The sequence below is a fragment of the Nocardia sp. NPDC006630 genome (assembly GCF_040611495.1).
In the GTDB taxonomy this organism is placed as follows: Bacteria; Actinomycetota; Actinomycetes; order Mycobacteriales; family Mycobacteriaceae; genus Nocardia.
In genome coordinates, this window is the sequence record NZ_JBEXOK010000018.1 from 57,672 (window position 1) to 115,342 (window position 57,671).

Sequence of the window (57,671 nt, forward strand, 5' to 3'; positions counted from 1 at the left end):
CCGAATTCGACGCCGACCGGCCGGTGCTCGCCGCCGCCGCCCGCCCGGACCAGGTGCCGCTTTCGCCCGCCCAGCAGCGCATCTGGTTCCTCAACCGCTACGCGCACAGCGAATCCAGCGCTCCCGCAGACGGTTTCGATCAGTCCGCCGTGGACAATTTCGATCAGTCCGCCGTGGACAATATGCCGTTCGCCCTCCGGCTGCGCGGCGATTTGGATGTCGCGGCGCTGTCCGCCGCCGTCTCCGACCTGATCGAGCGGCACGAATCGCTGCGCACCTACTACCCGCAGACTCCGGCCGGCCCGACCCAGGTGGTGCTGCCGGGCCTCGATGTCGACCTCACGCCGGTCGAGGTGGCCGAAGACGGTCTGGTCGCCGCCGTATCCGCCGCGGCGGCACGGGGATTCGACGTCGCGGCCGAGGTGCCGCTGCGCATGCGACTACTCCGGGTCGGTCCGGCCGACCACGTATTGGTGCTGGTGCTGCACCACATTGCCGGTGACGGAGCGTCCATGGGCCCGCTGGCCCGGGACCTGGTTGTCGCCTATACCGCTCGGCAGACCGGGACGGCGCCCGGCTGGGCCCCGCTCGCGGTGCAGTACGCCGATTACGCGCTGTGGCAGCAGGCGCTGCTCGGCGACGAGACCGATCCGGACTCGCTGGCCGCCCGCCAGCTCGAATTCTGGGCACAGGAACTCGCGGAACTGCCCGCCCAGCTGGAACTTCCGCTGGATCACGCCCGCCCGGCCGTCTCCAGCTACCGCGGCGCCACCATCGAATTCGAGATCGGCGCCGAACTGCGCGCCGCCGTCGACCGGGTCGCGGCCGCCTGCCAGGCCACCCCGTTCATGGTGCTGCACGCCGCACTCGCCGCGCTGCTGGCCCGGCTCTCCGGCTCCGCCGATATCGCCGTCGGCATTCCGGTCGCCGGTCGTGGCGATGCCGCCCTGGACGATCTCATCGGCATGTTCGTCAATACCCTGGTGCTGCGCACCGAGGTGGACGGCGCGGCCTCCTTCACCGATCTGGTCGCGCACGCCCGCCAGCGTGACCTGAGCGCCTTCGCACACCGCGAGGTGCCGTTCGAGCGCCTGGTCGAGGTGCTCAATCCGGCCCGCGCGCAGAACCGGCATCCGCTGTTCCAGGTGGCGCTGTTCATGCAGAACCTGGGGGAGCAGAGCCTGCTGCTGCCCGGTGTGGACGCCGAGGTGTTCGACTTCGAGACCGGTGTCGCCAAATTCGATCTGCAGCTGACGATCTCGGATCGCGACGAGGCGTACAGCGCCGCCTTCACCTACGCCACCGACCTGTTCGACGCCGCCACCGTGCACGAGTTCGCGGCCAAATTCACCCGGCTGCTGACCGCCGCGACCGCCGCCGCCGATCGCCCGGTGGGCGATATCGAACTGCTGGACGCCGGCGAATTCGACTATGTCACCGCGAGCTGGAATGCCAGCGGCCACCGCGTCTCCGACCTCTATCTGCACGAGGGCTTCGACGGCCAGGAGCGCCGGACCCCGCAGGCCACCGCGCTCATCTTCGGTGACACCGAACTCACCTACGCCGAATTGTCCGAGCGCGCCAACCGATTGGCCCGGCTGCTGATCGAGTCCGGCGTTGGCCCGGAATCGCAGGTTGTGCTGGGCATGGCCCGCTCGGTCGAGTTGATCGTCGCCATGTACGCGGTACTGCGCGCCGGCGGCGCCTACGTGCCGATCGATCCGAGTCATCCGGCCGAGCGCATCGGCCATATTCTCGGCACGGCCCACCCGCACGTCGTGCTGACCACTCGCGCCGACGGGCTCACCCTGCCCGAAACCGCCGACGTGCCACTGCTTTACGTGGACGAGCTGGACCTGTCCGGCTACCCGGCCACCCGCATCGACGATCGCGCCCGCCGCGCCGCGCTGCACCCGGACCATCCCGCCTACGTGCTGTTCACCTCCGGCTCCACCGGCAAGCCCAAGGGCGTCGCGGTCACCCACCGCGCCATTGCCAATCAGCTGGCCTGGATGCAGGCCGAATACGGTGTGAACCGGTCCGATGTGTACCTGCAGAAGACCGCCACCACCTTCGACGTCTCGCTGTGGGGCTACTTCCTGCCGCTGCGCACCGGCGCCACCATGGTGCTGGCCACCCCCGACGGCCACCGCGACCCCCGCTATGTGGCGGAAACCATTGCCCGGCACGGGGTTACGCTCACCGACTTCGTCCCGTCCATGCTGACGGTCTTCGCCATGCACGCCCAGCGCGCCGAACTCGATTCGCTGCGCGACGTTTTCGTCATCGGCGAGGCGCTGCCGCCGGAGACGGTGGCGGCCTTCCGTGCGGTCAGCGCCGCCGGTCTGCACAATCTGTACGGCCCCACCGAGGCCGCGGTGTCCATCACCTTCCGCGAAGCCCTCGATACCGACACCGTGACCGTCCCGATCGGCGAGCCCGAGTGGAATTCGCAGGTCTACGTGCTGGATTCGCGCCTGCGCCCGGCGCCGATCGGCGTGGCGGGTGAGCTCTACCTGGCGGGCGTGCAGCTGGCGCGCGGCTATTTCGGCCGGGTCGATCTGAGCTCCGACCGGTTCGTCGCCAACCCGTTCACCTCTGGTGAGCGCATGTACCGCACCGGCGACCTGGTCAAGTGGTCCGCCGAGGGTGAACTGGTCTACCTGGGCCGCATCGACTTCCAGGTCAAATTCCGCGGCCAGCGCATCGAACTCGGTGAGATCGAGACCGTCCTGCTGGCCCATCCGGCGGTGAGCCAGGCCGTGGTGCTGGTCGCCGATACCGCCACCGGCCAGCAGTTGGTCGGCTACGTGGTGCCCGCGCCGGGCCACACGGTGGACACCGCCGAACTCCTCCGCGCCGCCGCCGACCAGCTGCCGTCCTACATGATCCCGGCCGCCGTGCTGGCCCTGGACGCCTTCCCGCTGAACTCCTCGGGCAAGCTGGATCGAAAGGCCCTGCCGGAAGCGGTATTCGGCGCCGACGACACCGGCTTCCGGGCCCCGCGCACCCCGGCCGAGGAGATCGTCGCCGGTATCTTCGCCGATATCCTCGGCGTACAGCGGATCGGCGCCGACGACGACTTCTTCGCCCTGGGCGGCAACTCACTGGTCGCCACCCAGGTGGTGGCCCGGGTATCGGCGGCCTTCGGCGCCCGGATCGGGGTGCGCGCCCTGTTCGAGTCCCCGACCGTGGCCGGTCTCGCGGCCCGCGCCGCGACCGCCGAACACCCCGCCGACCAGCGGCCCCCGCTGACCGCTCAGCCGCGGCCGGAACTGCTGCCGCTGTCCGCGGCGCAACAGCGCATGTGGTTCCTCAACCAGTTCGACACCGCCGCACCGACATACAACCTGCCCTTCGTGGTTCGCCTGCGCGGCCGCGTGGACCTGGATGCGCTGCGCACCGCCGTGCTGGATGTGGTGCGGCGTCAGGAATCGCTGCGCACGCTGTTCCCCGAATCCGTGGACGGCGGTCACCAGGTGGTGCTGCCGATGACGGAGGTCGATCTGGATCTCGCCGTGCGCCCGGTATCCGTGCCCGAAGTGGACTCGGCGGTGGCGGAATTCGCCGCGCGCGGCTTCGACGTCGCTCGTGAGCTGCCCCTCCGAGTGCGCTTCTATCAGGTCGCCGCCGACGAGTATGCGATCGCCTTCGTCGTGCATCACATTGCGGCGGACGGCTTCTCGTTCGGTCCGCTGGTGCGCGAACTGACCGCGGCCTACCTGGCACGAGCGAACGGCGAAGCGCCGCAGTGGAGCCCGCTGCCCGTGCAGTACGCCGACTACGCGCTGTGGCAGCGCGCCGTGCTGGGCGACGAGCACGACCCCGACTCCACTTTCTCCCGCGAAATCGCCTACTGGCAGCAGACTCTCGCGGAACTGCCCGAAGAGCTGAATCTGCCCCTCAGTCACCCCCGGCCGCAGGAGGCCAGCTACCGGGGCGGGCGCATCGGTTTCACCATCGATGCAGACCTGCACCGAGCGGTCTCGGCCCTGGCCCGCGCTGAGGGCGTCACCGTCTTCATGCTCATGCACGCGGCGCTGTCGGTGCTGCTGTCCCGGCTGTCCGGCGATGCGGATATCGCCGTCGGCACGCCGATCGCCGGCCGCGGCGAACAGCAGCTCGACGATCTGATCGGCGTGTTCATCAATACCCTGGTGCTGCGCACTCGGGTCGAGGGCGGCGATACCTTCGCTGAACTGCTGTCCCGCACCCGCGAAACCGATCTCTCCGCCTTCGCGCACGCCACCCTGCCGTTCGAGCGCCTGGTGGAGATCCTCGAGCCGGCCCGCTCGCAGGCCCGGCACCCGCTGTTCCAGGTCATGCTGTCCTTCCAGAACTCGGGCCCCGCCGCAGCGGAGCTGCCCGGCCTGACCGTCAGCGGCGTCGACCTGCCGCTGGACACCGCCAAGTTCGACCTGCAACTGGTGCTCACCGAACAGCACGACGGCACCCCATCCGGCATCACCGCCGAACTGATCTACGCCACCGACCTTTTCGATGCCGCCGCCATGGCGAGTTTCACGCAGCGCTTCGAGCGACTGCTGGAAGCCGTGACGGCACAGCCTGATCGCGCCGTCGGCGATATCGACCTGCTCGACGATCACGAGCACGAGCTGGTCGTCTCGCAGTGGAACCACACCGCATTCGACGTAGCTGCGGTCCTCGACGCCCTGACGGCCCCATCATCCGAGGGCGCTTCCGCCGCGTCCACGGCCTCGTCGTCCGAGGGCGCTTCCGCCGCGTCATCCCGGCATGCTCTTGGCCGGGATCTCGCTGTCGCAGCTGTGGATTCCGGCCAAAAGCATGCCGGAATGACGAGGGATGCTACGAATACACTGGTCGCGCTGTTCGAAGCGCAGGCCGCGCGTACTCCCGGCGCCACAGCTCTCTCGTTCGAGGGGACACCCGAGCGCAGCGAGGCACGGGCAGAGCTGTCCTACGGTGCGTTCGCCGGTCGTGTGCATCAGTTGGCGCGCAAGCTGATCGAGGCCGGTGTCGGCCCGGACAGCCTGGTCGCGCTGGGCATTCGCCGGTCGCTGGACCTGGTGATCGCCATGTACGCGGTGCTGGAGGCCGGTGGCGCGTACGTGCCACTGGACCTGGATCAGCCAGCGGACCGTATTGCCTACGTGCTCGACACAGCCGACCCGGTGTGCGTGCTGACGACCGAGCGCGACGGGTTCACCCACGAGGGTGTCTCGGTGCTCGCGGTCGATTCTCTCGAGCTGTCGGCGTACTCGGATGCTCCGCTGACCGACGCGGAGCGCCGTGCGCCGCTGCGGCCTTCGAATACCGCCTACGTCATTTTCACCTCCGGTTCGACGGGCCGTCCGAAGGGTGTGGCGGTCAGCCATGCGGCCATTGTCAACCGTTTGGTGTGGATGCAGTCCGAGTACAGCCTGACTGCTGACGATGTGGTGTTGCAGAAGACTCCGGCCACTTTCGATGTGTCGGTGTGGGAGTTCTTCTGGCCCTTGCAGGTCGGTGCGCGCCTGGTCGTGGCCAAGCCCGACGGTCATGGCGACCCGGTGTACCTGGCGGAAGTCATTGCCGGAGAAGGCGTCACGACGACACACTTCGTGCCGTCCATGCTGGCCGTGTTCGTCGCCGAGACCGCTGCCGCCGAATGCACCAGCCTGCGAATGGTTTTCGCCTCCGGTGAAGCATTGCCCGCGACCACCGCGCAGCAGTTGCGCGCGGTGACCGGTGCGGCGCTACACAACCTGTACGGTCCCACCGAGGCCGCGGTCGATGTGACCTACCACCAGGTCGTCGACGCTGATACCGAGACGGTGCCGATCGGTCGTCCGGTCTTCAATACCCAGCTCTACGTGTTGGATTCGCGTCTGCACCCGGTCGCGCCGGGTATGGCGGGTGAGCTCTACCTCGCGGGTGTGCAGCTGGCCCGTGGTTATGTGGCGCGTGCGGATCTGAGCTCGGATCGGTTCGTAGCGAACCCCTTCACCCCGGGTGAGCGCATGTACCGCACCGGTGACCTCGTGGTCTGGACCGCCGCCGGTGAGCTGGAGTACCTGGGCCGCACCGACTTCCAGGTGAAGCTGCGCGGGCTGCGGATCGAACTCGGCGAGATCGAGGCTGCCCTCACGGCCCATGAGTCGGTCGCGCAGGCCGTTGTGGTCCTGCGTTCGGATACCCGCACCGGTGATCAGCTCGTCGGCTATGTGGTCCTCGCCGAGGGTTCGGTGGATGTGGACGCCTTGCGCGCCCACCTGTCCGCACAGCTGCCCTCGTACATGGTCCCGGCCGGTTTCGTGACCATGGATGCGTTCCCGCTCAATGCCAATGGCAAGCTCGATCGTCGTGCCCTGCCCGAGCCGGAGTTCGCTGCTCGCGAGTTCCGTGCTCCGGCCACCCGTGCCGAGGAGATTGTCGCTGCGGTCTTCACCGAGGTGCTCGGTCTCGAGCTCCCGGTGGGTGCCGAGGACGACTTCTTCGAGCTGGGTGGCAACTCGCTCATCGCGACTCAGGTTGTCGCTCGACTCGGTGCGGCTCTCGATACCCGTGTGCCGGTGCGCACGCTGTTCGATGCCCCGACTGTGGCCGCTTTGGCGGCCCGTGTGCAGGCGCAGGCGGGCACCGGTAGCCGCAGCGAACTTGTGGCGCAGGAGCGTCCGGACGAGATTCCGCTGTCGCTCGCGCAGCAGCGCATGTGGTTCCTGAACCGTTTCGACACGGCTTCGGCTGTGAACAACATCCCGCTCGCGGTCCGCCTCACCGGCGACCTCGACGTCCAGGCGCTGGCGCTGGCCGTAGGCGATCTCATCGACCGTCACGAGGTGCTGCGCACCGTCTACCCCCAGACCGCGCAGGGCCGTGGCGTGCAGGTCATCCTGCCGTCCGGACCGATTGCCGACAGCCTGGGCTCGGCGCCGGTCGACGTCACCGAGCGCAACCTCGAGGCCGCGCTGACCCCGCTGCTCACCGCGGGCTTCGATGTGACCGCCGCGGCTCCGGTGCGTACCGGCCTGTTCCGGGTCACCGACGCCGAACAGCCTGCACACGTCCTGGTTTTCGTGGTGCACCACATTGCCGCCGACGGCTGGTCGCTGGCCCCGCTCGCCCGCGAGATCATGACCGCCTATGCGGCCCGTGCGAACGGCGCCGCGCCGCAGTGGAACCCACTGCCCGTGCAGTACGCCGACTACGCGCTGTGGCAGCGCGAGGTGCTCGGCTCCGAGGAGGATCCGAGCTCGCCGATCGCACAGCAGATCGACTACTGGACCCGCGGCCTGGACGGTCTGCCCGAACAGCTCGATCTGCCCTCCGATCGCCCGCGCCCCGCGGTGGCCTCCAATCACGGTGCCGTGCACCGGTTCTCGCTGGAGTCCGATCTGGCCGAGGCGCTCGACCGCCTGGCCCGCACCCAGGGCGCCAGCCGGTTCATGGTGGTGCACGCGGCCTTCGCGACACTGCTGTCGCGGCTGTCCGGCTCCGCCGATATCGCCATCGGCACCGTGGTCGCCGGCCGTGGTGAGGCCCTGCTCGACGAGGCCATCGGCATGTTCGTCAATACCCTGGTATTGCGCACCGAACTCGATACGGCCGAAAGCTTCACCGGCCTGCTGGCCCGCACCAAGGACACCGATCTGGCCGCCTTCGGCCACGCCGATCTGCCGTTCGAGCGCCTGGTGGAGATTCTCAGCCCGGTCCGCTCGCAGGCCCGGCACCCGCTGTTCCAGGTGCTGCTGTCCTTCCAGAACACCGGCGCCGCCGCGTTCACCCTGCCGGGTCTCGCGGTGGACGGGGTGCCCTTCGACACCGCCACCGCGAAGTTCGACCTGCAGCTGAATATGACCGACGATGCCGCCGGCGGCATCGTCGCCGAATTCACCTATGCCACCGATATGTTCGACGCCGGCACCATTGCACTGTGGGCCGAGCGCCTGGTCCGCATTCTGGACGCGGTGGCCGCAGAACCGTCCGCGGCCGTCGGTGATATCGAACTGCTCGACGGCGCCGAATACAGTCTGCTGCTGGATGTCTGGAATACCACCGCGCACGAGTGGGCCGATTCCGCCACCCTGATCTCGCTGTTCGAGGAGCAGGCGGCGCGCACTCCGCTGCGGACCGCGCTGGTATTCGAGGGCACGCCCGAGCTGACCTACGCCGAGTTCTCCGCGCGGGTGCACCGGCTGGCCCGGCACCTGATCGCCGCGGGTGTCGGCCCGGAAAGCCTGGTCGCCCTGGGCATGCGACGCTCCATCGACCTCGTGGTCGGCATGTACGCCGTCATCGCGGCCGGTGCGGCGTATGTGCCGCTGGATCCGGATCATCCGGCCGATCGCATCGGCCATGTCCTCGATACCGCCCGGCCGGTGTTCGTGCTGACCTCCGGCGCGGACCTGGACCCGAGCATCGAGCGGCAGCTCCGGATCGACCTGCTGGATGTATCCGGATACGCTGCGGAGCCGCTGCGCGATGCGGACCGCATCGCACCGCTGCGCCCGGACAACACCGCCTACGTCATCTTCACCTCCGGTTCCACCGGCCGCCCCAAGGGCGTCGCGGTATCGCACGCATCCATCGTGAACCGCCTGCGCTGGCTGCAGCAGGCGCATGTCGCTCTCGACGAGAACGATCGACTGCTGCAGAAGACGCCGGTCACCTTCGATGTGTCGGTGCCCGAGTTCTTCTGGCCGCTGCAGGTCGGCGCCCGACTGGTGCTGGCCCGCCCCGAAGGGCACACCGATCCGGCCTACCTGTCGGAACTGATTCGCCGCCAGGGCATCACCTCCGCCCACTTCGTCCCGTCGATGCTGGCGGTCTTCGTCACCGAACCCACTGCTGCACAGTGCAATTCGCTGCGTCACGTGTTCTGCTCCGGTGAGGCGCTGCCCGCCGCGGCCGCCCGCCGCATGTGGGAATTGACCGGTGCGCGGGTGCACAACCTCTACGGCCCCACCGAGGCCGCGGTCGAGGTCACCTTCCGCGAATTCGTGCTCGGGGACGCCGATTTCGTGCCCATGGGCCGCCCGGTCTGGAACACCCGGGTATACGTGCTGGATTCGCGTCTGCACCCGTCGCCGCTCGGTGTTCCGGGTGAGCTGTACCTGTCCGGCGTGCAGCTGGCGCGCGGCTACCTGCGCCGCGCCGACCTCACCGCCGATCGGTTCGTCGCGGACCCCTTCCACCCGGGCGAGCGCATGTACCGCACCGGCGACCTGGTGCAGTGGACTGCCACCGGCGAGCTGGAATACCTGGGCCGCACCGACTTCCAGGTCAAGCTGCGTGGTCAGCGCATCGAGCTGGGTGAGATCGAGACCGCGCTCACCGCACAGGACGCCATCGCCCAGGCCGTGGTGGTGCTGCGCACCGATGAGCGACTCGGCGATCAGCTCGCCGCCTATGTGATTCCGGCCGCCGGCCACCTCGTCGATATCGACGAGGCACGGACGGCGCTTGCGGAATCCCTGCCCGGCTACATGATTCCGGCCGCCTTCGTGGTGCTGGACGCCTTCCCGCTGAACATCTCGGGCAAGCTGGACCGAAATGCTCTGCCCGCGCCCGTATTCGAGGCCAAGGTTTTCCGTGCGCCGACCACTCCGATCGAGGAGATCGTGGCGGGCACCTTCGCCGATGTGCTCGGCATCGAGCGGGTCGGCCTCGACGACGACTTCTTCGAACTGGGCGGCAATTCGCTGGTCGCCACCCAGGTCACGGCCCGCCTGGCCGCCGCGCTGCGCGCCGATCTCGGTGTGCGCGTGCTCTTCGAAGCGCCGACCGTAGCGGCGCTGGCCGCCCGTGCGGAGGAAGCCGCCGGTACCGGCGGCCGGGCGCCGCTGGTGGCGCGTCCGCGCCCCGAACTGCTGCCATTGTCCCCGGCGCAGCAGCGCATGTGGTTCCTCAACCGCCTCGATCCGGAGTCGGCGGTCAATAATATTCCGCTGGCCGTGCGTCTTTCCGGCGATCTCGAGGTGGCGGCCCTGCGCCGCGCCATCGGTGATGTGGTGGACCGGCACGAGGTGCTGCGCACCGTCTACCCGGCCACCGCCGACGGCCGCAGCACCCAGGTGGTGCTTCCCACCGGCCAGCGCCTTCCGGGTCTGGAACCGGTCACGGTCACCGAAGCCGAACTGGCCGAGCGTATTTCCGAACTGGTCACCGTCGGGTTCGATCTCACCACCGCGATTCCGATGCGCGTGGCGCTGTTCCGCCTCGCGGACACCGGCACTGCGACAGCCGAACATATTCTGGTCTTCGTCCTGCACCACATCAGCGGTGACGGCTGGTCGCTGGGTCCGCTGACCCGCGATCTGATGACCGCCTACGCCGCCCGCGCCGAAGGCGCTGTGCCGCAGTGGAATCCGCTGCCGGTGCAGTACGCCGACTACGCACTGTGGCAGCAGCGGGTCCTGGGCTCCGAGGACGATCCGGACTCGCTCGCCGCCCGCCAGCTCGCCTACTGGACGCAGGCCCTGACCGGTCTGCCGGACGAGCTGCGGCTGTCCACCCGGCCGCGTCCGGCCGTCGCCTCCAACCGCGCCGGTGCGCACCTGTTCGCACTGCCCGCCGACGTGGTGGCCGGTCTGAACCGGGTGGCGCAGCAGCACGGCGCGACCCTGTTCATGGTGGTGCACAGTGCTTTCGCCGCCCTGCTCGCCCGGCTCTCCGGCGGCGAGGACATTGCCGTCGGCGTCCCGGTCGCGGGCCGCGGTGACCGTGCGCTCGACGATATGGTCGGCATGTTCGTCAATACGCTGGTGCTGCGCGCGCAGGTGCGCACCGGTGAATCCTTCGCCGACCTGCTGAGCCGGGTGCGCGAGCACGACCTGCGGGCTTTCGCCTATGCGGAGGTGCCCTTCGAGCGCCTGGTGGAGGTGCTCGACCCGCCCCGCTCGCAGGCCCGGCACCCGCTCTTCCAGGTCATGCTGACCTTCCAGAATCAGAGCGTCGCCGCCCTGGAGCTGCCCGGTCTCGCCGTCTCCGGCGTGGACCTGGACCAGCAGTCGGCCAAATTCGACCTGCAGCTGACCCTCTCGGACGCCGACTCCGGCATGTCGGCCGAACTCACCTACGCCGCAGAGCTTTTCGACGATCACTTCGCGACCGCCTTCGGGCGGCGCTTCGTCCAGGTGCTCGCCGCCGTCGCCGCCGATCCGTCCGTGGCCATCGGCGATCTCGAACTGCTCGACGCCGCCGAGCGCGCACTGGTCGTGACCGACTGGAACGACACCGCCGTGCACTGGGATTCGGTCTTCGCCGAGCGCAATTCCGCTGCCTCGACCCTGGTTTCGCTCTTCGAGGCACAGGTGCTGACCAGCCCCGATGCACCTGCCCTCGAATTCGAGGGGACAGTTCTGTCCTACGGCGAGTTCGCCGCCCGGGTGCACCGCCTGGCGCGCTGGCTGATCGCCGAGGGCGTCGGACCGGAATCCTTTGTGGCGCTGGGTATGCGGCGCTCCCTCGATCTGGTGGTCGGTATGTACGCGGTCACCGTCGCCGGTGGCGCGTATGTGCCGCTGGATCCGGAGCACCCGGCAGCGCGCACCGAAGATATGCTCGCCACCGCGGATCCGGTGTGCGTGCTGACCTCCGGCGCCGATCTGGACGTCGACACCGCGCAGGTCCGCATCGATCTGCTCGATCTCACCGGCTACTCCGGAGCGCCGCTGGACAATGCGGATCGCCGTGCGCCGCTGCGGGATTCGAATACCGCGTATGTCATCTTCACCTCCGGTTCGACGGGCCGCCCGAAGGGTGTGGCGGTGCCGCACTCGGCGATCGTCAACCGTTTGGTGTGGATGCAGTCCGAGTACGGGCTGACCGCCGCCGATATCGTGTTGCAGAAGACCCCGGCCACCTTCGACGTCTCGGTGTGGGAGTTCTTCTGGCCGTTGCAGATCGGCGCCAAACTGATCGTCACCGCGCCGGACGGCCACCGCGACCCGGCCTATCTGGCCGGCCTCATCGCCCGCGCGGGCGTGACGGTCACGCACTTCGTGCCGTCGATGCTCTCGGACTTCCTTGCCGAGGCGGCGGCTGCCGAGTGCACCGGCCTGCGCCTGGTGTTCACCTCCGGTGAGGCGCTCACGCCCGAGCCGGCCCAGCGCCTGTGTGCGATCACCGGCGGCGAGCTGCACAACCTGTACGGCCCGACCGAAACCGCCGTCGATGTCACGTACCACGAGGTCACCGCCGCCGACACCGCCTCGGTGCCGATCGGTTCTCCGGTCTTCAACACCCAGGTGTACGTGCTGGATTCGCGCCTGCGCCCGGCGCCCGTGGGTGTCACGGGTGAGCTCTATCTCGCCGGTGATCAGCTCGCGCACGGCTACGTCGCCCGCCCCGATCTGACTTCGGATCGCTTCGTGGCCAACCCCTTCGGGGACAGCGCCCGCATGTACCGCACCGGCGACCTCGCCGTCTGGAACTCGGATGGCGAACTGGAATACCTGGGCCGCAATGATTTCCAGGTCAAGCTGCGCGGTATGCGGATCGAACTCGGGGAGATCGAGGCCGCGCTGCTGCGCTGCCCCGGTGTCCGCGGGGCCGTCGTGGTGGTGCGGCCGGAGGAGCAGATCGGCGATCGGCTCCTCGGCTATGCGGTCCCCGATACCGGTGTCGCGCTCGATTCCCGCGCGCTTCGCGACCGGCTGGCCGAATTCCTCAGCGCCGATATGGTTCCCGACGCCCTGGTGATCATCGACGAGCTGCCGCTCACCCCGAACGGCAAGCTGGACCGCGGCGCGCTGCCCGCACCGGAATTCGTCCCGCTGGAAGTCACGGTGCCCCTCACCGCGACCGAGCAGCTGATCGCCGATACCTTCACCGTGCTGCTCGGTCTCGACGAGCCGGTCGGCGCCGACGATGTGTTCTTCAAGCTCGGCGGCAACTCGCTCATCGCCACCCAGCTGGCCGCCCGCCTCGGCAAATCGATCGGCGTGGAAGTACCGCTGCGCACCATCTTCGAGGCCGCCACCGTGCGCGCCCTGGCGGTGCGGCTCACCGACCTGAGCGCGAATGCCGCCCCGGCGATCGCGCCGCTCGTCCCGCAGCAGCGCGGTGACCTCATCCCGCTGTCGATCGCTCAGCAGCGCATGTGGTTCCTCAATCGTTTCGATGTGGGCAGTGCCGCGACCTCCTACAACATTCCGTTCGCGCTGCGCCTGACCGGCACGCTGGATGTGCCCGCCCTGCAGGCCGCGGTGACGGATCTGATCGCCCGCCACGAAACCCTGCGCACCCTGTACCCGGAGCACGACGGCGAGGCCACCCAGGTGGTGCTGCCCGCCGGGACCCGGCTGGTGGATCTGGCGCCCGAAACCGTCACCGCCGCCGAACTGCCCGCGGTGGTGGATGCCGTGGCGAACACCGTCTTCGATGTCACGACTGAGGTGCCGCTGCGGATCCGGCTGCTCCGGCTGGCCGGCGACGAGCACGTGCTGCTGTTCGTGGTGCATCACATCGCCTCCGACGGCTGGTCCCTGGCCCCGCTCACCCGGGATCTGGCCACCGCGTACGTGGCGCGCGCCGCGGGCGGCGCGCCCGATCAGGCGGCGCTGCCGGTGCAGTACGCCGACTTCGCCATCTGGCAGCGCGCGACGCTCGGCAGCGTGACGGACCCGGATTCCGAGCTGGCGCAGCAGCTGCGCTTCTGGACCGGCGCCCTCGCCGGTGCCCCGGATCTGCTCGCCCTGCCCGCGGACCGCCCGCGGCCGCCCGTGGCGACCGGTCGCGGCGGCAGCGTCAGCGGCCACCTGGACGCCGAATTGCACGCCGCCGTACTGGAATTCGTCGCCGCACAGGGCGTGACCCTGTTCATGGTGCTGCACTCCGCGCTGGCCGTACTGCTGGCGCGACTGTCCGGTACCAGCGATATCGTCATCGGCACTCCGGTCGCGGGTCGCGGTGAGGAGGCGCTCGACGATCTGGTCGGCATGTTCGTCAATACCCTGCTGCTGCGCACCGAGGTGCGACCCGATATGCCGCTGGGCGAGCTGCTCGACCTGGTGCGCGCCACCGATGTGGCCGCCTTCGATCACGCCGCGGTGCCCTTCGAGACCCTGGTCGATGCGCTGAATCCGGTGCGCTCGCAGGCGCATTCGCCGCTCACCCAGGTGACGCTGACGCTGCAGAACATGGCCCGGGCCGACTTCCAGCTGAACGATCTGGCCATCGCACCGGTCGAAATCGACATCACCACGGTGCAATTCGATGTCGACTGGACGCTGTGGGAGAACACCGCGGCCGACGGCACGCCCGCCGGTCTCGATGTGCACCTCGTGTACGCGCTGGACCTGTTCGACGAGTCCACCGTCACCGAGTTCCTGACCGGCTACGAGCGGGTGCTGCGCGCGCTCGTCGCCGATATCCGCGTCCCCGCCGGCGATGTCGAGCTCATGTCGCCCACCGAGCGCGGCATGCTGCTGGTTGACCGCAATGCCACCGCCCGCCCGCTGCCCCGCGAAACGCTCGCCGATCTGCTCGACGCCCGGGCCGCTCAGGACCCGGACACCGTCGCCCTGATCTTCGAGGGCGATACCCGCACCTACGCCGAACTCGCCGATCGGGCGAATCGTCTTGCGCGCCATCTCGTCTCGGCCGGCGTCGGCCCGGACGACATTGTCGGCGTCACCGCACAGCGCTCCTTCGATATGGTCGTCGCCCTGTTCGCCGTGGTGCAGGCGGGCGCGGCCTATGTTCCGGTCGATCCGGCGTATCCGGCCGACCGCCTGATGCATGTGCTGAACACCTCGAACACCACCCTGGTGCTCTCGGTCGGCGGTGCGGTGCTGCCCGAGCTCGACGGCGTGCGGGTGGTCGAGGTCGACGGGCTGGACCTGTCGGACCTGTCCGCCGCCCCGCTCACCGACGCCGACCGGCGCGGCGCACTGCGCCCGGACAATCTCGCCTACGTGCTGTTCACCTCCGGCTCGACCGGCCTGCCCAAGGGCGTGGCCACCAGCCACCGCGCGATCATGAACCAGCTGCGCTGGCTCGAATCCCGCTACCGGGTCACCGGCGCGGACCGCATCATGCAGCGTGCGCCGCTGAGCTTCGACGTCTCGGTGTGGGAGTGCTTCCTGCCCGCACTCGTCGGTGCGCCGCTGGTGATTCCGCGTCCCGGCGGTCATCAGGATCTGGACTACCTGGCCGATCTCATGCGCGAGTACGGCGTCACCATCGCCGAACACGTGCCGTCCGTGCTGGCCGCGCTGGTCGCCGAGGGCCGCGGCGATGCGCTGCGCTCGTTCCGGCATCTGCACACCGGTGGTGAGGCGCTGCCCGCCGAACTGCTCGGCCAGCTGCGCGCCCACGTCGGCGGCTCCGTGCACAATGCGTACGGCCCCACCGAAGCGGCGATTTCCACCATCTACCACGAGTTCTCGGATGCGGATCCGGAGTTCGAGGTCGCCATCGGCCGCCCGAACTGGAACACCCGCGCCTATGTGCTCGACGCCCGCTGCCGTCCGGTACCGACCGGTGTCACGGGTGAGCTCTATCTGGCCGGCGATCAGCTGGCGCGCGGCTACCAGGGCCGCGGCTCGCTCAGCGCGGAACGCTTTGTCGCGGACCCGTTCGGCGTACCCGGCACCCGCATGTACCGCACCGGCGACCTGGTGCGCTGGAACCGCAATGGCGATCTGGTGTACCTGGGCCGCAACGATTTCCAGGTGAAGCTGCGCGGCCAGCGCATCGAGCTCGGCGAGATCGAGGCCGCCCTGCTGGCCGCGGACGGTGTCGCCAATGCCGCCGTACTGCTGGCCAAGGACAGCGCCGGCACCGACTGCCTCGTCGGATACATCTCCGGCGCACCGGATTCCGGCAGTCCGCTCACCGCCGAAACGGTGCTGGCCCAGGCCCGCACCCGGCTGCCCGCCTATATGACGCCCGCACATCTGGTCGTCCTGGATCGCATGCCGCTCACCACCGTCGGCAAGCTCGACCGCAAGGCCCTGCCGCAGGTCGAGTTCACCGCCGCCACGGTGCCCTACCGGGCGCCGCGCGAAGGTGCGGAAGCGGTGCTGGCCACCGTCATCGCCGATCTGCTCGGCAGCGGCCCGATCGGCGCCGACGACGACTTCTTCGGCCGGGGCGGTAATTCGCTGCTGGCCATGCGCCTGGTCGCCCGTACCAATGCGGCGCTGGGCTGTGAGCTGAGCGTCCGCGAGGTGTTCGAGGCCCCGACCGTCGCCGAGCTGGCCGTGCGCGCCACCCGGCCGGGCGCGCCCGCCGTGCCACTGGCTCCGCGCCCGCGTCCGGAGCGAATCCCGCTGTCGCTGGCGCAGACCCGCATGTGGCTGCTCAACCGCCTGGATTCGGAATCGCCGGTCTACAACATCCCGTCCGCCATCAAGCTCACCGGTGATCTGGATGTGCCCGCACTGCGGGACGCCTTCCTGGACGTACTGGAGCGGCACGAATCGCTGCGCACCCTCTTCCCGGAGGATGCCGACGGCCCGCGGCAGGTCGTGCACTCCGTCGCGGAGCTGAACCTGCCGGAGCTCACCGCGCTCGACACCACCGATATGGCCGCCGCGGTCGCCGCATTCCTGGACCACGGTTTCGATCTGCGCACCGAGGCGCCGGTCCGTGTGACCCTGCTGCGCTCCGCCGATCCGGACCTGTCCGTTCCGGAGTACGCGCTGGTCGTGGTGACGCACCACATTGCCGCCGACGGTGTCTCCACCGCACCGCTGGCCCGCGATCTCATGGTCGCCTACGCCGCCCGCACGGCGGGCCGGGCCCCGCAGTGGGCGCCGCTGCCCGTGCAGTACGCCGATTTCACGCTCTGGCAGCACGAGGTGCTCGGCGATGCCGCCGATCCGGAATCGGTGCTGGGCAAGCAGATCGTGCACTGGCGCACCGAACTGGCCGGGCTGGATCCGCTGCTGGAGCTGCCCGCCGATCGGCCCCGCCCGGCGGTGGCCAGCGGTCGCGGTTCCGCCTTCGCCTTCGAAATCCCCGCCGCCGCCACCGCGGATATCGCGGAACTGGCTCGCCGCCAGGGTGTTTCGACCTTCATGGTGGTGCACGCCGCCTACGCCGCCCTGCTCTCGCGCCTGGCGCGCACCGAGGATGTGGTCATCGGCACCCCGATCGCCGGGCGCTCCGAACAGGCCCTCGACGATATGGTCGGCATGTTCGTCAACACCCTGGTGCTGCGCACCCGGGTGGCGCCGGACGCCTCCTTCGCGCAGTTGCTCGGCGCCGTCCGCGACACCGATGTGCGGGCCTTCGCCAATGCCGATCTGCCGTTCGAGCGCCTGGTCGACGAATTGAATCCGGCGCGCTCGCAGGCCTATTCGCCGATCGTGCAGGCGCTGCTCACCTTCGAGCACCGCGACGACAGCGTGCTGGTGCTGCCCGGACTCGAGGTCGCGGCGTTCCCGATGGAGAACGTGAGCGCCCAGTTCGACATCTCGCTGGCCCTGACCGAGGGGGCGGCGGACGGCGGCACCGCGCTGTACGCGGTGCTGCGCTACGCCACCGATCTCTTCGACGTCGCCACCATGCGGGAGTTCGCCGACCGCTTCACCCGCATTCTGCGCGCCGCTGTCGCCGATCCGGCGCTGCCGGTGGGCGAGATCGAACTGCTGGAGACCGCCGAGCGTTCGCGAATGCTGCTGGACTGGAACGAGACCCGCTACTCGGTCGCGCCCGAGCTGCTGCTCGACGGCTACCGGCGTGCGGTCGCGCAGTACCCGGACTCGGTCGCGGTTGTCTACGAGGGCGCACAGCTGACCTACGCCGAATTCGACGCACGGGTCAATCAGCTGGCACGGCTGCTGATTTCGCAGGGTGTCGGTGCGGAGTCCCTGGTGGGCTTGGCCATTCGCCGCTCGCTGGATCTCGTGGTCGGCATGTACGCGATCGTCACCGCCGGTGGCGCCTGGGTTCCGCTGGATCCCGATCACCCGGCCGAGCGCATCGCGCACATTCTCGACACCGCGCAGCCCGCCTGCGTGCTGTCCACGACCGCCGATGCGGTGCCGGTGTCCGACGGCACCCCGGTGCTCTTCCTGGACACGGTTGCGCTGGAAGGCTTCTCGACCACGCCGGTCACCGCGGCCGAGCTCCTGCGCCCGGTTCGCGCGGACAACCCGGCATACGCCATCTTCACCTCGGGTTCGACGGGCCGCCCCAAGGGTGTGGCCGTCTCGCACGGCGCGATTCACAATCAGACCGCCTGGATGCTCGCCGAATTCCCCATGGGTCCGCGGGATGTCTACTTCCAGAAGACCGCGACCACGTTCGACGTCTCGCTGTGGGGCTACTTCATGCCGCTGCGCAGTGGTTCGACCCTGGTCGTGGCCACCCACGACGGTCACCGCGATACCGGCTACATTGCCGAAACCATTGCGGCGCAGGGTGTGACGGTCACCGACTTCGTACCGTCGATGCTGACGGTGTTCGCCGCGCAGACCGCCGCCGGCACCCTGCCGACCCTGCGGGACGTCTTCGTCATCGGTGAGGCGCTGCCGCCGGAGACGGTGAACGCCGTGCTCGCGCTGGGCGACGGCATCAAGGTGCACAACCTGTACGGCCCGACCGAGGCCGCCGTCTCGATCACCTACTGGCAGGCCGAGGGCGACGATGTCCGATCGGTGCCGATCGGACTGCCGCAGTGGAACTCCCGCGTCTTCGTACTGGATTCGCGGCTGCGCCCGGTCCCGGCCGGGGTGCCGGGCGAGCTCTACCTCGCCGGTGATCAACTGGCGCGCGGCTATGTGCGCCGTCCCGATCTGACGTCGGATCGGTTCGTGGCCAACCCCTTCGAGCCCGGCGCCCGCATGTACCGCACCGGCGACCTGGTGGTGTGGCGTGCGGCCGACGGCGCTCGCTCCGAGCGCCTGGAGTACATCGGCCGCACCGATTTCCAGGTGAAGCTGCGCGGTCAGCGCATCGAGCTCGGTGAGATCGAAACCGCTCTCATCGCCGTCGATTCCGTCACCCAGGCGGTGGTGGTGGCCCGCAGCCATGACCGGCTGGGCGATCAGCTGGTCGCCTACCTGGTCTCCGATCAGGGCGCGAACCTGTCCCTGGACCACGTGCGCGCACAGCTCGCCGAGGTCCTGCCGCCGTACATGGTGCCCGCCGCCTTCGTGGCGCTGGACGCCTTCCCGCTCAACTCCTCCGGCAAGCTGGATCGAAAGGCCCTGCCGGAACCGGAGTTCCAGGCCACCTCCTACCGGGCGCCCGCCACGGCGGCCGAACGCGCGGTCGCCGAGATCATTGCCGACCTGCTCGGTGTCGAGCGGGTCGGCGCGGACGACGACTTCTTCGCCCTCGGCGGCAACTCGCTCATGGGTACCCGCCTGGTGGCCCGCCTGGGCGCGGCTCTGAACGCCGATATTCCGATGCGCCTGCTGTTCGAGGCGCCCACCGTCGCCGCGCTGGCGGCTCGCGCCGCCCAGCGGCAGGGCGGCTCGGAGCGTCCGGTGCTGGCCGCAGCCGCGCGCCCGGATCTGGTGCCGCTCTCACCGGCACAGCGCCGCATCTGGTTCCTGAACCGGTTCGATCCGCTGGAGACGGTCAACAACATTCCGATCGTGCTGCGCCTCACCGGCGAGGTGGATACCGCCGCCCTGAGCGCCGCCCTGCTCGATGTGGTCGACCGGCACGAGACGCTGCGCACCGTGTACCCGGAGCTCGACGGCATCGGCTACCAGCGGATTCTGCCGCGCGGCTTCCTGCCGGCGGTCACCCGCTTCACCGGCGCCGATCTCGCGGCGGAACTGTCCGCGCTGGTGATGACCCCCTTCGACGTGACCTCGGAGGCGCCGCTGCGCATCGGTGTCGGCACGCTCTCCGAGCGGGAGTTCGTACTGGCCCTGGTGGTGCACCATATTGCCGCCGACGGTTTCTCCATGGCCCCGCTGGCCCAGGACATCGCCCTGGCCTACCTGGCTCGCACCACCGGCGCCGATCCGCAGTGGCAGCCGCTGCCGGTGCAGTACGCCGATTACGCGCTGTGGCAGCAGCAGCTGCTCGGCGCCGAGGACGATCCGGAATCGGTGGCGGCACAGCAGCTGAACTACTGGCGCGAGGCGCTCGGCGGCCTGCCCGCACAGCTCGAGCTGCCGGCCGACCGGCCGCGCCCCCCGGTCGCCTCGAATGCGGCCGCAGCGCTTGTCGTACCGCTGGATCCGGCCCTGCGCGCCGCTGTCGCGGCGGTCGCGGACCGGTACGAGTCCACCGAGTTCATGGTGCTGCACGCCGCGCTCGCGGTGCTGCTGGCCCGCCTGTCGGGCAGCGGCGATATCGCCATCGGCGCACCGGTCGCCGGTCGTGGTGAGGCGGCCCTGGACGCGCTGATCGGCATGTTCGTCAACACTCTGGTGCTGCGACTGCAGGTTTCGGAATCCGAGCCCTTCAGCGCCGTGCTCGGCCGGGCCCGCACCGCCGATCTGGCGGCCTTCGACCACGCCGAGGTGCCGTTCGAACGCCTGGTGGAGGTGCTGGATCCGCCGCGGTCGGCGGCCCGGCACCCGCTGGTCCAGGTGGTGCTGGCGCTGCAGAACTTCGACCCGATCACCGTGCGCCTGCCCGGTATCGAGGTCGACGGCTACGACTTCGACTACGAGAGCAGCAAATTCGATCTGCAGGTGACGGTGGCGGATGACGCCGTTCGTTTCACCTACGCCACCGATCTCTTCGACGCCGCCACCATCGAGGTGCTGGCCCGCCGGCTCGAGCAGGTGCTGACCGCCGTCACGGCCGATCCCGCCGTCACCGTCGGCGATATCGAACTGCTGAGCCTCGCCGAGCAGCAGCGGGCGCTGTACGAATGGTCCAGTGCCGGTGTGGATCTCGCCGGAACCGGTACCATCGCGGACCGCTTCGCCGCCGCCGCGCTGCTCGATCCGCAGGCGGTCGCGGTACGCGCCGGTGCGGTCACCCTGACCTATGCCGAGCTGGACGCCAGGTCCAACCGGCTGGCCCGCCTGCTGATCGCCTCGGGTGTCGGCCCGGAATCGCTGGTGGCCGTGGCCCTGCCGCGCACCGCCGACCTGGTGGTCGCGCTGCTGGCGGTGGTGAAGGCCGGTGGTGGTTATCTGCCCATCGACCCCAACTATCCGGCCGATCGCATTGCGTACGTGATCGATCACGCCCGCCCGGTGTGCGCGATCAGCAGTGCGGCAGCCGATCTGCCCGCGGACTGGTTCGAGGGCCTCGTCCTCGATCTCGATACCGCGGACCTCGACGGCGGTGATGCCGCACCGATCACCGACGCGGATCGCCTGGCGCCCTTGGCCGATGGCAATACCGCCTACGTCATCTACACCTCCGGTTCGACCGGCCGCCCCAAGGGTGTTGTCATTCCGCACCGGAATGTGGTGCGGCTCTTCGATAATTCGCAGCAGCACTACGAGTTCGGCGCGTCGGACGTGTGGACCATGTTCCACTCCTACGCCTTCGACTTCTCGGTCTGGGAGCTGTGGGGCGCGCTGCTCTACGGCGGCAGCGTCGTGGTGGTCGACTACTTCACCTCGCGCTCGCCCGAGCAGTTCCGGGAACTGCTTGCCGCACAGCGGGTCACGGTGCTCAGCCAGACGCCGTCGGCGTTCTATCAGCTCATAACCGCCGATGCCGAAGCCGGTGACGATCTCGCCCTGCGCTACGTGATCTTCGGTGGTGAGGCGCTCGAACCGCAGCGCCTGCGGCCGTGGTTCGACCGGCATCCGCAGACCCCGGCGCTGGTGAATATGTACGGCATCACCGAGACCACGGTGCACGTCTCGTACCGCCCGATCACCGCAGAGACCGGTTCCGCCAGCGTCATCGGCGGAGCTCTGCCCGGTTTGACGGTGCGCGTGCTGGATTCGCGCCTGCGCCCCGTCCCGGTGGGCGTGCCCGGCGAGCTCTATGTCTCCGGCGGACAGTTGGCGCGCGGCTACCTGAACCGTCCCGATCTGACCGCCGTCCGCTTCGTCGCCGATCCGTACGGCCCCGCCGGATCCCTCGCCTACCGCACCGGCGATGTCGCGCGGTGGACGGCCACCGGTGATCTGGAGTACCTCGGCCGCGCCGACCAGCAGGTGAACCTGCACGGCTTCCGCATCGAGCTCGGCGAGATCGAAGCGGCCCTGCTGGCCGAGACCGGTATTCGCGAGGCCGCGGTCATTGTGCGGCACGACGAATCCCTCGGCGAGGACCGCATTGTCGGCTATGTGGTCGCCACCGGCGATCTCGATGCGGCCGCACTGCGTCAGGCCGTCTCGCTGCGACTGCCCGAGTACATGGTCCCGTCTGCCATCGTCGCGGTGGACCGGATTCCGCTGACCGTCAACGGCAAGCTCGACCACGCGGCGCTGCCCGCCCCGGTGTTCGAAGCCACCGCCTACCGGGCGCCCCGCACCGCTGCCGAACAGGCGGTGGCCGCGGTCTTCGCCGAGGTCCTCGGCCTCGAGCAGGTCGGTCTGGACGACGACTTCTTCGCGCTGGGCGGCAATTCGCTCATCGCCACCCGGGTGCTCTCCCGCATCGGCGAGCGGCTGGGGCAGCGCATTCCGGTGCGCCTGCTCTTCGAGGCCGGCACGGTGCACGCCCTGGCCGCGCGACTCGGCGGCGACGATACGAGCCCCGCCCTGCCCGCACTCGTCGCGGGCCCGCGCCCGGACCGGATTCCGCTCTCGGCCCCGCAGCAGTCCATGTGGCTGATGAACCGGCTCGATCCGGATTCCGCCGCGCACAATATTCCGATCGCGGTCCGCATTGTCGGCGAGATCGACTACGCCGCAATGCGACTGGCCTTCACCGATGTGGTGACCCGGCACGAGGTGCTGCGCACCGTCTACCCGTTCGATGCCGAGGGCGCCGGCCACCAGGTCATCCTGCCGCCGCACACCGCCATGCAGTTGGAGGTGGAGACCCTCACCGGTCCGCTGGAGCGCCGGCTGGCCGAAACCGTCACGCGCGGTTTCGATGTCACCACCGAGGTGCCGGTCCGCGCCCTGCTGCTGCGCGAATCCGATACCAGCCACGTCTTGGTGATCGTGCTGCATCACATTGCCGGCGACGGTGTTTCGATGAACCCGCTGCTGCGCGATCTGGTCGCGGCCTATCTGGCACGGCTGATCGGCGTGGCGCCGCAGTGGCAGCCGCTGCCGGTCCAGTACGCCGACTACACGCTGTGGCAGCAGCAGGTGCTGGAGCTGCACGCCGATCGCGAAATCGCCTACTGGCGTGCGGCACTCGCCGAACTTCCCGACGAACTCGCACTGCCGCTCGATCACCCGCGCCCGGCCATCGCCTCCATGCGCGGCGGCGTCGTCCGCGGCCGTTTCGGCGGCGGCATCGGTGCGGGCGTCACCGCCCTGGCGCAGCGGCACAATGCGACGCCGTTCATGGTGCTGCATGCCGCCCTGGCCGTACTGCTGGGCCGGATGTCCGGTTCCGACGATGTGGCCATCGGCACCCCGGTCGCCGGTCGCGAGGCCGCGGCGCTCGACGACCTGATCGGCATGTTCGTCAATACGCTGCCGCTGCGCACCACTCCGGCCCCGGGCCGGACCTTCACCGAATTGCTCGCGCAGACCAAGGAGGTGGACCTGGCCGCGTTCGCGCATGCCACGGTGCCCTTCGAACGCCTGGTGACCGAACTCGGCGTCGAGCACGCACCGGGCCGGAATCCGCTGTTCACGGTGGCTCTGAGCTATATGGATCTGGAATCGGGCGCTCGCGCGGTCCCGGGCCTGGTCATGGAGGCCGTCGACTCCGGCGACACCATGTCGAAGTTCGATCTGCTCTTCACCATCGGTGAGAACCTCGATGCGGACGGCCACCTGGCCGTCGAGATCACCTATGCCACCGACCTTTTCGAGGAGTCGACCGCCGCCGGACTGCTGCGCCGGTTCGGCCGGGTACTGGCCGCGATCACCGCGGACGCGCAGGTGTGCCTGGGCGCCATCGATCTGCTGTCCCCGCACGAGCGGGCCCAGGTGCTGAACCGCCGCGGTCCGCGGGCACAGCCGGTGCGCACCCTGGCCCAGATGATGCGGGCCGCGGTCGAACTGAACCCGTACGGACCGGCCCTGATCGGCCGGACCGCCACGCTCACCTACGCCGAGCTCGACGACCGGTCCTCGCGACTGGCCCGCCTGCTCATCGCGCGCGGGGTGGGCGCGGAGGACTACGTGGCCGTCGCCGTGCCGCGCTCGATCGAATCGATGGTGGCGCTGTGGGCCATCGCCAAGACCGGCGCGGCCTACCTGCCCATCGATCCGAACTATCCGGCCGGGCGCATCGCGCATATGCTCGCCGACTCCGGCGCGGTGATCGGCCTGACCCTCGCCGCCCATGCGGACGGCCTTCCGGTGCAGACCGATTGGCTGGTCTTCGACGGTCCCGCGCTGGTGTCCGATCTGGCCGGCCGCAACGGCGCACCGATCGGCGACGCCGAACTGGTCCGCCCCGTGAGCGCCGCCAATGCGGCGTGGATGATCTACACCTCCGGCTCCACCGGACTGCCCAAGGGTTGTGTCATCTCGCACGCGGGCATCGTGGGTGTCGGCGCGGCCAATGCCGAACGCTGCCACACCACCTCCGAAGACCGGGTGCTGAACCGTTCGTCCCCGAGCTTCGACGCCTCGCTGCTCGAGGTGTGCATGGCGCTGCCGGTGGCGGCGGCGCTGGTCGTGGCGCCCGCCGATGTGTTCGGCGGCGCGGAACTGAGCGATCTGATCCGCACCGAACGGGTCACCCAGACCTTCATGACCCCGTCGGTGCTGCTGACCATGGACCCGAAGCAGGTGCCCGGGCTCAAGCACGTCACGGTCGGCGGCGAGTCCTACGGCGCGGAGCTGATCGAGCGCTGGGGCGCCGGCCGGGAGCTGTACAACGTGTACGGCCCGACCGAAGCCTCCATGATCACCAATATGAGCTCGGCCATGCGGCCGGGTGAGGGCCCGGTACTGGGCAGCTTCGTACCCGGCATGTCCGCGGCGGTGCTCGACACCTGGCTGCAGCCGGTGCCGGACGGCGTTGTCGGCGAAATGTATTTGCGCGGACCGGCTCTGGGACGTGGCTACTTCGATCGCCCCGGCCTGACCGCCGGTCGCTTCGTGGCCGATCCCTACGGCGCGCCGGGGGAGCGGCTCTACCGCACCGGTGACCTGGTGCGCTGGTCCACCCGCAGTGTCGGCGGCATCGCCTACCCGGTGCTGGAGTTCGTCGGCCGCTCCGATGATCAGGTGAAGGTGCGCGGCCTGCGCATCGAGCTCGGTGAGATCGATGCGGCGCTGTCCGCCTTCGACGCCGTCGACTTCGCCGCGACCGTCGGGCACACCGCCGCCAATGGTGATGTCTCGCTGGTGTCGTACGTGACCGCGGCCGCCGGTCGCACCGTCGATGTGGACGAGCTGCGCGCCTTCGCGGCCCGCTCGCTGACCGCGTTCATGGTGCCCTCGGCGATCATGGTGCTCGACGCCATCCCGCTCAGCCCGACCGGCAAGCTGGACCGAAAGGCCCTGCCGGAGCCGATCTTCCGCGCGGCGGAGTTCCGCGCACCGGTGACCGCCGCCGAACACGCGGTGGCCGAGGTGATCGCCGAGGTGCTCGAGGTCGACCTCGCGGCCGTCGGCCTGGACGACGACTTCTTCGGCCTGGGCGGCAATTCACTGAGTGCGGCCAAGCTTTCGGCTCGCCTCTCCGCCCGCCTGGGTGTGGCAGTCGCCATGCGCACGGTCTTCGAGCAGTCGACCGTGGCCGCCCTGGCCGCGGTGCTCGGCGCGGCCGATGCGGCCGCGAGCGGTCCGGTGCTGGCCCCGCGAACGAGCAGCGGACCGACGCCGCTGTCGCTGGCGCAGCAGCGCATGTGGTTCCTCAACCGGCTCGACGGGGAATCGGCCGCCTACAACATTCCGATGGCCATGCGGCTGTCCGGCGATCTGGATGTGGCCGCGCTCGCCGCCGCCCTCCGGGATGTGATCGGCCGTCACGAGGTGCTGCGCACCGTCTACCCGCTCACCGAATCCGGTCCGGCACAGGTGATCCTGCCTCTCGAGCAGGCTCCCGTTCCGGCCTTGGAACCGATCGGCGTGGCAGCGGACGAGGTGCTGGCCGCCGTATCGGAATTCATCGCCCGCCCGTTCGATGTGACCACCGCCGTGCCGCTGCGCGCGACGCTGCTCGCAGTCGCCGGAACGACCGATGAATTCGTGCTGGTGGTGGTCGTGCACCATATCGCCGCCGACGGTTCGTCGCTGGTTCCGCTGACCCGCGATGTGATGACCGCCTACGACGCGCGCCGCGCGGGCCGGGAGCCCGGCTGGGCGCCGCTCGCGGTGCAGTACGCGGATTACACGCTCTGGCAGCGTGATCGGCTCGGCGCCGAGGACGATGCCGAGTCGCTGCTCTCCAAGCAGCTGCGGTTCTGGCAGGACACCCTGGCGGAGCTGCCCGATCAACTGTCGCTGCCGACCGATCGGCCGCGCCCGGCGATCGTGTCCACCGCGGGCGACGAGGTCGATTTCACCATCGACGCGAGCATTCACGCCCGTGTCGAGGAACTGGCTCTCGCGTTCGGCGCGACGCCGTTCATGGTTGTGCACGCCGCCTTCGCGGTGCTGCTGGCCCGGTTGTCCGGCACCGCCGATATCTCCGTCGGCACGCCCATCGCCGGTCGCGGTGCGGCCGTGCTCGACGACGTCGTCGGCATGTTCGTCAATACCCTGGTGCTGCGCACCGATATTCGGGCCGGCGAGACCTTCGCCGCTCTGGTGCAGCGGGTCAAGGCCGCCGATCTCGCCGCCTTCTCCCATGCCGAGGTGCCGTTCGAACGTCTGGTGGAGGTGCTCAACCCGGCTCGCTCCACCGCCCGGCATCCGCTCTTCCAGATCGGCTTCTCCTTCCTGAACCAGGGCGGTGCCGGTCTCGAACTGGACGGATTGACCGTCAGCGCAGCCGAATTCGACAATCCCATCTCACAGTTCGACCTGCATCTCGTGGTTGCGCCGCAGCACCGGGCCGATGGCACGGCAGCGGAATTGCTCGCCACCATCACCTATGCCACCGCGCTGTTCGAGCATTCGACGGTCGCCGATCTGGCGGATCGCTTCCGGCGCCTGCTGGAGGCGGTCGCCACCGCGCCCGGTACGCCGGTGGGCGAGGTCGAGCTGCTGGCCGCGCCCGAGCGGGAGCGAATCCTGCAGTCGTGGAACAGCACCGCGCATGCGGTGGACACCACGGCGACCCTGGCCTCACTGCTGGCCGCCGGCATTGCGCGGCAGCCCAAGGAGGTCGCGATCGTCGCGGACCTGCCCGAGACGGAGGCCGGGCGGGCCGAACTCACCTACGGTGAACTCGGCGAGCGTGTCAATCGCCTTGCCCGGCAGCTGATCTTGCAGGGCGTCGGTCCCGAGGACCGGGTGGTGCTGGCCCTGCGCCGCTCCATCGACCTGGTGATCGCCATGTACGCGGTCTCGGTCGCCGGTGGCGCGTATGTGCCGGTGGATCCGGACCAGCCCGCCGAGCGCACCGCCTACGTGCTGGAATCCGCCGCCCCGGTATGCGTGCTCACCAATGCCGACGCCGGATTCGACACCGATATCGCACCCGTGGTGCGCATGGACGAGCTGGACCTGTCCGTGCACTCCGGTGCGCCGGTGCAGGACGCGGATCGCGTTGCGCCGCTGCATCCTTCGCACACCGCGTACGTGATCTTCACCTCCGGTTCCACCGGCCGCCCCAAGGGCGTGGCGGTGCCGCATGCGGCCATTGCCAACCAATTGCAGTGGAAGGTCGCGGAATTCGCGCTGGACGCCGCCGATGCGGTGCTGCTCAAGACCGCCGCCACCTTCGACCTCTCGGTCTGGGAATTCTGGTCGGCCGCGGTGAGCGGTGGCCGCCTGGTCATCGCGACGCCGGACGGACACCGCGATCCGGTGTACCTGAACGAGCTGATCGCCCAGGAGTGGGTGACCACCCTGCACGTGGTGCCGTCCATGCTGGACGCGCTGGCCGCCAATGGCCTGCCGGACAGCCTGTGGCGCATCCTCGCCATCGGTGAGGCGCTGCCCGCCGCGGTCGCGCGGCGGGTCCGGGAACTGGCGCCCCGCACGGAGCTGTTCAATCTGTACGGCCCGACCGAGGCGGCGGTGTCCATCACCTCGCATGCGGTGACCGCTGCCGATCAGGGCTCGGTGTCCATCGGTGCGCCGGAGTGGAACAGCAGTGTGTACGTGCTGGATGCACGCTTGCGGCCGGTCCCGGTCGGTGTGTCCGGTGAGCTGTACCTGGCGGGTGCGCAGTTGGCGCGCGGCTACTTCGGCCGTGCGGATCTGACCGCTGATCGCTTCGTAGCCAACCCGTTCGCCGCTGGTGAGCGTATGTATCGCACCGGTGACCTCGTTGCCTGGGCGGCGAACGGTGAGCTGGAGTACCGGGGCCGCACCGACTTCCAGGTGAAGATCCGGGGCTTCCGTATCGAGCTCGGTGAGATCGAGGCCGCCCTGCTGGCGATGCCGGAGATCGCGCAGGTCGCGGTGCTGGCCAAGTCGGATCAGCGCACCGGTGACCGGCTCGTGGCCTACCTGGTCCCTGTCGATCCCGAAACGGGTATCGAAGTGCCGCAGGTCAAGTCGGCCCTCTCGGCGGCACTGCCGTCGTACATGGTGCCGTCGGCCTTCGTGGTGCTCGATGCCCTGCCGCTCAACGTCAACGGCAAGCTGGACCGAAAGGCCTTGCCGGAGCCGGAGTTCGAGGCCACGGTCTTCCGTGCGCCGTCCACCTCGATCGAAGTGATTGTGGCGGAGGTGTTCACCGAGGTCCTCGGCAGCGAGCGCGTCGGTGCGGACGATGACTTCTTCGCCCTCGGCGGCAACTCGCTGCTGGCCACCCAGATCGTGGCGCGGCTCGGTGCGGCCCTCGATACCCAGGTGCCGGTCCGGGCCGTATTCGAGGCGTCGACCGTTGCCGACCTCGCACTGCAGGTGCAGCGCTACAGCGGTATCGCCGCGCGCCCGGCCCTGACGGCTCGCCCACGCCCGGAAGCGATTCCGCTGTCACCCGCCCAGCAGCGCATGTGGTTCCTGAACCGCTTCGATGCCGAATCGGCCGCCTACAACATCCCGGTCGCCATCCGTCTGTCCGGCGATCTGAACGCGGACGCCATGCAGGCGGCCGTGCTGGATATCGTTGCGCGCCACGAGATCCTGCGCACCGTCTACCCGCAGACGCCCGCCGGGCCGGTGCAGGTCATCCTGCCCGTCGGCGAGGCCACACCGGAGCTGGAACGGCTTGCCGTCCCGGCGGCGGAGATCGAAGCCGCCGTGCTCGAACTGGTGGGCACCAGCTTCGATGTGGTCACCGGGGTTCCCTTGCGGGCCGCGCTCATCGAGGTCCTCGGTGATACGGCAGCCCAGGAGTGGGTGCTGGTCCTGGTGATGCACCACATCGCCGGTGACGGTACGTCGATGGCGCCGTTCACCCGGGATCTGGTGTCCGCCTACAAGTCTCGGATCGAGGGTGCCGCCCCGGCGTGGACGCCGCTGGCGGTGCAGTACGCCGATTACTCGATCTGGCAGCGTGAGCTGCTGGGCAGCGAGGACGACGCGGAGTCGCTGGCTGCCGAGCAGGTCGGTTTCTGGAAGCAAGAACTGGCCGAGCTGCCCGATCAGTTGGATCTGCCGTCCGATCGTCCGCGACCGGCGGTGCAGTCCTTCGCCGGTGGCAAGGTCGAGGTGTCCATCGACGCCGAAACCCACCGGGCCCTGGCGGATCTCGCGCGGGCGAACAATGCGACCCTGTTCATGGTTGTGCATACAGCGCTGGCCGTGCTGTTGGCGCGGCTCTCGGGCACCGACGATATTGCGATCGGTACGCCGATGGCGGGTCGTGGTGAGGCGGCGCTGGATGATCTGATCGGTATGTTCGTGAACACGCTGGTGTTCCGTAGCCGGGTGGATGGTGGTGAGTCGTTCACCGATCTGCTTGCGCGTCAGCGTGAGACAGATCTTCAGGTGTTCGCCAATGCCGATGTGCCGTTCGAGCGCCTGGTCGAGGTCCTGAATCCGGTGCGCTCGACCGCGCGGCATCCGCTGTTCCAGGTGGGTCTGTCGTTCCAGAACCTGGCGCAGTCCAACCTCGAACTGCCGGGCCTGACCATCTCCGGTCTGGACTTCGACACCCAGATCTCCCAGTTCGATCTGCACTGGATCATCGGCGACAGCTACCTTGCCGACGGGACTCCGGCCGGCATCGGCGGTGTGATCACCTACGGCGCCGATCTTTTCGACGCCGCCACGGTGCAGATGTTCTCCGACCGGTTCCTCCGCCTGCTCACCGCCGTGGTGGCCGATGCCGCCCGCCCGGTCGGTGATATCGAATTGCTGGCGTCCGGCGAGCGTGCCGAACTGACTGTTGCCCGCAATGCGACTGTGCACGAGACGGATTCGGCCGCGACCCTGGTGTCGCTGCTGAACGCCACCGTGGCCGCCGCTCCGACCGCTGTTGCTCTGATCGGGCCGGACGGTGAGGTGCTCACCTACGCCGAACTCGGCAACTGGGTGAATCGCCTTGCCCGGCACCTGATCTCGATCGGTGTCGGCCCGGAGTCGCGGGTCGCGCTGGCGCTGCGGCGTTCGGTGGATCTGGTTGTCGCGATGTACGCGGTGTCGGCTGCCGGTGGTGCGTATGTGCCGGTGGATCCCGACCAGCCTGCCGAGCGCACCGATTACATTCTCGAGACCGCCGCCCCGGTGTGTGTGCTCACCAATGCCGAAGCCCGCTTCAGCACCGAGGCCGCGCCGCTGGTGCGCTTGGATCAGCTGGCGTTGGAATCGCTTGCGGTCGAGCCTATTACCGATGCGGAGCGGGTGTCGCCGCTGTTGCCGTCGCATACCGCGTACGTGATCTTCACGTCCGGTTCGACCGGTCGCCCGAAGGGTGTGGCGCTGCCGCATGCTGCGGTGGCGAACCAGTTGCAGTGGAAGACCGCCGAATTCGGCCTGGGCGCCGATGACGCGGTGCTGCTCAAGACCGCTGCCACGTTCGACCTGTCGGTCTGGGAGTTCTGGTCGGCCGCCGTGTGCGGTGGTCGCCTGGTCATCGCCTCGGCGGATGGTCATCGTGATCCGGCCTACCTGAACGAGCTCATGGCTCGTGAGCTTGTCACCACGCTGCATGTGGTGCCGTCCATGCTGGACGCGCTGCTCATCGAATCCGGTGGTGCACTGACTGCCTCGCTGGATCGGGTGCTGGCTATCGGTGAGGCGCTGCCCGCGACCGTGGCGCAGCGCTTCCGCACGGCGAACCCGTCGGCTCAGCTGTTCAACCTTTATGGTCCGACTGAAGCGGCCGTTTCGATTACCTCGCACTTGGCGACCGATGCCGATCAGGGTTCGGTGTCCATCGGTCTGCCCGAATGGAACAGCCAGGTCTACGTGCTCGATTCGCGCCTGCACCCGGTTGCGGCCGGCGTCTCGGGTGAGCTGTACCTCGCTGGTGCGCAGCTGGCGCGTGGCTACTTCGGCCGTGCCGATCTGACTGCGGATCGCTTCGTGGCCAACCCGTTTGCCGCTGGTGAGCGTATGTATCGCACCGGTGACCTCGTCGCCTGGGCGGCGAATGGTGAGCTGGAGTATCGGGGTCGTACCGACTTCCAGGTGAAGATCCGTGGTTTCCGTATCGAGCTCGGTGAGATCGAGGCGGCTTTGCTGGCCATGCCGGAGATCGCGCAGGTCGCGGTGCTGGCCAAGTCCGATCAGCGCACCGGCGATCGTCTGGTCGCCTACCTGGTGTCCGCGGGCCCGGAACTCGATCAGGCGCAGGTGCAGTCGGCACTCTCGGCCTCCCTGCCGTCCTACATGGTGCCGTCGGCCTTTGTGGCGCTCGATGCCCTGCCGCTGAACGTCAACGGCAAGCTGGATCGCAAGGCGCTGCCGGATCCGGTCTTCGCCGCCCGTGAATTCCGGGCTCCGGCAGGCGAAATCGAGACGGCCGTCGCCCGGGTCTACGCCGAGGTGCTCGGCGCGGAGCTGGTCGGCGCGGATGACGATTTCTTCGCGCTCGGCGGTAATTCGCTGCTGGCCACCCAGGTGGCGGCACGCCTCGGCGCGGCGCTCGACACCCAGGTGCCGGTGCGCGCGCTGTTCGAGGATTCCACCGTGACCGGACTGGCCGTCCGACTGGCCGAGACGGCCGGTGCGGGCGCACGTCCGGCACTCGTGGCCCGCCCACGGCCGGAAGCGATTCCGCTCTCGCCGGCGCAGCAGCGCATGTGGTTCCTCAACCAGTTCGACACCGATGCCACCGCCTACAACGTGCCGGTCGCGATTCGCCTGACCGGTGAGCTGGATGTGGTCGCGCTGCGGCTGGCCATCGGCGATATCGTCGCGCGCCACGAAATTCTGCGGACCGTTTACCCGCAGACCGAGGACGGTCCCGTGCAGGTGGTGCTCCCGGCCGCGCAGGTGCTGCCGGAACTGGTGGTCGGCACCATCACCGAGGATCGGATCGTCGATGCGGTGGCCGGACTGGTCGGCGCCCGCTTCGATGTCACCGCGGAGGTGCCGCTGAAGGTCGCACTGTTCGATATCGGCGGCCTGGCCACCGATTACGTACTGGCGCTGGTGATCCACCACATTTCCGCGGACGGTTCCTCCATGGCGCCGCTGACCCGCGATCTGGTGACCGCCTACGCGGCCCGGGCCGCCGGTCACGCGCCGGCCTGGGCGCCGCTGGCGGTGCAGTACGCGGATTACTCGATCTGGCAGCGTGAGCTGCTGGGTGCGGAGAGTGACGCGGAATCCCTGTCCGCCAAGCAGGTCGGGTTCTGGAAGCAGGCCCTTGCCGAGCTGCCGGATCAGCTGGATCTGCCGTCCGATCGTCCGCGACCGGCGGTGCAGTCCTTCGCCGGTGGCAAGGTCGAGGTGTCCATCGACGCCGAAACCCATCGCGCGCTGGCCGAACTGGCGCGGGCTCAGGGCGCGACGCTGTTCATGGTGGTGCACACGGCCCTCGCGGTGCTGCTGGCGCGGCTCTCGGGCACCGATGACATTGCGATCGGTACGCCGATGGCCGGTCGTGGCGAAGCCGCACTGGATGACTTGATCGGCATGTTCGTCAACACGCTGGTGTTCCGTAGCCGGGTGGATGGTGGTGAGTCGTTCACCGATCTGCTTGCGCGTCAGCGTGAGACGGATCTGCAGGTGTTCGCCAATGCCGATGTGCCGTTCGAGCGGCTGGTCGAGGTCCTCAATCCGGTGCGTTCCACGGCGCGGCATCCGCTGTTCCAGGTGGGCCTGTCGTTCCAGAACCTGGCGCAGTCCAACCTCGAACTGCCAGGTCTGTCGGTCACCGGTATCGATTTCGATAACCAGGTCTCGCAGTTCGATCTGCACTGGATCGTCGGCGACGACTACCACGCCGACGGGACTCCGGCCGGCATCACTGGTGTGATCACCTACGGCGCCGATCTTTTCGACGCCGCCACGGTGCAACTCGTCGCCGATCGGTTCCTCCGCCTGCTCACCGCCGTCGCGGTCGATGCCGGTACTCCGGTCGGTGATATCGACCTGCTGGACGGGACCGAACAGCACCGGGTGCTGACCGAGTGGAATACGACCACACACACCGTGGACACCACGGCGACCCTGGCCACGCTGCTCGATGCCACTGTCGCCGCCCGTGCCGATGCGGTCGCCCTCATCGGCCCGGACGGCACGGCGCTCGACTACACCGAACTCGGTGCCCGGGTGAATCGCCTGGCGCGGCACCTGATTTCGCAGGGTGTCGGTCCGGAGGACCGGGTCGCGCTGGCCCTGCGCCGTTCGATCGATCTGGTTGTCGCCATGTACGCGGTGTCGGTTGCGGGTGCCGCGTATGTCCCGGTGGATCCGGATCAGCCCGCCGACCGCACCGCCTACGTGCTGGAATCGGCCGCCCCGGTCTGCGTGCTCACCACTTCCCGCGATGCCTTCGAACTCACCGCGACCGCCCCCGACGGGACCACCCCCCGTCATCCCGGCACGCTTTCGGCCGGGATCCACAGCAGCGACATTCCGGTGCTCCGGATCGACGAGCTCGATCTGTCGGCTCACTCCGACAAGGCGATCACCGCCGCCGAACGGGTCCGGGAGCTGACGCCAGCCAATACGGCGTACATCATCTTCACGTCCGGTTCGACGGGTCGTCCGAAGGGTGTGGCGCTGTCGCACGGTGCGGTGGCGAACCAGTTGCAGTGGAAGACGGCCGAATTCGGTCTCGGCGCTGATGATGCGGTGCTGCTCAAGACTGCTGCCACCTTCGACCTCTCGGTCTGGGAGTTCTGGTCGGCCGCGGTCTCGGGTGGTCGCCTGGTCATCGCCTCGGCGGATGGTCACCGTGATCCGGCGTACCTGAACGAGCTCATGGCTCGCGAGCTGGTCACCACGCTGCATGTGGTGCCGTCCATGCTCGACGCGTTGCTGACCGAATCCGGTGGTGCACTGACCGGTTCGCTGCGTCGGGTGCTGGCCATCGGTGAGGCGCTGCCCGCGACCGTGGCGCAGCGCTTCCGCGCCGCGAACCCGGGTGCGCAGCTGTTCAACCTGTACGGCCCGACCGAGGCGGCGGTGTCGATCACCAGTCACCTGGTCACCGATGCCGATCAGGGTGCGGTCTCCATCGGTGCGCCGGAGTGGAACAGCCAGGTGTACGTGCTGGATTCGCGCCTGCGGCCGGTGCCGGTGGGTGTTGCCGGTGAGCTGTACCTGGCCGGTGCGCAGTTGGCGCGCGGTTACTTCGGTCGTGCCGACCTGACCGCGGATCGCTTCGTGGCGAATCCGTTCGCCGCCGGTGAGCGTATGTACCGCACCGGTGACCTGGTCGCCTGGGCGGCGAACGGTGAGCTCGAATACCGGGGCCGCACCGACTTCCAGGTGAAGATCCGCGGTTTCCGTATCGAACTGGGCGAGATCGAAGCGGCCCTGCTGGCATTGCCGGAGATCGCGCAGGTCGCGGTGCTGGCGAAGTCCGATCCGTGCGCCGAAGCGCAGGGGAGTGGTGCGGACCGGCTGGTGGCCTACCTGGTGCCTTCCGATCAGGACTCGGGTATCGATGTGCCGCAGGTGATGTCGGCGCTGTCGGCGGTGCTGCCGTCGTACATGGTGCCGTCGGCGTTTGTGGCGCTCGATGCCCTGCCGCTGAACGCCAACGGCAAGCTGGATCGCCGGGCACTGCCCGAACCCGAGCTCGCCCTCCGCGAATTCCGTCCCGCCACCACGGCACTGGAGATCGCGGTGTGCACCGCCTTCGCCGAGGTGCTGCGTCTCGAGCGAATCGGCCTGGACGACAACTTCTTCGAGTTGGGCGGCAACTCACTCATCGCGGTGAAGCTGGCGGCGCGACTGAGTGCCGCACTGGGCGAACGAGTTCCGGTCGCGCGGTTGTTCACCGCGCCGACGCCGGCCAGCCTGACCACGCAGCTGACCGGTGACGGTTCCGGCGGGTTCGGTGCGGATGCCGCGTACGAGGTGCTGTTGCCGCTGCGCACGACGGGTTCCGGTGCGCCGCTGTTCTGCATCCACCCGGTGGGCGGTCTGTCCTGGTCCTTCGCGGGTCTGGCCGCATACCTGGACGCTGACCGGCCGCTGTACGGCCTGCAGTCGCCGACGCTGGGAGCGGATGTGCCGCTGCCGGATTCGATCGACGAGTGGGCGGGGCGCTATGTGCGGGAGATCCGCGCGGTGCAGCCGGAGGGCCCGTACCACCTGCTGGGCTGGTCGCTCGGCGGTGTGCTGGCGCATGCGGTGGCGGTGCAGCTGCAGGAGCAGGGGCAGCAGGTGGCGACCCTGGCCATGCTGGACAGTTCGCTGCAGGTCGAGGTCGGTGCCGGGGTGCGAATCCCGGTGGCCGAACTGCTCGGCGGTCTGGTGGACGAGAACCTCGGCGGGGTGGCGCTGGAACCGGCCGAGCTGGTCGCGCGGCTGTCCGAACTGCCCGAGCCGTTCGCGTCCATGGGCGCCGATCGGGTGACCCGGGTGATCGATACCGGCGTCCGCTCGCTCTCGCTCATCGGCGAATACCGGCCGCGCCGATTCAAGGGCGATGTGCTGTATTTCGCGGCCGCGCTGGACGATCCGAGCTGCACGGTCGGGGTCACCGGGTGGACCGATGCCGTGGACGGTGTCGTGCACACCTATGCGGTGCAGGCCACGCACTGGCGGATGACCGCACCCGATGCGCTCGCCCAGATCGGCTCGGTGCTCAATACCGTCGGCCAGCGGGCAGTGCGATAGCAGGCCGATTTCCCCCTAATCCGAACTCCCACGGTAAGAAAGGTTTTCGAGAATGAGCAATCCATTCGACGATGAAGACGCTCAGTTCTATGTGCTGGTCAACGAGGAGGCCCAGCACTCGCTGTGGCCGGTGTTCGCGACCATCCCCGGCGGCTGGACCATCGCGCACGGCCCGGCCCCGCGCTGGGCCTGCCTGGAGTACGTCGAGTCGCACTGGACCGATATGCGTCCGAAATCACTCGCGGACTTCATGGCCAGTGAAGCCGAATAGCCACTGACCCGAAAGACTTTGCGGCACAATACAGCCCGCAACACCGACCCGGGGCGCATCAGCACCCCGTCAGAAAGGGAAAAAGAACACATGAAGGTCACTCGTACCACCACTCCGCCGACCACGGACCCCACCGGCGGCGTCGACATCGCCGGCATTCTCGCGACGGTGCTGAAGTTCCTGAGCAGCGGTTCCACCGCCAGCTACACCCCGCACTAGTCGCTTCCGTTCCAAGCAACACTTCTCGAAAGGATCAACCATGCCCACCAGTACCGGCAGCGGCGCCCTCGACATCCTGGCCGCCATCGCCCACCTGATCACGTCGGGTTCGTCGACCTCGATCATCCAGCCGACCCCCGGCGTCTAGGAGTCCCCCATGGATAGCGGAAGTGCGATCAACAACTTCCTCCTCCTGATCGCCAAGGTGCTCGGGACCGGTTCTTCGGTCACCTACCCACCTCCGGCCTGAGGACGTGAGGCTGCCAAAGCGCCGATACGCCCCGGCAGCCACACAATCCACCTGAATTAGCGCCGCGGCGTGCCGTCCACCAATCCCTGCCCGACCGGCACGCTGCGGCGTCCCAGATGAATTCAATTATGGCAGCGCCACCGCGAATCCTCCGCAAAAGCCCCACCCAAACAAATGGAATACATATGTTTCATATAGTTATTCCGTAAAATCCCCACTCCACGAACATTTTTCGCAACCCCACCCGCTGCACCCGGCAATCGCCCCCGCCCCTGCCACACCCTCGGTCACGTTCGGCACCGCCCCCATCGCACCACTCGAGCACCGCATCCCGCTCGACGGTCTTCCCCAAGTGCAAGTCGACCAACTCGTCCGCCGCCGACTCCGGCAGTACCCCAAGACAATCCATCAGAGTCCGCGCAGCCGACGTAACCGCCACCCCCAAGCCTCATGCACATCCCCGCCCGGCAGATCCCGCCGATACAGCGTGACCCACTCCGGCGCGACCCGATGCACACCTCCAGGAATGGTCGCCTCGAAAACCGCAGGCTCAGGCAACATCTCCCACAACCACCCCGCAGTCCGATGACTCAGCACGGCGCCCGGAATCCAAGCAACAACAGCAGCGCAGCGTGCCAGTGAAGTCACCCTGCCGACGCAGTAAACCCCCGGCAGTACCCGCGTATACATCCCCGCCCGACACCGATCGTCCAATGTAGACGCCGACATCCCCGACGCGATCAACTCCTTGCGAGTCCACACCCCATGAAAACCCATACACAGCAGCCTCATCCCCGCTGGGGACAACCACCGCACCCACCGCCGCCGAATGTGGACACCTGTGGATAACTCTGCCCCTGTGGAAAACCGGCCTCACCGGTCAAACATCAACCCTGACCGGCAATAATTGCCGACCCACATCATTCTTTGACCGCTCAGGCCGGGGAGTCGCTTCGATCAGTGCGCTACGACTGTGGTGCGTCGGCGGTAGCTCATGGGGTCGAGGCGGGGTGGTTGCAGGTCGGCGAGTTCGGTTCGGGTGCGGTTGGTGAGGCGTTCGGAGTTTTCCTGGTGGGTTGCTGCTCGTTCGAAGTCGCCCTGGGACATGGCGAGCATGGCCAGGACGGTGTCGGTGGTGCCGCAGACGGCGCCGGTGCCTTCCAGACCGAGGAATGTTCCGGCGTAGGGGGCGAGTTGGCGGTACAGGGATTCGAAGTCTTCGGTGAGGCCGAGTCCGAGTGCCACGTAGGCGCGAATTCCGTACTCGGCTTGTGGAAAGAGGGTGGGGCGGATGGGGGTGAATTCTCGGTAGAGCTCTTCGGCTCGGTCGTGTTGTCCCGCCGCGAGTAACGCCAATGCGTAGAACGGTCCGCCGTAACCTGGTGCCTGCGTGTATACCTCGTGCATTTGTTCTTGCAATCCGGCCAGATCGCCACTGGCCCACGCCTGTGAGAGGGCGATGGCGGAGCGGGGGCCGCCGCTGCGGAGGAACCCGAGTTGGGCGAGCCGTTCGTCGAATTCCGTGTAGAGCCGATCCGCTCCGTCGATATCACCGCGCAGCAGCGCGAACGGTGCGGCAATGCAGCCGAGCATGAGAATCAGCTGCGGCAGTAAGGCGTCGGTGACGACCCCCAGGGCAAGTTCGGCTTGTCTGCACGCCTCGGGCAGATCCACCCGGCCGAGCGCGCAGCGGAACAGGCCGTAATGACCCAGTGCCCGATACTGATCCAGCTCGGCGCGCTCGGCCACCTCCAGCAATTCCTGCACGAGCGCCAGATCCTCGCCCGAGGTGAACCGCACCAGGGCCACGGCATTGATCGCGGCGCAGAGCAGCTCCGGATCGTCGCATACGCGCGCCTGCGTCAGCGCCGCTACCGCGTATCGATGGCTGAGCCCCGAATCACGGTAATCCCCAGCTGTTTCGATCGCGGCGGTTACGAGCAGGCGTACCCGGTCGGCATTGTCGATCTCACCCGCCAGACAGCTGTCGACGGCCCGCGCCAGCCGCTCCCGCGGATCGAAGCCCTGCAGCGCCGGATACATGATCGGCGCCCGCCAGCAGGTGAGCGTCCGCACCAGCAGCTGCTGATCGCCGAACGCCTGCGCGAGCTCCATGGCCCGATCGCGGATATCGCGCGCTTCGAACCAGCGACACTGGTAGGCAAGGGCATTCACCAGCGCGAGATGGGCCTCGATCACCGCCGCCCGTACCTCGCGCTCGGCATGAACCGTATTGTGCCCGGCCAATTCGTGCAGTTCGATAACGGACTTCCACAACCGCACGGTATCGGCCGCCATACCCCGATCGGTATCGTGACGCGCGGCGGCCATCACGTATTCGATTGCCCGCACGGCTGTTTCGGGCCGCGCGCCGAGCGCCGCATGCCGGGCCAGCGTCTCCGGATCACGCGCCAGCCCCGGAAAATCCTCGACCCGGCCATCCAGCAGTTCCAATGCCGCCCAATGCAACCGCATCCGCCGCAACCGGGGAATCCCCAGATACACCGTGTCATGGATCAGCGCATGGTCGAAGGTGATGCGCCCGGTGCGGTCGGTGCGCACCAGCGTCGCCGCCTCCGCCTCGGCGATCAGATCGATCACCTCGTCCTCGGAAATCCCGGCGGCCTGGCTGAGCACCCGCAGATCGACGCCGTCGCCCCAGATGGCGAGATGCGCCAGGGCACTGCCGACTTCGGGTGACAGCCGCCGCAGCCGGGTGGTGATCAGCTCCCGAATGGAATCGGGCACCTCCCCGGTCTCACCCGATCCATGCTGCGCGGCAATGAGTTTGGCCATCTCCCGGACGAACAGCGGATTACCGCCGGTCCGCCGGTGCAGCAACTCCAATGCCTCCTTGGAGATTTCCCGCAATCCGGAGCTCAAAGCCAATGTCCGCGTGGCGGCCAGATCGAGACCGCCGAGTTCCAGCCATTCCGCGGTGCAGTGGGTGAGCGCCGCCGCGGTGGCGTGCAGCCCCTGCCCGGCCTCGGAGCCGCGCAGCGTGACCACCATGAGCACCGGTTCGTCGCGCAGCCAGTTCACCACCTGCCGCAGCACCTGCAGGGTCGCGGTATCCGCGCGATGCGCGTCTTCGATGAGAATGACAACCGGTCCGGCCGCACTGCGCTGTTTACACAGACTCACCACCGTCCGCGCAATGGTGAATGCGTCACCCGCGGCCAGATTTTCCGAAGCCACCGGATCGAGCGCATTGAGCACCTCCGCCCACGCCCATGCGGGCGGCGCGCCATCCACCTCGGGACATCCACCCCGTAGAAATGTCGGCGATTCCGCACCGAGATCGGCGAGCGCGGATTCGGTGAGTGTGGTTTTTCCGGCACCCGCCTCACCCGCGATCCACACCATTTGCAAGCGTCCGGTCGCCGCGATGGCGGCGGTTTCGCGCAGCACGGTGTGCTCCCGGACGTACCCGCTGTGCTCCCGGGTGCGCCGAATTCGAATGGCGGGCGCGGGCCCGGCCGGCGCTTCCGCACCAGCGAGAGTTTCGGAGTGGCTGAGGATGGCCGCCTCCAACTCCCGCAGCGCCGGACTCGGATCGATTCCGTAGTGCTCGCCGAGAAATTCGCGAGAGTGCCGCAGTGTCGAGAGCGCCTGCGCCTGCTGCCCGATGCGGTATTGCGCGGTGGCGAGCAGCCGGGCGATTTCCTCGCGCTCGGGATGTTCGTCGAGCAGGGTGCGCAGTTCGATGGTGACTTCGGTGGGCCGATTGAGATCGAGTTCGACGGCGGCGCGCATTTCGGCCGCGGTCAATCGCAGATCGGTGAGGCGATCGGCATCCTGTGCGGCCCACCCGAATGTGGTGAGCCCCTCGAACGCGGCGCCGTTCCAGCACCGGAGTGCGGCATCGAGGGCATTGCGCCGTTCGACCGGATCCGGCAGCCCGCCGGGCGCGCGCAACCGCTGCTCATAGGAGCGCATCAGCGCTTCGAATTGCCAGGCGTCCACCGATTCGGGCGCGAGTTTCAGTGCGTAACCGGACGATTCGGACACCAAGTACTGAGATCTGGCTCGTCGCGGCCTATCTGGTTCGATCAGCCGGCGCAGATTGTGAATGTGCACCTGCAGCACCGATGCGGCTGTCGGCGGCGGATTGCCCTCCCACAGATCGTCGATGAGCCGATCCGTACCGGCCGAGCGCCCACCGGCGGCGACCAGACGGGCCAGGACGGCGCGCAACATGGTCGCACCCAATCCGACCGGTCGGTCGTCCACAATCAACTGAATTGGCCCGAGTACGCGTACCTGCGGTTCCGTCATGCTCCGCGACAACCTCCGAGCCGGTCTTCCTCGAGCGGAAAGGGTTGTGAAACAGCGATTATTCCACCGGTTACCGGCCCGAATGACCTGAAATCACGGTTCGAATTAGACTCGCCGACCTTGGTTCGTTCATTGGCGAATGATTGGCAAATATATTCATGGGAAGAAACGTCCGAATCTGCCGCGAAAGTCCAAGTGTCCGTGGCGGTGATGACTTTCCGTGTACTCGCTGATCGATAGCTACGCAGTGTTGGCCCCCAAGTGAAGTGGAGAGGAACAGCATGAGCCGGAGCGAAAAGACCGAACCGAACACCGTAGGCCTCTACTGGGACCGTGACGGCGATATCTGGCAGCGTGAGGACGGCGGCTGGCGTCTCATCCTGCAAAGCGGTATCGCCGTGGATCCGGTCTCGGTGTGGGACTGGGACAGCGGCTGTGTGCGCGACTACGCGCCGTTCACGCCGATGTCGTCATTCGCGGCCGGCTGACCTCGAGGTCGATCACCGCCAGATCGGCGCGCATTCGTAAGAGCAGGGCTTCGGCACGGGCCCGATGGATAGCGGCTTTCTTCGTATTGCCCAGCGCTACCGCCAAATCGGCGAGCGTACTGTCCATCGGGCCGAGATGCAGGCAAAGCCCGGTCTCGATGCCCGCGATGGTTTCGCTGTGCCCCGCGAGTTGCTCGTACAGTCCGCGAATTTCCTCGCGATCGCCGAACTCGATCGCCGCGTGCGCCCGCAGTACCGCGAAGGTGTTCGGCCACACGTACGGGAAGACCCGCGGATACCGGTCGTACACCGCGCGGGCGCGGTCACGCCCACCGGCGTGCAGCAGCGTCATGGTGTACACCGGCGCCGCGATTTCCGGCGCCACCTCGAACAGTTCGGTCACCGGTTCGAGCAATCGGGATAGATCACCCTGCGCCCAAGCCAGCGAAACCTCGCCCAGCAGCAGCACGCCCGCGGCATCGGCGAGCCCGCGTTGCGCCAGCCGGGTGAAGCGCTCTTCGAAGGCGCGCCGGGCCGCCGGCAGATCGCCGCGCAGCATGGCCGCCTCGAAACCGAAAAGCCCCAGCGCATCGAGAATCTGCTGGAGCTGACCGTCGGTGGCGTCCTCCAGCGCGAGCGCTGCATGGTCGGCCGCCGCCCGCAGATCGCTCTCGCACAGCGCGGCGCGATACAGCGAATAGTGCGCGACGGCCCGGTACTCGCCGAGCCCGGCCGCCTCGGCAATCCGCAGCATCTCCGCGGCCGGTTCGCGCGGGCTGCCCTGCAGCAGCGCGAAGATCCGGATATTGAGCGCCCAGCACAGCAATTCGGGCTCGCCGACGGCCCGTGCGAGCTGTACGGCCCGTTCGGCGGCCGCCCAGGTTTCCCGGGTCCGCGCCGCCACCGCGGTATCGAGGACGATGGAAAGCAGCAACCGTGCCTGCGTCTCGCGCGGGAGCTCCGCCATGACGACCGGACCGAGTATCTCGGTGAGAACGGGCGTGGGCGTGCCCGCCTCGACCAGCGTCCACATATTCGGCACCCGCCAACTGGTGTGCGCTCGAATCAGCAGCTGCCGATCCTCCAGCCGCCGGGCGAGTGCGATTGCCCGCTGCCGTTCATCGCGGGCATCGAGCAGCCGCCCCTGATAGGCCAGCGCATTGACCAGTTCGCAGTGCGCCTCCAGCACCATGGCCCGCTCGCCCGGCGCGGCGTGATCCCCGGTGTGCCCGGCCAATTCGTGCAGCTCGATCGCCGACTGCCACAGCCGCACGGTATCCGCCCGCATGGCGCGCTCCATGCTGCGAGCGATCGCCGCCCGCACGTATTCGATGGCCCGGGAAGCCGTTTCGGGCCCCGCGCCGAGAATCGCATGATGCGCCAGCATGTCCGGATCGCGGGCCAGACCCGGATACCTGTCCTCGGACTCCTCCAGCAGTTGTAAGGCGGCCCAGTGCATTCGGACCCGCCGCAGCATGGGGATGCGCCGATAGACGGTGTCCTGGATGAGCGCGTGATCGAAGGTGATGCGCCCGGTCCGGTCCGTGCGGACCAGCCCCGCGGATTCGGCCGCGGCGATCAGATCGATCAGCTCCTCCTCGCTCACCCCCGCGGCTCGGCTGAGAATGCGCAGGTCCACGCCCTCGCCCCAGATGGCCAGCTGCTGCAGCGCGGCGATCACCGGGTCCGGAAGGTTGCCGAAGCGCTGATTGATCAGCTCCCGGATGGTGTCGGGCACCTCGTCCAGCACGACGTCGGAACCCTGGGCCGCAAGCAGTTTCGCGATCTCCCGGATGAACAGCGGATTGCCGCCGGTGCGCCGGTGCAGCCGCGCCAGCGATTCGTCGGTCAGCACGCCGAGTCCGGCGGCCTGGGCGACGGCGCGCGTGGTGGCCAGATCGAGCCCCGTCAGCTCCAGCCACGCGGCGGTGTGATGGGCCAGCGCGCCCGCGGTGGCGTGCAGCCCCGGACCGGCTTCGGCCCCGCGCAGGGTGATCAGAATGAGCACCGGTTCATCGCGCAGCCAGTTCACCGCCTGCCGCAGCACCTGCAGGGTGGCGGTATCGGCGCGATGGGTGTCCTCGAGCAGTATGAGCACCGGCCCGGACGCGGTGCGCTGCCGGCAGGCGCTGACCACCGTGCGGGCAATGGTGAAGGCATCATCGGTCGCGAACAGATCCGGTTGCGCGCCATCGGTTTCGAGTCCGGCGCGGATTTCCGACCACGCCCACGCCGGGGGCGCGCCGTCCACTTCCGGACAGCCGCCGCGCACCGTGGTCCACTGCCGCGCGGCGAGTTCGGTGAGCACGGATTCGGCGAGCGTGGTCTTACCGGCTCCGGGCGCGCCGGCGACCCAGATCGTCTGCAGATGACCGCCGCGAACCTCCGCCGCCACCCGGAGCAGGGTGTCGCGCTCATTGCCGTAGCCGTTGTAGGACGGTGTCTTTCGCACCGGCTTGATCGGCGCCGGCGGCGAAATCACTGCCGGGGTGAGCATCTCGGCGTGATCCAGGATGGCGATTTCCAGTTCCCGCAGTGCCGGACCGGGATCGATACCGTATTCCTCGCCGAGATACTCCCGCGTCCGCCGCAGCGTCGCCAGCGCCTGGGCCTGCTGCCCGCTCCGGTACTGCGCCGTGGCGAGCAGCCGCGCGCATTCCTCACGTTCGGGATGCTGGTCGAAGAGCGCGCGCAGTTCCGCGGCCACCTCGGCCGGATGACCCAGATCGAGTTCCACCTGGGCGCGGCGCTCGGCGGTGGCGAGTTGTAAGTCGCTGAGCCGGTTGGCTTCCCGCCCGGCCCATCCGAAGAGCGTGAGCCCCTCGTAGGGTGCGCCGTTCCAGCAGGCGAGCGCCGCATCGAGCAGTTCGCGCCGTTCCCTCGGGGCCGGCGGATCGGCGTGATCGCGCAGCCGCTGATCGTAGTGCCGCAGCTGGGCTTCGAAATGCCAGGCGTCGACCGCCTCGGTATCGAGTTTCAGTGCGTAGCCGAGGGATTCGTTCACCACGTAGCGGGCGGCCGCCCGGCGCGGGCGGTCCGGTTCGAAGTGCCGGCGCAGATTGTGAATGTGCACCTGCAGCACGGAGGCGGCGCTGGGCGGCGGTTTGCCCTCCCAGAGATCGTCGATGAGCTGGTCGGCGGTGACGGCATGCCCGCCGGCGGCCACCAGGCGGGCGAGTACCGCCCGCAACATGGTGGCGCCCAGTCCGACCGGTCGGTCGTCGATGATCAATCGAATCGGCCCGAGCACCTGCACGCGTGGCTGCGCCATGATCGTCGACACCCTTCCACACCGGATTGGTCGAGCCGGAATGTCCGTCACCTCGAACGTTGGCACACCGCGAGCAACCCGGGACCGAAATACCCGGCAATTTCAGGACTTTCATGGGTAGTGGCCCGACTGTTACAGTGACAGCAAACGTTTGGCGAATAAACTCGCGCGAAAGTAGTGGCCGAATTCGCACGGAAGAGTCCCAGAAGTGGCGCGTTGAATACTTGTGTTCACAACGCCACGAAGGGAAATCCGATGGTCACCACTCGCGGTAACTGCCGAACAGCACAGAGTCACCGGTACGAGACGAAGCCGCCCGCTCCGCGCGGCGACCATCCGCAGTCCGTTGCTCGTAAGTTGCTGGGAGAAAACACAATGAACGATGAATTTGCCCCGACGTGGATGTGCGCGCCGACCGCGGCTGCCGCCCCCAATGGAGACTCCGCCGGGCCCAGCAGCACCGAACCCCACCTGGCCGGTCTGTACTGGGACCGGGACGGTGATATCTGGCAGCGGGAGGATGCCGGCTGGCGGCTGATCCTGCAGAGCGGGATCGCCGTCGATCCGATCTCGGTATGGGGGTGGGAGAGCGGACATGTGCGCGACTACGCGCCGTTCACCCCCGTGTCGTCATTCGCGACAGCCGACGGGTAGCAGTGCCCAATGCCCGTGCGGCTGTAGCGGGCCGGACACGTAGCGTGCCCGGTCGCGACGGTGACCGGTGCCCTGAGTACTCAGGGTTCCGGCACCGCCGCTTCGACCACCCGTGCCGTACCGAAGAGCGTGATCTCCATGAGCCGAATCACGCGCTCCTGCGGGCAGATTCGCTGATTGTCGCCGAAGACGCGACCCATATCGACGACCAGCCCGAAACCGGCGTGCACCAGAATGCGCGCCTCGCCCTCGGACAGCTCCGGCCGCACCGCGACCAGCAGGCGCACCCATTCGGCCACGATGAGCCGCTGCACATTGCGCAGCATGGTGCGTTCCTCGGGCGAAACATGGCCGAACTCGGCGTAGTAGACGAAGGTCAGCTCGCGCTCGGCGAAGGAGCCCGCGACATAGAGATCGATGAGCTTGGTGAGCGCTTCGCCGGGAGCCGACGAGGACGCCACCGCCGGGCCGATCGCCCCCGACACCCGATCGGCCGCGCGCCGGAAGGCCGCCGCCAGCAGATCACCCTTGCTGCGGTAGTAGCGGTACACCGCGGAGGCCGCCGACAGATCGGCCGCCGTGGCAATGTCCTCCACGCTCACATTGGGATAGCCGCGCTGGTGGAAGAGTTCCACCGCCTTCTTCAGCAGCAGTTCATGCTTGAACGACTGCGGAATCTCGGTGGCGCGCGGCGTGGTCGCGGCGGTGCCCGGCGGCGGCAGTTCGCCGTCGATGAGCGGACCGCAGGTCGAATGCAGCAGTGCGGTCAGCGGTTTCGCCGGAAGAGCGGCGTGGTGGTCGCCGATGCTGCTGATCACGCTGAAGAGCGCCACCGCCCGCAATGCGCGCTCGTGCTCGTCGAGTTCCGGGCGCACATCCCCGATGAGCCCGCGCAGCACGCTCAGCGCCTTGGCGAACTGATCGGACAGCGTCCGGCGGTCGGTCTCGTCGAGATACCGCTGCTCCCAGCGCACCAGGGTGACGGTGGCGCGATTGGCGATGGTTTCGGAGATGATCTTGTCGAGCACGCTCTCCAGTCGCGCGCGGGGACTGAGCCCCTCGGACTCGTCCGGCGGGGTGACCGAATCGAGGGTGAGCTGCCCGAGCCGCAGCAGCTCCTCCCGGAACAGCGCGTACTTGCTCGGATAGTGCCGATACAGCGCGGCCGAGGAGATGCCCAGGCGTGCGGCGATATCCTCCATGCTCACACCGTGGTAGCCGAGCGAGCCGAAAGCGGCCGCCGAGGTGGCGGCGATCTGGGCGCGCCGGTTCTTCGGGCGGCGGCGGATCACGCGCTGCTCCTCGACATTCATGTCGGCTATCGTAGCCACCAGGTCTTTTGTGTCCCTGCCGGGTTGGCGGCGGCCATCCGGCGGCAGGCGGTCCCGGGTCACGGCAGCGGCTGTTGCGACAGCGGGGAATTGACCTTGTTCACCAGCCAGCGATCGCCGTGCCGTTCCAGCCGCATAACCATGGAGAGCTGGCCGGGCGCGGGCTTGTTCTGGGTACCCAGGCTGGTGATGGTCTGGCCGATCACCACAATGGCCTCCGCCGAATCCCGGTCCCCGGCCCGCACCGCGCACTGCACATCGGTCGCCTTCGACACCACCTGGCCCTGCGAGAGCACATCGCGCAGATCCTTGCTGGTCGAGTCGAACTGCTTGCGCCACTCACCGGTCGCCCCGTCGAGCACCGCGGTGAAATAGGCGTCCAGGTTCTTGGCGTCATAGGTGGCCAGCACCGGCGCGTACGCGCAGGCCGCGCTCTGCGCCGCCTGATGGGCGTCGAGGACATCCTGCTTGTCCTTGTTCTGGACGTAGAAGAACACGCTCGAGGCCACGGCCGCACCGGCGAGAACCGCCACCGCCGCACGAGCCGCGATCCGCCCGCCGCGTCCGAGCGCGGGCAGCTTCGGCAGCGCGAACCTCCGCTTGCGGGCCCTGATCGGCACCACATTCGAATCGGTCTCGGCGGCAACGGTTTCGGGCTCGCTGTCCGCCAGGGCGGCGTCGGGCTCCACACTGTCGTCGGGCTTCACGCTGTCGGCGGGCTCCACACTGTCGGCGGAGGTCTCCTTGTCGAGGTCGATCTCGCTCATGGTCGTTCCTATCGGGTGGGTACGGGCTGGGAGAGTTCATTGCCGGTGACACCGGGCGGGGCGCTCGCGCCGTTGTCGGGCACATCCGGTCGTGGCGCATTGGCCGAGCCGCGGACCTGCAGTGCCGGATTGCTGGTGACGCAGTAGTTGTAGAGCCGCACCCGGGTATCGACCTGCGCGTCGGTGGGAACCACCGGGATGGTGTCGTATTCGCAGGTCGGCCGCGGCCACGGATCGACCAGCGTGTTGTACGCGCCGTCGTGCGCCGGAATGCCCAGCGCCTCCGAGCCCACCCGCAGTGCGGGAAAGAGTGCGGCAATCGCCGGGGCCCGCAGTTTGGCGGCCTTGGTGACGGCCACAAAATTGGTGACCAGATCCGTCATCGGGTCCTGGGTCCGGGACAGGAAGTCGCCGAAGGTATCGAGCTGCCCCGGTCCCTGCTGCAGCAGCGTGCGCAATTCCTGATCGGCCGCGGTCATTTGATCGAACAGCGCACTGCCCGCCTTGGTGAGCGTGCTCAGATCCGGCTGTGCGTGCTGGGTGGTATCGGCGATGACCTCGAGATTCTCGATGAGCTGCCGGGTCTGCGGCAGCAGATCGGTGAGCCCCGACATGGCCCGGCTGAGCCCGGAGATCATATTGCGCAGCCGATCCGGACCACCCGCCAGCGCCTTGTCGAGCTCGTCGATAATGACGTTCAGCCGATCCGGATTCATCCCGCCGATGAGATTGCCCAGATTCGCGAACACCGACTGAATCTGCACCGGCACAGTGGTTCCGGCGCGCTCGACCACCGAACCGCCGTGCAGATAGGGCCCGGTATCGGAGTCCGGCCGGAAGTCCAGGTACTGCTCACCCGCCGCCGACAACCGCCCGATGGCCACGGTGCCGCCCACGGGAATCCTTGCCGAATCATCGATTTCGGCAATGGCCGCGACGCCGTCCCCGGACGCCTCGACAGAACTGACCTTCCCGACCCGCACGCCGCGGAAGTTCACGTCATTGCCGGCCGCGAGGCCGCCGGCGGTGGCGAATTCGACTGTCACATCGTAGGTATGCGGAATCGGATTGAACCGCAGCACATATCCGCCGATATAGCCGCAGCCCACAATCAGCACGGCGACCAGGCCCAGATTGGCGATGCCGATGCGACGACGCAGAATCCACAGCCACAGAGGGGAATTCACCGATCGCCCCCCGGTGCGGGTGCGGGCGCGGGCGCCGCATCGGGCTGTCCGGGGGGACTGGTGAGCCGCCCGAACACCTTCTCCAGCACCTGCGTCAGACTGCCGATGAACTGCCCGGCATCGCCGAGCTCCGGCCAGCGACTACCACTGGGATCGCTGAGCGCACCGATGCTCAGGTACGAGACCGTCGCCGCGACCGCGAGCGTCGGCCCCCGGAAGCTGGCCATGAGCGAGGGATAGAGCTTGTCCAGCCCATCGAGGGTGCCGTTCAGATTGTCGCCCATCCGGGTGAACCCGGACATGAGCGCCTGAATGCTGTTGAAGAGACTCACGAATTGCGGTCCGGTCGTATCGGAGAAGTCGCCGAGCGCCTGCATGGTGGTGGACACCTTGTTCAGCAGATCCACGATCTTCTGATTGTTCTCGGTGAAGAGCCCGATCAGCTGCGGGAAGGTATCGGCGGCCTGGCCGAGTTCGGCCTTGCGCCGGGCCAATTCGCCGGTGAGCGTGTTCATGCCGCCGAGCACATTGTCGATATCGCCGGTGCGATTGTTCAATGCCGTGATGACACTGGTCATTTCGGTGATGAGATGCGACAGCTCGGGCGCGCGCCCGGCGAACATGGAGTCCATCTGACTGGTGATCTTCGCCGCCTGATTGATGCCACCGCCATTGAGCAGCAGCGAGATCGACATCATGAGCTGTTCCACCGAGGCCCCGGCCGAGGTGTGATCGGCGCCGATGGTCTCGCCCTCGCGCAGCGGCTCCCCGGCCTCCTGCGCCGAGGGCAGCGACATGGCCACGAACATATCGCCGAGCGGAGTGGCCTGCCGCAGTTCGGCGGTGGTGCCGTGCGGCAGCTGGATGTCCTTGCGAATCAGCATCTGGATATCGGCGATGTAATTGGTCGTCTTGATCTTGGTGACCACGCCGATATCGGTGCCGCCGATCTTCACGTGCGCCCGGTCCGGCAGGTTCAGGGCGTCATTGAAAGTGGCGTGAATGGTGTAGCCGGGCCCGCCGATACCGGGCTTGGGCAGCGGCACCTGATCCACGGTGACCGCACAGCTCGTCGCGCCGGTGAGGGCGGCGGTGGTCAGTGCGGCAACGGCGAGTGAGCGCACATGTCTTCTGGTCATTGTGGATTCGCAATCCCGAGCAGGGCGGCGGTGAGTCCGAAGTCCGGCCCGAAGTCCTCGACCCTGCCGGTGCGGCAGCCATCGGAGCGGATGAGCAGCCGCTGGCAGAAGGTCGAGAGCACCTCACTGTCCAGCACGGATTTGTCCAGCAGTCCGTGCAGGCGCAGCGCCTGATGCTCCCGGCTGGTGGCATTGGAGATGTTCTGGAACAGCAGCGGCGCGACATCGACGATTTCGGTGAGACCCCGTGCATTGGTGCGCATCTGGTTGGTGATCGCGACGAACCTGGTGAGCGCACCCGCCAGCTGGTCCTTATTGTCGCCCACCAAAGTCGCTGTGTTGGTGACGAAGTCGTCGAGCTGCCGCAGTACCGCCTGCAAACCCGGCGCCTGCTCACCCATGAGGTTCACCAGATCGGTGAGCCGCCCGCTGAAATCGCGCACCGTCTGATCATTGGACGCGATGACCTGGGTGACGTCATTGAGTTTGATGATGGTGTTGGAGATCTGATCCTTGTTCGCGAAGGTCACCTCGAACGCCGAGGACAGTGCGTCCAGGGTGCCCCGCAGCCGATCGCCATTGCCGTTCAACAGCGGGAACAGCACCCGGCTGGCCATCGGCCCGGTCTGGTTGTCGCCCTTCAGCGCCGCACCGAGCTGATCGAAATTCGCCAGAATCCGATCCAGTTCCACCGGAACCCTGGTGCGTTCCTTCGGAATATAGGCATTGTCGCCGAGCGTCGGACCGTCGCCGGTATAGGCCGGCGCCAGCTCCACGTGGCGATTGGTGATCAACTGCGGATTCACCAGCGCCGCAATGGCATCCGCCGGAATCTTCACATCGCGGTCGACCGACATGACAACCCGCACATAGCTGCCCTCGGCCGTCACGGATTCGACATCGCCGATCGGCACCCCGAGCACCGAAACCTCGTTGCCCGCATAGAGTCCGGCCACATTCTCGAAGTCCGCGGTAATGCGCATGCGATTGCCCAGGTACTCCTCGGGCAGTGCGGTCAGGCTCGCGGGCAGGAGCGAACAGCCCGATCCGACCGTCGCCACCACGCAGATCGCGGCAAGCTTGGCAATCAGACGGAGTTTCATTATTTGCACCCACTCACGGCCTGCGCGAAGCACAACCAGTTGTCCGGGAAGATCCAGGGCGCGTACACATCCCCGTACGGTCCGTTGCCGAGCACATTGTTGAACTGCCGCAGGGCGACCGGCATGATCTCGTACAGCCGGTCCAGATTGGCCTTGTTCTTCTCCAGGCCCTGGGACATGGTGTTGAGATTGCCGATGAGCGGCCCCAGCTGGCCGTTGTTCTCCAGGCCCATCTGCTGCAGCAGCTGCGACAGCGACGCCACATTGTCGAGCAGCTGTTTCAGCAGCGTCTGCCGCTGCTGCACCGCCGTGCCGATGGCCTCACCGCGGGTCAGCAGCAGGAGCACGCTGTTCTGATTGTCGGCCGCCAGCTGCGACACCGTATCCATGCCCTTGAGCAGGCTGTCCACCTCGTCCCGCCGATCATTGATGACCTTGGCCAGCGCGCCGACGCTGTCGAGCGCCTGCACCGCCAGTTCGGGGGAGCTGCCCATCTGCTGATCGACCACGTCCAGCGCCTGCCGCAGCTTCTGCGGGTCGATGCGCTCGATGTGCTCGAACGAGGACTTGTACTGCGGATCCTGAATGACTTTGCCGAGGTTGTAAGGGACAGTGGTGTTTTCGAGCTTGATCCGATCACCGGACAGTGCTTTTCCCTTGCCCGGCGTCAGGTCCACATGCAGCCGGCCCAGGATGGTGGACATCTTGATCGCGGCCTTCGCATCCGCGCCCAGGTGCACATCACGGTGCACCTTCAGATCCACCAGCACTTTGCCGTTGTCGAGCTTGACGGCGGTGACCGAGCCGACCTCGATACCGGAGATGTCCACGGTCGCACCCGGTCGCAGCCCGGCGGCCTGCGCGAATTCGGCGTGAATCGTCTTGTCGCCCAGGCGTGCCTGACTGAATGCCGTCGAGCCGATGAGCAGCAGCGCTACGAATCCGGACGCGTACAGCCCGAGTCGCAGAGAGCGATTGCGCAGAAATCCGGGGTACCGGATCGCGGGTAGTCGTAGTCGTTTCATTACCGGCACACCTCCGATTGAGCGGGTCCGCCGATTTGCGAGAACACTCCCGGCGGCAGGGCAACACCCCACAGCGACACATCCAGGCGGCAGATGTACGCATTGCCGTACGCGCCGTAACTGCTGAAACGGGCGACCCCATTGAGGAAGTCGGGCAATTGCACGGCGGCCCGATCCAGCGACGCGCCATTGGTCAGCAGCAGGGCGATCCCGCTGGTGGCATCGGTCTGCGCCTGCGCCATGCCGGGCTTGACCTGGGCGACGATCCCGACCAGCGAATCCGTCGCGGTGGCAACATGATCCACCGAACTCTTCAGTGATTCGCCCTGTGAATACAGCGCCTCGGTCAGCGCCCGGGTCTGAGTGATCAGGGTTTCCAGCTCGCCGCTGCGATGGGCCAGACCCGAGACCACACTGCTGAGATTGGACACCACATCGCCGAGAATCTGATCGCGCTGCCCGAAGGTGCTCGCCAGCTGTGCGGCCTGAGTGACCAGCGCGCTCAGTGATACCCCATTGCCCTGCAGCGCCTGAATGAGCGTCTCCGACAGCGAGTTGATCTGATCCGGTTGCAGCACACTGAACAGCGGCTCGAACCCGGACAGCAGGGTGGAGACATCGAACGACGGCTCGGTGTGCTCCAGCGGGATCTGCCCGCCCGGTGCGAGCAGCTGCCCGGCATCCTTCCCCGGCATCAGTGCGATATAGCGCTGTCCGATGAGATTCTGATACCTGACCAGCGCCTTCGTCGTGGTGCTCAGATGTTGATCGTCCTGGATGCGCAGGGCCACCCGGGCGCGGTACTCATCGCCGAATTCGATCTTGTCCACCCGCCCGACCCGCACCCCGGCCATGCGGACGTCGTCACCGACGCGCAGGCCCAGGACATCGGAGAAGACGGCGGAGTAATTGGCGGTGCTACCCGGCACGGACCGCTGCAGGGTGGACCAGATGGTGTAGGTCAGCAGCACCGCGACAATCGCGAAGAGACTGAAGCCCGCCAGGGACTTTCCGGATTTCATGCGGCACCTCCGGACTCGGACGGCACCAGCGACCCACCGGCCAGTACGGGGCCGAGCAGTAGCAGCTGAGCCGCGGTGGGCCTGCCGCCGACCAGTGCGGCCACCGCGGCACTGCCCCGCAGTCCTGCGGGTTGTGCTGTGGCAGGCGAGGATTCGTTCAGAGCCGCCGGAGCGGTGATACCGGGTATGGACGGCAGTCCCGGAATCGCGGGCAGGTTCGGCAGTGACAGTCCCGGAATGCTCGGCAACCCGGGGATGCCCGGCGCATTCGCCCCCGGCAATGTCACCGGAGCCGGTCCGGCGGCGTCGAGATGCTGCGGCTGCAACTGCTGCGGATACTGCTGTGCCGGAGCGACTTCCGGCACGGTGGCACCGCCGCAGCGTGGTCCCGCCTGATCGCCGTAGTGCGGGCAATCCTTGGCCGTGTACTGCTGGAACGGCGTGAAGGTCACATCCATCTTCCACACCATCTGCTTCTTGGGACCGAAGCTGAACGCGCCCTGCAATCGCTGTAGCGCGGTATTGAGATTGGCGACCGTATAGGGAATGGCCTGCGGGTCCTGGGCCAGTGAGCCGAAGAGCTGATCCAGGCCCGACACCAGGAACTTGCCGGAATCGGGATTGCGGGCGAAGAGCGCATTGACCTGGTCCAGCGTGGCGCCGCCGGTGGTCAGCAGTGCGACCAGATTCGCGCGCTGCTCGGTGAGCGTGCGCGCGGTCGTCACCGATTTCGCCAGCATCCCCACGAGATCCGGTGCGGAGACGCTCAGCGCCGTGGCGGCCCGCCCGAGATCGCCGAGCATATTGCCGATGCCGGGAATGGCATGGACCTCGGTCATCCAATTGTCGAGTCGCTCGATGGTCGAGCCCGGCACCCGCGACTGCGGATCCAGCGCCGCGGACAGCGTGCCCAGCACCCGGCCGAGCTTCTCCGGCTGAATGTTCTGCAGCACATTGCGCAGCACATTCAGGGTGGTCTGCAATTGGACCGTGCCCGCGCTGGTGTCCTCCGGAATGGTGGCGCCGGCATGCAGGGTCTGCTGGGTGGGTGCGGTATCGACCAGCTCGACGGCGGTCACGCCGAAGATATTGTTCGGGATCACCCGAGCCGCGACGTTCGCCGGAATAGTGCCCGCCGCAGCGGGTTTCAGCACCAAGCGCGCCTGCTGCCGTTCCCCCCTGGCCATGACCTCGACGGATTCGACGCGGCCGACCACCATGCCGCGGAACTTCACATCGGCGCGGGCGGGCAGGCCGTCGCCGGTACTGGTGAGCAGTGCGGTGACCGGCACCTTGTCTTCGAAACGCCCGTTGTAGCGCAGCGTCAGCAGGTACAGCAGCAGGGCCAGCGCGGTCATCATGGCCAGACCGGCCAGCGACAGCTGCCGGGCCGTGGGCCCGCGCCCACTCGGATCGAGCAACATATTCGCCTACCCCGAAATCCGGAAGCCGGGGTCGATGCCCCAGATGGCAAGGGTGAGAAACAGATTCACGAACACCATGACGACGATGACCATCTTGATGGCCCGTCCGGCCGCCACCCCGACACCCTCCGGCCCGCCCGAGGCGATATAGCCGTAGTAGCACTGGATGAACGTCGAGATCATCACGAAGATCATGACTTTGAGCAGCGACCAGAACACGTCCGGACCCAGCAGGAACTGGAAGAAGTAGTGGTCGTAGGTGCCCGAGGTGGTGCCGCCCAGGAAGAGCACCGACAACTTGGTCGCCAGATACGCCACCGCCAGGCCCACGCTGTAGAGCGGGATGATGGTGAGCGTCGAGGCGATCATCCGGGTGCTCACCAGATACGGAAGCGGCCGAATGGCAATGGATTCCAGCGCGTCGATCTCCTCGGAGATGCGCATGGCGCCCAGCTGTGCGGTGAACCGGCAGCCGGCCTGAATGGCGAAGGCCAGCGTGGCGATGATGGGCGCGAGCTCACGCGTGGTGGCGAAGCCGGAGATCGCGCCGGTGAGCGGGCTCATGGTCAGCAGATTCAGCGCCGTGAACGACTCCATGCCGACGGTGATGCCGGCGAATCCGCACAGTGCCACCACGATGCCGATGGTGCCGCCGCCCACGATGAGCGAACCATTGCCCCAGCCGACGTCGGCGGTCAGCCGCAGTACCTCCTTGCGATAGTGCCTGAGCACGAACGGAATCGCGATCAGGGCCTGGAAGAACGTGATCGTCTGATGCCCGAGTCGCTGATTCGCCTTGATCGGCGCGGCCAGCGCATTGCTCGCCATCCGTACCGGTCTGAGCGCGGGGGGAGTGTAGGTGCTGCCCATCTCACACCACCTTCGTCGGGAAGAAGGTGTTGTAGAGCTGCGTCAGAATGACATTGGTGGCGAAGAGCATGAGCGCGGAACTGACCACCGCCGAATTCACCGCATTGGCAACGCCTCCGGGGCCGCCGTGCGCGTGTAATCCGGTGTCGCAGGCGATGATTGCCGTGAGCACTCCGAAGATGGCGGCCTTCACCAGCGCTATGACGAGGTCATTCGCGACCGCGAACGAGGCGAACGATCCGATGAACGAACCCGGAGTTCCCTGCTGCGCGTACACATTGAACATATAGGCGGTGCCGAAGCCTACGAAGACGATGAACCCGCACAGCAGCATGCTCACCAGCACCGCCGCCAGCAGCCGCGGCGCCACCAGGCGCCGCACCGGATCCACGCCCATCACCATCATGGCGTCGATCTCCTCGCGAATGGTCCGGGAGCCGAGATCGGCGGTAATGGCCGACCCGACGGCGCCCGCGATCATGAGCGAGGTGACCAGCGGCGCACCCTGCCGGATGATGCCCAGCCCGGCGACCGCGCCGATGAAGGTGGTCGCACCGACCTGGTTCACCAGCGCACCCACCTGAATCGAGACCACCACCGCGATGGGAATCGCGACCAGTACGGTCGGTGCGGCCGACACACTCGTCATGAAGGCGCACTGCTTGATGAACTCCCGATACGGAAAGCGCCGCCGGACAAGAGAAACGATCAACTGCAGCAGGGCTTCCCGGCCCAGCAGCACCTGCCGGCCGAGGGTCTCCAGCGACTGCTGTGGATGGCGGCGCCAGAGTCCGGCGAGACTCGCGCCGATCCGCGCGAGCTCACCGTGTTCCGGGACCGGTGGCCCGACGCGACTGCGCGGCTTTTCGGTGGTGGTCAACGTCGCACCCCTTACGCGAGGTTGTGGAGATGGTGCTGCAGCAGCACCAGCAGAAAGCCCAGTACCGCGACGCCGGCGGCGAAGGTGCTGAGCACGGCCGTCCAGAGTGCGAGGCGGAGAACGGGATTCACCTTCGTACGCCCACCGAGCACCTTGATTCCCATGACGAGAAGGTCGATGAGCCAGACCAGAATCATCATTACGTCATGCACACATTCGAGAAGGTGAGCACCGGCCAGCACACGATCGATCCCAGGAACGAGACGATCACGTCGATGCCGTGCAACTGCTTCAGATGCGAGGTGTGCGTGAGCGTCCAGATGACCCCGACGAGCCCGTAGGGGATGCCGAGCAGGACGAGAGTTCCGAGGAACTCGGAAACCTTCATCTCATAGCTCAGGATGCGATCCAGCCGTTGCAGCATGTGCGCAGATTCCTTCCTTGACCGCGGCCCATCGGATCGAGTGACGGGCCGCAACGGCGTATGTTACTCATGATTCTTCGATACTCGGCGCGTTTTCGGAAACCGGATTCACACTTCATGCTCTGCATGTTTGTGGCGGAAAATGGCTATTGACCGAGTCTGCCTCGGGTTCTAAGTTATGGAGCATTCAGCACTTCAGTGCGAAAGGAAAGCCATGACATCGGCGGCGGCGCAGCCCTTCGAGTCGTTCCCGCGGGGCGCGGGGTCGTTCCCCGACGGCACGGGGTCGTTCCCCGGAGGGGCGGGATCCGGCTCATTGACGACCGAGCAGACCCGCGTGCACATCCCCGGAATTCATCGCTCGCAGACCAAGCGCCCGCCCGCGCTGGCAGACGCCCTCGACTTCTGGCAATTCGCCGGCGCGGCGGCGAATGTCGCCATGCAGATGACCCGCCCCGGCGTCGGCCACGGCGTCGCCGACAGCCGGGTGGAATCCGGCGCGCTCATGGTGCATCCCTGGAAACGCCTGCGCACCACGGCGTCCTATCTCGCGGTCGCCATTCTGGGCACGCCGCAGGAGCGGGTGGCCTTCCGGGAGGCGGTGAATGTGGCGCACCGCCAGGTGAAATCGGAGCCCGGCGCGGCCGTGAAGTACAACGCCTTCGACCGCGATCTGCAGCTGTGGGTCGCGGCCTGCCTGTACGTCGGCTTCGAGGATTCCTACCAGCTGCTGAACGGCAAGATGAGTCCGGAGCAGGCCGAGGACTTCTACCGGACTTCGTCCCCGCTGGGTACGACCTTGCAGGTCACCGAGGAGATGTGGCCCGCGACCCGTGCCGAATTCGGCGAGTACTGGAACCTGGCGGTCGAGCAGTCCATCGTC

At 67.8% G+C, this 57,671-nt stretch carries 20 protein-coding genes (2 of these 20 cut by a window edge); 6 read left to right on the top strand and 14 right to left on the bottom strand.

Features of this window, described 5'->3' with window-relative positions:
- From ABZX86_RS37650 to ABZX86_RS37660, 3 genes are all read left to right on the top strand, one after another.
- Positions 1–36,185, top strand: the 3' portion of a protein-coding gene (locus ABZX86_RS37650) for a non-ribosomal peptide synthase/polyketide synthase (protein ID WP_355130822.1). Its footprint begins 2,170 nt before the window's first position; the window shows 36,185 of its 38,355 coding nt (coding positions 2,171–38,355); the start codon falls outside the window, past its left edge; the stop codon is at positions 36,183–36,185.
- 52 nt (positions 36,186–36,237) lie between these two features.
- Positions 36,238–36,456 (top strand): MbtH family protein, encoded by a 219-nt coding sequence (locus tag ABZX86_RS37655; RefSeq protein ID WP_327142334.1) that lies wholly within the window; start codon positions 36,238–36,240, stop codon positions 36,454–36,456.
- Positions 36,457–36,546: 90 nt separating this feature from the next.
- On the top strand, positions 36,547–36,675 hold the full coding sequence (locus tag ABZX86_RS37660; RefSeq protein WP_327142333.1) for a hypothetical protein: 129 nt from the start codon (positions 36,547–36,549) through the stop codon (positions 36,673–36,675).
- A 1,207-nt stretch (positions 36,676–37,882) separates the two neighbouring features.
- On the opposite strand, the gene ABZX86_RS37665 is transcribed toward ABZX86_RS37660, so the two are convergent.
- Positions 37,883–41,203, bottom strand: a complete 3,321-nt coding sequence (locus ABZX86_RS37665) for a BTAD domain-containing putative transcriptional regulator (RefSeq protein WP_355130824.1) — start codon at positions 41,201–41,203, stop codon at positions 37,883–37,885.
- 281 nt (positions 41,204–41,484) lie between these two features.
- Between ABZX86_RS37665 and ABZX86_RS37670 the strand changes: the two genes are divergently transcribed.
- Positions 41,485–41,691, top strand: a complete 207-nt coding sequence (locus ABZX86_RS37670; protein ID WP_327142327.1) for a hypothetical protein — start codon at positions 41,485–41,487, stop codon at positions 41,689–41,691.
- On the opposite strand, the gene ABZX86_RS37675 is transcribed toward ABZX86_RS37670, so the two are convergent.
- The gene (locus tag ABZX86_RS37675) at positions 41,660–44,962 is read right to left on the bottom strand and encodes a BTAD domain-containing putative transcriptional regulator (RefSeq protein WP_355130826.1); all 3,303 of its coding nucleotides are present in this window, start codon (positions 44,960–44,962) and stop codon (positions 41,660–41,662) included. The two genes, ABZX86_RS37670 and ABZX86_RS37675, sit on opposite strands and share 32 nt — an antisense overlap.
- A gap of 375 nt (positions 44,963–45,337) precedes the next feature.
- Here ABZX86_RS37675 and ABZX86_RS37680 point away from each other — a divergent pair, with 375 nt between their 5' ends.
- Positions 45,338–45,616, top strand: a complete 279-nt coding sequence (locus tag ABZX86_RS37680; protein ID WP_355130828.1) for a hypothetical protein — start codon at positions 45,338–45,340, stop codon at positions 45,614–45,616.
- 80 nt (positions 45,617–45,696) lie between these two features.
- On the opposite strand, the gene ABZX86_RS37685 is transcribed toward ABZX86_RS37680, so the two are convergent.
- The 12 genes from ABZX86_RS37685 to ABZX86_RS37740 form a co-directional block, all read right to left on the bottom strand.
- Complete coding sequence (locus ABZX86_RS37685; protein WP_355130830.1) at positions 45,697–46,929, bottom strand: TetR family transcriptional regulator; 1,233 nt, start codon at positions 46,927–46,929, stop codon at positions 45,697–45,699.
- 77 nt (positions 46,930–47,006) lie between these two features.
- On the bottom strand, positions 47,007–47,714 hold the full coding sequence (locus tag ABZX86_RS37690; RefSeq protein WP_355130832.1) for a hypothetical protein: 708 nt from the start codon (positions 47,712–47,714) through the stop codon (positions 47,007–47,009).
- A gap of 8 nt (positions 47,715–47,722) precedes the next feature.
- Positions 47,723–48,901: an MlaD family protein gene (locus ABZX86_RS37695; protein ID WP_355130834.1), complete on the bottom strand. Its 1,179-nt coding sequence runs from the start codon at positions 48,899–48,901 to the stop codon at positions 47,723–47,725.
- Entirely contained in the window at positions 48,898–50,040 is a 1,143-nt protein-coding gene (locus ABZX86_RS37700) for an MCE family protein (RefSeq protein ID WP_355130836.1), read from the bottom strand. Before ABZX86_RS37700 ends, ABZX86_RS37695 begins: the two co-directional genes overlap by 4 nt.
- Entirely contained in the window at positions 50,037–51,143 is a 1,107-nt protein-coding gene (locus tag ABZX86_RS37705) for an MCE family protein (protein ID WP_355130838.1), read from the bottom strand. Before ABZX86_RS37705 ends, ABZX86_RS37700 begins: the two co-directional genes overlap by 4 nt.
- Entirely contained in the window at positions 51,143–52,168 is a 1,026-nt protein-coding gene (locus tag ABZX86_RS37710) for an MCE family protein (protein ID WP_355130840.1), read from the bottom strand. The genes ABZX86_RS37705 and ABZX86_RS37710 overlap by 1 nt, the downstream gene beginning before the upstream one ends.
- Positions 52,168–53,190, bottom strand: coding sequence for an MlaD family protein (locus ABZX86_RS37715; protein WP_355130842.1), 1,023 nt, complete (start codon positions 53,188–53,190; stop codon positions 52,168–52,170). Before ABZX86_RS37715 ends, ABZX86_RS37710 begins: the two co-directional genes overlap by 1 nt.
- A complete protein-coding gene (locus tag ABZX86_RS37720) occupies positions 53,187–54,614 on the bottom strand; it encodes an MCE family protein (protein WP_355130844.1) in 1,428 nt (475 codons plus the stop codon). Before ABZX86_RS37720 ends, ABZX86_RS37715 begins: the two co-directional genes overlap by 4 nt.
- Before the next feature lie 6 nt (positions 54,615–54,620).
- Positions 54,621–55,484, bottom strand: coding sequence for an ABC transporter permease (locus ABZX86_RS37725; RefSeq protein ID WP_355130846.1), 864 nt, complete (start codon positions 55,482–55,484; stop codon positions 54,621–54,623).
- Between the two features lies 1 nt (position 55,485).
- Positions 55,486–56,295 carry an ABC transporter permease gene (locus ABZX86_RS37730; protein WP_355130890.1) on the bottom strand — a complete coding sequence of 270 codons (810 nt, stop codon included), beginning with the start codon at positions 56,293–56,295 and terminating at the stop codon, positions 55,486–55,488.
- Positions 56,296–56,375: 80 nt separating this feature from the next.
- Positions 56,376–56,564 (bottom strand): hypothetical protein, encoded by a 189-nt coding sequence (locus ABZX86_RS37735; protein ID WP_355130848.1) that lies wholly within the window; start codon positions 56,562–56,564, stop codon positions 56,376–56,378.
- A complete protein-coding gene (locus tag ABZX86_RS37740; RefSeq protein ID WP_355130850.1) occupies positions 56,564–56,788 on the bottom strand; it encodes a hypothetical protein in 225 nt (74 codons plus the stop codon). The genes ABZX86_RS37735 and ABZX86_RS37740 overlap by 1 nt, the downstream gene beginning before the upstream one ends.
- Before the next feature lie 214 nt (positions 56,789–57,002).
- Here ABZX86_RS37740 and ABZX86_RS37745 point away from each other — a divergent pair, with 214 nt between their 5' ends.
- Positions 57,003–57,671, top strand: partial view of an oxygenase MpaB family protein gene (locus ABZX86_RS37745; protein WP_355130852.1) — the 5' portion only. The gene runs 297 nt beyond the window's last position; only the first 669 of its 966 coding nucleotides appear in the window; its start codon is at positions 57,003–57,005; its stop codon lies off the right edge, out of view.

Bases quoted from the DNA above. Each gene is read 5' to 3' on its own strand.
- ABZX86_RS37680 (WP_355130828.1), top strand. From the start codon at position 45,338: ATGAACGATGAATTTGCCCCGACGTGGATGTGCGCGCCGACCGCGGCT.
- ABZX86_RS37720 (WP_355130844.1), bottom strand. From the start codon at position 54,614: ATGTTGCTCGATCCGAGTGGGCGCGGGCCCACGGCCCGGCAGCTGTCG.
- ABZX86_RS37660 (WP_327142333.1), top strand. From the start codon at position 36,547: ATGAAGGTCACTCGTACCACCACTCCGCCGACCACGGACCCCACCGGC.
- ABZX86_RS37675 (WP_355130826.1), bottom strand. From the start codon at position 44,962: ATGGCGCAGCCACGCGTGCAGGTGCTCGGGCCGATTCGATTGATCATC.
- ABZX86_RS37740 (WP_355130850.1), bottom strand. From the start codon at position 56,788: ATGCTGCAACGGCTGGATCGCATCCTGAGCTATGAGATGAAGGTTTCC.
- ABZX86_RS37735 (WP_355130848.1), bottom strand. From the start codon at position 56,564: ATGATGATTCTGGTCTGGCTCATCGACCTTCTCGTCATGGGAATCAAG.
- ABZX86_RS37725 (WP_355130846.1), bottom strand. From the start codon at position 55,484: ATGGGCAGCACCTACACTCCCCCCGCGCTCAGACCGGTACGGATGGCG.
- ABZX86_RS37710 (WP_355130840.1), bottom strand. From the start codon at position 52,168: ATGAAACGACTACGACTACCCGCGATCCGGTACCCCGGATTTCTGCGC.
- ABZX86_RS37700 (WP_355130836.1), bottom strand. From the start codon at position 50,040: ATGACCAGAAGACATGTGCGCTCACTCGCCGTTGCCGCACTGACCACC.
- ABZX86_RS37665 (WP_355130824.1), bottom strand. From the start codon at position 41,203: ATGACGGAACCGCAGGTACGCGTACTCGGGCCAATTCAGTTGATTGTG.
- ABZX86_RS37670 (WP_327142327.1), top strand. From the start codon at position 41,485: ATGAGCCGGAGCGAAAAGACCGAACCGAACACCGTAGGCCTCTACTGG.
- ABZX86_RS37705 (WP_355130838.1), bottom strand. From the start codon at position 51,143: ATGAAACTCCGTCTGATTGCCAAGCTTGCCGCGATCTGCGTGGTGGCG.
- ABZX86_RS37690 (WP_355130832.1), bottom strand. From the start codon at position 47,714: ATGAGCGAGATCGACCTCGACAAGGAGACCTCCGCCGACAGTGTGGAG.
- ABZX86_RS37715 (WP_355130842.1), bottom strand. From the start codon at position 53,190: ATGAAATCCGGAAAGTCCCTGGCGGGCTTCAGTCTCTTCGCGATTGTC.
- ABZX86_RS37655 (WP_327142334.1), top strand. From the start codon at position 36,238: ATGAGCAATCCATTCGACGATGAAGACGCTCAGTTCTATGTGCTGGTC.
- ABZX86_RS37685 (WP_355130830.1), bottom strand. From the start codon at position 46,929: ATGAATGTCGAGGAGCAGCGCGTGATCCGCCGCCGCCCGAAGAACCGG.